General features: G+C 68.3%; 50 protein-coding genes, 6 tRNA genes and 1 riboswitch (2 of these 57 running past the window's edge). Of the genes, 36 read left to right on the top strand and 20 right to left on the bottom strand.

Features of this window, described 5'->3' with window-relative positions; genetic code table 11:
- The 10 genes from ACQCSU_RS20435 to ACQCSU_RS20480 all read left to right on the top strand — a co-directional run.
- Window positions 1–545: the 3' portion of a class I SAM-dependent RNA methyltransferase gene (locus ACQCSU_RS20435; protein ID WP_426977153.1), read on the top strand. The gene continues 808 nt to the left of window position 1, outside the view; 545 of the gene's 1353 nt are visible here — the last part of the coding sequence; the start codon falls outside the window, past its left edge; its stop codon occupies window positions 543–545.
- A gap of 184 nt (window positions 546–729) precedes the next feature.
- The gene (acnA, locus tag ACQCSU_RS20440; protein WP_426977154.1) at window positions 730–3570 is read left to right on the top strand and encodes an aconitate hydratase AcnA; all 2841 of its coding nucleotides are present in this window, start codon (window positions 730–732) and stop codon (window positions 3568–3570) included.
- A 147-nt stretch (window positions 3571–3717) separates the two neighbouring features.
- Window positions 3718–5691, top strand: a complete 1974-nt coding sequence (dxs, locus tag ACQCSU_RS20445; protein WP_426977155.1) for a 1-deoxy-D-xylulose-5-phosphate synthase — start codon at window positions 3718–3720, stop codon at window positions 5689–5691.
- A gap of 94 nt (window positions 5692–5785) precedes the next feature.
- A complete protein-coding gene (locus ACQCSU_RS20450) occupies window positions 5786–6343 on the top strand; it encodes a hypothetical protein (protein ID WP_426977156.1) in 558 nt (185 codons plus the stop codon).
- Between the two features lie 124 nt (window positions 6344–6467).
- Window positions 6468–6701 (top strand): hypothetical protein, encoded by a 234-nt coding sequence (locus tag ACQCSU_RS20455; protein WP_426977158.1) that lies wholly within the window; start codon window positions 6468–6470, stop codon window positions 6699–6701.
- Between the two features lie 36 nt (window positions 6702–6737).
- Window positions 6738–7715, top strand: coding sequence for an aldo/keto reductase (locus ACQCSU_RS20460; RefSeq protein WP_426977160.1), 978 nt, complete (start codon window positions 6738–6740; stop codon window positions 7713–7715).
- 77 nt (window positions 7716–7792) lie between these two features.
- Complete coding sequence (locus ACQCSU_RS20465; protein WP_426979877.1) at window positions 7793–8809, top strand: nucleoside hydrolase; 1017 nt, start codon at window positions 7793–7795, stop codon at window positions 8807–8809.
- Between the two features lie 114 nt (window positions 8810–8923).
- On the top strand, window positions 8924–9766 hold the full coding sequence (locus ACQCSU_RS20470) for an ECF transporter S component (protein WP_426977161.1): 843 nt from the start codon (window positions 8924–8926) through the stop codon (window positions 9764–9766).
- Between the two features lie 18 nt (window positions 9767–9784).
- Complete coding sequence (locus ACQCSU_RS20475) at window positions 9785–10543, top strand: energy-coupling factor transporter transmembrane component T (protein WP_426979878.1); 759 nt, start codon at window positions 9785–9787, stop codon at window positions 10541–10543.
- Window positions 10540–12057 carry an ABC transporter ATP-binding protein gene (locus ACQCSU_RS20480; protein WP_426977162.1) on the top strand — a complete coding sequence of 506 codons (1518 nt, stop codon included), beginning with the start codon at window positions 10540–10542 and terminating at the stop codon, window positions 12055–12057. The genes ACQCSU_RS20475 and ACQCSU_RS20480 overlap by 4 nt, the downstream gene beginning before the upstream one ends.
- Window positions 12058–12207: 150 nt before the next feature.
- On the opposite strand, the gene ACQCSU_RS20485 is transcribed toward ACQCSU_RS20480, so the two are convergent.
- The 9 genes from ACQCSU_RS20485 to ACQCSU_RS20525 form a co-directional block, all read right to left on the bottom strand.
- Window positions 12208–14373 carry a 3-hydroxyacyl-CoA dehydrogenase NAD-binding domain-containing protein gene (locus tag ACQCSU_RS20485; RefSeq protein ID WP_426977164.1) on the bottom strand — a complete coding sequence of 722 codons (2166 nt, stop codon included), beginning with the start codon at window positions 14371–14373 and terminating at the stop codon, window positions 12208–12210.
- A complete protein-coding gene (locus ACQCSU_RS20490; RefSeq protein WP_426977166.1) occupies window positions 14370–15701 on the bottom strand; it encodes a thiolase family protein in 1332 nt (443 codons plus the stop codon). The genes ACQCSU_RS20485 and ACQCSU_RS20490 overlap by 4 nt, the downstream gene beginning before the upstream one ends.
- Window positions 15702–15838: 137 nt before the next feature.
- The gene (locus tag ACQCSU_RS20495) at window positions 15839–17197 is read right to left on the bottom strand and encodes an HRDC domain-containing protein (protein WP_426977168.1); all 1359 of its coding nucleotides are present in this window, start codon (window positions 17195–17197) and stop codon (window positions 15839–15841) included.
- An 85-nt stretch (window positions 17198–17282) separates the two neighbouring features.
- Complete coding sequence (locus ACQCSU_RS20500; protein WP_426979879.1) at window positions 17283–17927, bottom strand: DUF3000 domain-containing protein; 645 nt, start codon at window positions 17925–17927, stop codon at window positions 17283–17285.
- A gap of 84 nt (window positions 17928–18011) precedes the next feature.
- The gene (locus tag ACQCSU_RS20505) at window positions 18012–19100 is read right to left on the bottom strand and encodes a threonine aldolase family protein (protein WP_426979880.1); all 1089 of its coding nucleotides are present in this window, start codon (window positions 19098–19100) and stop codon (window positions 18012–18014) included.
- A 63-nt stretch (window positions 19101–19163) separates the two neighbouring features.
- Window positions 19164–19931, bottom strand: coding sequence for an SDR family oxidoreductase (locus tag ACQCSU_RS20510; RefSeq protein ID WP_426977170.1), 768 nt, complete (start codon window positions 19929–19931; stop codon window positions 19164–19166).
- The gene (locus ACQCSU_RS20515) at window positions 19928–21325 is read right to left on the bottom strand and encodes a DUF6421 family protein (protein WP_426977171.1); all 1398 of its coding nucleotides are present in this window, start codon (window positions 21323–21325) and stop codon (window positions 19928–19930) included. The genes ACQCSU_RS20510 and ACQCSU_RS20515 overlap by 4 nt, the downstream gene beginning before the upstream one ends.
- A 228-nt stretch (window positions 21326–21553) precedes the next feature.
- Window positions 21554–22042 carry a peptide-methionine (R)-S-oxide reductase MsrB gene (gene msrB / locus ACQCSU_RS20520; RefSeq protein WP_426977173.1) on the bottom strand — a complete coding sequence of 163 codons (489 nt, stop codon included), beginning with the start codon at window positions 22040–22042 and terminating at the stop codon, window positions 21554–21556.
- 14 nt (window positions 22043–22056) lie between these two features.
- Complete coding sequence (locus ACQCSU_RS20525; RefSeq protein ID WP_426977175.1) at window positions 22057–22545, bottom strand: hypothetical protein; 489 nt, start codon at window positions 22543–22545, stop codon at window positions 22057–22059.
- Between the two features lie 141 nt (window positions 22546–22686).
- Between ACQCSU_RS20525 and ACQCSU_RS20530 the strand changes: the two genes are divergently transcribed.
- Window positions 22687–24006 carry an alpha/beta hydrolase family protein gene (locus ACQCSU_RS20530; RefSeq protein WP_426977177.1) on the top strand — a complete coding sequence of 440 codons (1320 nt, stop codon included), beginning with the start codon at window positions 22687–22689 and terminating at the stop codon, window positions 24004–24006.
- Here ACQCSU_RS20530 and ybaK read toward each other — a convergent pair.
- Genes ybaK through ACQCSU_RS20545 form a run of 3 tightly spaced genes read right to left on the bottom strand, consistent with a single transcriptional unit; the run spans window position 24003 to window position 25948 of the window.
- Window positions 24003–24500, bottom strand: a complete 498-nt coding sequence (gene ybaK, locus ACQCSU_RS20535) for a Cys-tRNA(Pro) deacylase (protein WP_426977179.1) — start codon at window positions 24498–24500, stop codon at window positions 24003–24005. The genes ACQCSU_RS20530 and ybaK overlap by 4 nt on opposite strands.
- A 16-nt stretch (window positions 24501–24516) precedes the next feature.
- Complete coding sequence (locus ACQCSU_RS20540; RefSeq protein ID WP_426977181.1) at window positions 24517–24975, bottom strand: SufE family protein; 459 nt, start codon at window positions 24973–24975, stop codon at window positions 24517–24519.
- A 55-nt stretch (window positions 24976–25030) separates the two neighbouring features.
- Window positions 25031–25948: a sulfurtransferase gene (locus ACQCSU_RS20545; RefSeq protein ID WP_426977182.1), complete on the bottom strand. Its 918-nt coding sequence runs from the start codon at window positions 25946–25948 to the stop codon at window positions 25031–25033.
- A gap of 228 nt (window positions 25949–26176) precedes the next feature.
- Between ACQCSU_RS20545 and zapE the strand changes: the two genes are divergently transcribed.
- On the top strand, window positions 26177–27214 hold the full coding sequence (gene zapE / locus ACQCSU_RS20550) for a cell division protein ZapE (protein WP_426977184.1): 1038 nt from the start codon (window positions 26177–26179) through the stop codon (window positions 27212–27214).
- 151 nt (window positions 27215–27365) lie between these two features.
- On the opposite strand, the gene ACQCSU_RS20555 is transcribed toward zapE, so the two are convergent.
- The 6 genes from ACQCSU_RS20555 to ACQCSU_RS20580 form a co-directional block, all read right to left on the bottom strand.
- Complete coding sequence (locus ACQCSU_RS20555) at window positions 27366–27653, bottom strand: antitoxin (RefSeq protein ID WP_426977186.1); 288 nt, start codon at window positions 27651–27653, stop codon at window positions 27366–27368.
- A gap of 163 nt (window positions 27654–27816) precedes the next feature.
- A tRNA-Val gene (locus tag ACQCSU_RS20560) sits at window positions 27817–27891 on the bottom strand.
- Window positions 27892–27928: 37 nt separating this feature from the next.
- Window positions 27929–28001, bottom strand: a tRNA-Gly gene (locus tag ACQCSU_RS20565).
- Between the two features lie 59 nt (window positions 28002–28060).
- Window positions 28061–28135 (bottom strand) — tRNA-Val (locus ACQCSU_RS20570).
- Between the two features lie 39 nt (window positions 28136–28174).
- A tRNA-Cys gene (locus ACQCSU_RS20575) sits at window positions 28175–28245 on the bottom strand.
- Between the two features lie 46 nt (window positions 28246–28291).
- Window positions 28292–28364, bottom strand: a tRNA-Gly gene (locus tag ACQCSU_RS20580).
- A 307-nt stretch (window positions 28365–28671) separates the two neighbouring features.
- Between ACQCSU_RS20580 and ACQCSU_RS20585 the strand changes: the two genes are divergently transcribed.
- A tRNA-Val gene (locus tag ACQCSU_RS20585) sits at window positions 28672–28743 on the top strand.
- A 126-nt stretch (window positions 28744–28869) separates the two neighbouring features.
- Entirely contained in the window at window positions 28870–29715 is an 846-nt protein-coding gene (locus tag ACQCSU_RS20590) for a cytochrome (protein ID WP_426977187.1), read from the top strand.
- 492 nt (window positions 29716–30207) lie between these two features.
- Here ACQCSU_RS20590 and ACQCSU_RS20595 read toward each other — a convergent pair whose 3' ends face one another.
- Window positions 30208–32040: a DUF222 domain-containing protein gene (locus ACQCSU_RS20595; protein ID WP_426977189.1), complete on the bottom strand. Its 1833-nt coding sequence runs from the start codon at window positions 32038–32040 to the stop codon at window positions 30208–30210.
- Window positions 32041–32409: 369 nt separating this feature from the next.
- Between ACQCSU_RS20595 and def the strand changes: the two genes are divergently transcribed.
- The 13 genes from def (at window position 32410) to hisF (ending at window position 43431) form a co-directional block, all read left to right on the top strand.
- Entirely contained in the window at window positions 32410–33027 is a 618-nt protein-coding gene (def, locus tag ACQCSU_RS20600; protein WP_426977191.1) for a peptide deformylase, read from the top strand.
- Complete coding sequence (fmt, locus tag ACQCSU_RS20605) at window positions 33024–33944, top strand: methionyl-tRNA formyltransferase (RefSeq protein WP_426977193.1); 921 nt, start codon at window positions 33024–33026, stop codon at window positions 33942–33944. The genes def and fmt overlap by 4 nt, the downstream gene beginning before the upstream one ends.
- Entirely contained in the window at window positions 33941–35623 is a 1683-nt protein-coding gene (locus ACQCSU_RS20610) for an RsmB/NOP family class I SAM-dependent RNA methyltransferase (RefSeq protein ID WP_426977194.1), read from the top strand. The genes fmt and ACQCSU_RS20610 overlap by 4 nt, the downstream gene beginning before the upstream one ends.
- Before the next feature lie 70 nt (window positions 35624–35693).
- A complete protein-coding gene (gene rpe / locus ACQCSU_RS20615) occupies window positions 35694–36350 on the top strand; it encodes a ribulose-phosphate 3-epimerase (protein WP_426977196.1) in 657 nt (218 codons plus the stop codon).
- Between the two features lie 111 nt (window positions 36351–36461).
- Window positions 36462–36612, top strand: a riboswitch (FMN riboswitch).
- A gap of 93 nt (window positions 36613–36705) precedes the next feature.
- Window positions 36706–37404 carry a nicotinamide riboside transporter PnuC gene (gene pnuC, locus ACQCSU_RS20620; RefSeq protein ID WP_426977197.1) on the top strand — a complete coding sequence of 233 codons (699 nt, stop codon included), beginning with the start codon at window positions 36706–36708 and terminating at the stop codon, window positions 37402–37404.
- Window positions 37401–38570, top strand: coding sequence for a bifunctional diaminohydroxyphosphoribosylaminopyrimidine deaminase/5-amino-6-(5-phosphoribosylamino)uracil reductase RibD (ribD, locus tag ACQCSU_RS20625; protein ID WP_426977199.1), 1170 nt, complete (start codon window positions 37401–37403; stop codon window positions 38568–38570). Before pnuC ends, ribD begins: the two co-directional genes overlap by 4 nt.
- Entirely contained in the window at window positions 38570–39223 is a 654-nt protein-coding gene (locus tag ACQCSU_RS20630) for a riboflavin synthase (protein WP_426977200.1), read from the top strand. Before ribD ends, ACQCSU_RS20630 begins: the two co-directional genes overlap by 1 nt.
- An 80-nt stretch (window positions 39224–39303) precedes the next feature.
- Window positions 39304–39906, top strand: a complete 603-nt coding sequence (gene ribB / locus ACQCSU_RS20635; RefSeq protein ID WP_426979881.1) for a 3,4-dihydroxy-2-butanone-4-phosphate synthase — start codon at window positions 39304–39306, stop codon at window positions 39904–39906.
- Between the two features lie 24 nt (window positions 39907–39930).
- Window positions 39931–40626 (top strand): GTP cyclohydrolase II, encoded by a 696-nt coding sequence (gene ribA, locus ACQCSU_RS20640; RefSeq protein WP_426977202.1) that lies wholly within the window; start codon window positions 39931–39933, stop codon window positions 40624–40626.
- Window positions 40627–40681: 55 nt separating this feature from the next.
- Complete coding sequence (gene ribH, locus ACQCSU_RS20645) at window positions 40682–41167, top strand: 6,7-dimethyl-8-ribityllumazine synthase (protein ID WP_426977203.1); 486 nt, start codon at window positions 40682–40684, stop codon at window positions 41165–41167.
- A gap of 160 nt (window positions 41168–41327) precedes the next feature.
- Window positions 41328–41591: a phosphoribosyl-ATP diphosphatase gene (locus tag ACQCSU_RS20650; RefSeq protein WP_024367461.1), complete on the top strand. Its 264-nt coding sequence runs from the start codon at window positions 41328–41330 to the stop codon at window positions 41589–41591.
- A 135-nt stretch (window positions 41592–41726) separates the two neighbouring features.
- Window positions 41727–42587 (top strand): ATP phosphoribosyltransferase, encoded by an 861-nt coding sequence (hisG, locus tag ACQCSU_RS20655; RefSeq protein ID WP_426977205.1) that lies wholly within the window; start codon window positions 41727–41729, stop codon window positions 42585–42587.
- 67 nt (window positions 42588–42654) lie between these two features.
- On the top strand, window positions 42655–43431 hold the full coding sequence (gene hisF, locus ACQCSU_RS20660) for an imidazole glycerol phosphate synthase subunit HisF (protein WP_426977207.1): 777 nt from the start codon (window positions 42655–42657) through the stop codon (window positions 43429–43431).
- Between the two features lie 730 nt (window positions 43432–44161).
- Here hisF and ACQCSU_RS20665 read toward each other — a convergent pair.
- Complete coding sequence (locus ACQCSU_RS20665) at window positions 44162–44806, bottom strand: TIGR03085 family metal-binding protein (protein ID WP_426979882.1); 645 nt, start codon at window positions 44804–44806, stop codon at window positions 44162–44164.
- A 154-nt stretch (window positions 44807–44960) separates the two neighbouring features.
- Here ACQCSU_RS20665 and hisI point away from each other — a divergent pair, with 154 nt between their 5' ends.
- From hisI to gltB, 9 genes are all read left to right on the top strand, one after another.
- Window positions 44961–45413, top strand: coding sequence for a phosphoribosyl-AMP cyclohydrolase (gene hisI / locus ACQCSU_RS20670; protein WP_426977209.1), 453 nt, complete (start codon window positions 44961–44963; stop codon window positions 45411–45413).
- Between the two features lie 124 nt (window positions 45414–45537).
- A complete protein-coding gene (locus ACQCSU_RS20675) occupies window positions 45538–47106 on the top strand; it encodes an anthranilate synthase component I (protein WP_426977211.1) in 1569 nt (522 codons plus the stop codon).
- Window positions 47103–47771 carry a Trp biosynthesis-associated membrane protein gene (locus tag ACQCSU_RS20680; protein ID WP_426977212.1) on the top strand — a complete coding sequence of 223 codons (669 nt, stop codon included), beginning with the start codon at window positions 47103–47105 and terminating at the stop codon, window positions 47769–47771. The genes ACQCSU_RS20675 and ACQCSU_RS20680 overlap by 4 nt, the downstream gene beginning before the upstream one ends.
- Before the next feature lie 66 nt (window positions 47772–47837).
- Entirely contained in the window at window positions 47838–48125 is a 288-nt protein-coding gene (locus tag ACQCSU_RS20685; protein WP_426977213.1) for an HGxxPAAW family protein, read from the top strand.
- A 2-nt stretch (window positions 48126–48127) separates the two neighbouring features.
- On the top strand, window positions 48128–48946 hold the full coding sequence (gene trpC / locus ACQCSU_RS20690) for an indole-3-glycerol phosphate synthase TrpC (protein WP_426977215.1): 819 nt from the start codon (window positions 48128–48130) through the stop codon (window positions 48944–48946).
- A 128-nt stretch (window positions 48947–49074) separates the two neighbouring features.
- Window positions 49075–50427: a tryptophan synthase subunit beta gene (trpB, locus tag ACQCSU_RS20695; protein ID WP_426977216.1), complete on the top strand. Its 1353-nt coding sequence runs from the start codon at window positions 49075–49077 to the stop codon at window positions 50425–50427.
- On the top strand, window positions 50424–51257 hold the full coding sequence (gene trpA, locus ACQCSU_RS20700) for a tryptophan synthase subunit alpha (RefSeq protein ID WP_426977218.1): 834 nt from the start codon (window positions 50424–50426) through the stop codon (window positions 51255–51257). The genes trpB and trpA overlap by 4 nt, the downstream gene beginning before the upstream one ends.
- 3 nt (window positions 51258–51260) lie before the next feature.
- Complete coding sequence (gene lgt / locus ACQCSU_RS20705) at window positions 51261–52634, top strand: prolipoprotein diacylglyceryl transferase (RefSeq protein ID WP_426977220.1); 1374 nt, start codon at window positions 51261–51263, stop codon at window positions 52632–52634.
- Window positions 52635–52897: 263 nt separating this feature from the next.
- On the top strand, window positions 52898–56982 hold the 5' portion of the coding sequence (gltB, locus tag ACQCSU_RS20710; protein ID WP_426977221.1) for a glutamate synthase large subunit. The gene runs 532 nt beyond the window's last position; the window shows 4085 of its 4617 coding nt (coding positions 1–4085); its start codon is at window positions 52898–52900; its stop codon lies off the right edge, out of view.

Here is a 56982-nt window from a genome sequence, read left to right on the forward strand (position 1 = left end):
ACTACCGTGTCACGGGCGACGGGTTCTGGCAGATCCACCGCGCCGGCCCGGACACCCTCGTCGGGGCCATGACCGGCTTCCTGCGCGACGGCGGTTTCCTGGACGCGGGGGCGGTGGTCGCGGACCTCTATGCCGGGGCCGGACTCTTCACGGCGCCCCTCGCCGACGCCGTGGGCGTGACCGGATCGGTGCTGTCCGTGGAAGGATCACCCGGCACCAGCCGGGACGCCCGCAAGAACCTGCACGGCGCCTCCCAGGTCGAAATTGTCCAGGGCCGGGTGGAACGGGTGCTGCGCCAGAGCCAGCGCAATTTCGACGCCATCCTGCTGGACCCGCCCCGGGCCGGCGCCGGCAAAGCCGTCGTGAACCAGATCGGCACGGGCCCCCGCGCCGTCGCCTACGTCTCGTGCGATCCGGCGTCGTTCGCACGCGACCTTGGCTACTTCCAGCAGGGCGGCTGGGAACTCTCCGGGCTGCGGGCCTTCGACCTGTATCCGCACACCCACCACATGGAGACTGTGGCGCTGCTGACTCCCCGGCGCTGATCCCACTAGGATGGGCGGAGTAGTCCGACGTCGCGCTCCGTAATCACGGCTGACCTCATGCAATACATGCTGATCCTTGTCCTGACGACTTGTCCTGACGAGTCTCAGTACCAGTTAGGTTGACCTAACTAGCATGGGGTCTGCGGCGCGACAAAGATGAAACTGTTGCGAGAGGAGTCCTGCGATGAGCATTGTGGACAGCTTCGGTTCAAAAGGCAAACTTAATGTAGCCGGTACCGAATACGAAATTTTCCGGTTGAACTCCGTTGAAGGTGCAGAAAACCTTCCGTTCAGCCTCAAGGTATTGCTTGAAAACCTGTTGAGGACCGAGGACGGCGCCAACATCACGGCCGACCACGTCCGAGCACTGGCCGGCTGGGACCCCAGCGCGGAGCCCGACACTGAAATCCAGTTCACGCCGGCGCGCGTGATCATGCAGGACTTCACTGGCGTGCCCTGCGTTGTGGACCTTGCCACCATGCGCGAGGCCGTCAAGGAACTCGGTGGAGACCCCAAGCGGGTCAACCCGCTGGCACCGGCGGAAATGGTGATCGACCACTCCGTGCAGATCGATGCCTTCGGCAACTCCGGCGCGCTGGAGCGCAACATGGAGATCGAGTACCAGCGCAACGGCGAGCGGTACCAGTTCCTGCGGTGGGGCCAGACCGCGTTTGACGACTTCAAGGTCGTCCCGCCGGGAACCGGCATCGTGCACCAGGTCAACATCGAGTACCTGGCCCGCACCGTCATGACCCGCGAGGTGGACACCGAGACAGGCACAGTCGTCCGGGCCTACCCGGACACCTGCGTCGGCACCGACTCACACACCACCATGGTCAACGGCCTGGGCGTGCTGGGCTGGGGCGTGGGCGGCATCGAGGCCGAGGCCGCCATGCTCGGCCAGCCCGTCTCCATGCTGATCCCGCGCGTCGTGGGCTTCAAGCTGACCGGATCCATTCCGGCCGGCGCCACCGCCACCGACGTCGTCCTGACCATCACCGAACAGCTGCGCAAGCACGGTGTGGTCGGCAAGTTCGTCGAGTTCTACGGCGAAGGCGTCGCGGCTGTGCCGCTGGCCAACCGCGCCACGATCGGCAACATGAGCCCGGAGTTCGGTTCCACCGCCGCCATGTTCCCGATCGACGACGTCACGCTCGAGTACCTGCGCCTCACCGGCCGGTCCGACGAGAACGTGGCCCTCGTTGAGTCCTACGCGAAGGAACAGGGCCTCTGGCACGATCCCTCCCGCGAGATCAAGTTCTCCGAGTACCTCGAGCTGGACCTGTCCACGGTTGTTCCCTCCATCTCCGGCCCGAAGCGTCCCCAGGACCGCATCGAGCTCACGGAGGCCAAGGAACAGTTCCGCAAGGACATCCACAACTACGTGTCGCTCGAAGACGGCAGCGTGGACGAGTCCCTGGACGAGTCCTTCCCCGCCTCGGACCCGCCCTCGTTCACCCACGCCGATTCCCACCCCACGGAAATCGCCCGCGTGGAGTCCGCGGCGAACGGCGCCCACGGGCGTCCGAGCAACCCGGTGCACATCAAGACCGAAGACGGCCGCGAGTTCGAGCTGGACCACGGAGCGGTCTCCATCGCCTCGATCACGTCCTGCACCAACACGTCCAACCCTTCGGTGATGCTGGCCGCCGCACTGCTGGCCCGCAACGCCGTCGACAAGGGCCTGATGTCCAAGCCCTGGGTCAAGACGTCCGTGGCCCCCGGTTCCAAGGTCGTCACCGACTACTACAACAAGTCGGGCCTGACGCCGTACCTGGAGAAGCTTGGCTTCTACATCGTCGGCTACGGCTGCGCTACCTGCATCGGCAACTCCGGTCCGCTCGACGCCGAAATCTCCGAGGCCATCCAGGCCAACGACCTTTCGGTCACTGCGGTGCTGTCCGGTAACCGCAACTTCGAAGGCCGGATCAACCCGGACGTGAAGATGAACTATCTGGCCTCCCCGCCGCTGGTCATCGCCTACGCCTTGGCCGGTTCCATGGACTTCGACTTTGACACCGATTCACTCGGCAAGGACGAGGCCGGAAACGACGTTTTCCTGAAGGACATCTGGCCGAACCCGGTCGAGGTCCAGCAGGTCATCGATTCCTCCATCGACAAGGACATGTTCGCCCGCGGCTACGAGGGCGTCTTCGACGGCGACGCACGCTGGAAGGCGCTCGACACCCCGGCCGGCGACACCTTCGCCTGGGACCCGAAGTCCACCTACGTGCGGAAGCCCCCGTACTTCGACGGCATGAAGGCTGAGCCGGATGCTGTCACCGACATCACCGGCGCCCGTGTGCTGCTGAAGCTCGGCGATTCGGTGACCACCGACCACATCTCCCCGGCCGGCTCCTTCAAGTCGGACACCCCGGCCGGCCAGTACCTGCTGGCCAACGGCGTGGAGCGCAAGGACTTCAACTCCTACGGCTCACGCCGTGGCAACCACGAGGTCATGATCCGCGGCACCTTCGCCAATATCCGGATCAAGAACCAGCTGCTCGCTGACTTCAACGATGGCGCCGGCGTCGAGGGTGGCTTCACCCGGGACTTCACGCAGGCAGACGGGGCGCAGGCCTACGTCTACGACGCCGCGCAGAACTACCAGGCAGCCGGCACCCCGCTGGTGGTCCTGGCGGGTAAGGAGTACGGCTCCGGCTCGTCACGTGACTGGGCAGCCAAGGGCACGGCTCTGCTGGGCGTAAAGGCTGTGGTGGCCGAAAGCTACGAGCGGATCCACCGCTCCAACCTGATCGGCATGGGTGTCCTGCCCCTGCAGTACCCGGCTGGCGAATCCGCTGCCACCCTGGGCCTGACCGGTACGGAAGCCTTCGCCGTCGAGGGCGTCACCGCCCTCAACGAAGGCACCACGCCGAAGACGCTCAAGGTCACGGCAACGGCCGAAGACGGCTCAGTCAAGTCCTTCGATGCCGTCCTGCGCATCGATACTCCGGGCGAGGCGGACTACTACCGCAACGGCGGCATCCTGCAGTACGTGCTGCGCCAGATCTCCGCCAACTAGGGGAGAATCCCTCTCCCTGCGGGAGGAACAGCACCAGTGAAGGCCCCGGCCGGTCAATGACCGGCCGGGGCCTTCACGTTCCGGCACCCGGGCACCTCCGGAGGCGTTAGAGTTAAAAGGTATGTCTACCACTCGAAGGAGGGGCCGTTGGGAATCTTGGAGACCATCCGGAATCCGCAGGACCTGAGCAAGTTGTCCGAGGCGCAGCTGGATAAGCTGGCAGCGGAGGTCAGGGACTTCCTGATCGGCAACGTCTCCCAGACCGGAGGCCACCTCGGCCCGAACCTCGGCGTCGTTGAGCTGACCATCGCGGTGCACCGGATCTTCGACTCGCCCCGCGACAGCATCGTCTTCGACACCGGCCACCAGTCCTACGTCCACAAACTCCTGACAGGCCGGCAGGACTTCAGCACCCTCCGCCAGCAGGGCGGACTGTCCGGCTACCCGGACCGCGCCGAGTCCGAGCACGACATCGTCGAAAGCTCGCACGCCTCCTCCTCCCTGTCCTGGGCTGACGGGATCTCCCGGGCCCGGGCGCTGACTGGCGACGGCGACCGCTACGTCATCGCCGTCGTGGGCGACGGTGCCCTGACCGGGGGCATGGCCTGGGAGGCCATCAACAACATTGCCGCGGACAAGAAGCGCCGCGTCGTGATCGTCGTCAACGACAACGGCCGCTCATACGCCCCGACGGTCGGTGGCTTCGCGGACTATCTTGCCTCGCTGCGCCCCACCATCGATTCCTTCCGCGCCGCGCCCGCCTACGAAGGCACCCTGGACTGGTGGCGTCGGAAGCTGCAGAGCGGCGGACCCGCGGGCCAGTTCACCTACCGCAGCCTCCATGCCATGAAGAAGGGCATCAAGGACTGGTGGGCGCCTCAGGGCATGTTCGAGGACCTCGGGATGAAGTACATCGGCCCGGTGGACGGCCACAACCTCCAGGCCATGGAACATGCCCTCTCCACCGCGAAGAACTACGCCGGACCCGTGATTGTCCACGCCATGACGGAGAAGGGCCACGGCTACGCGCCGGCCCGGGCGCACGAGGCGGACCAGTTCCACGCCGTCGGCATCATCGACCCGGAGACGGGCGAGCCCACCGAGGCCGGCGGCGCGAAATCCTGGACTTCCGTCTTCGCGGACGAGATCGCGGACATCGCGGACGAACGCAAGGACATCGTCGGCATCACCGGCGCCATGCTGATCCCGGTCGGGCTGCACAAGTTCGCCGCACGTCACCCCGAGCGGGTGTTCGACGTCGGCATCGCCGAACAGCACGCGCTCACCTCCGCCGCCGGCATGGCTTTTGGGGGACTGCACCCGGTGGTCAGCCTTTACGCGACTTTCCTCAACCGCGCCTTCGACCAGCTGCTCATGGATGTGGCCTTGCACAAAGCCGGTGTGACAATGGTCCTGGACCGCGCCGGGGTCACGGGGCCCGACGGCGCCAGCCATCACGGCATGTGGGACATGGCCATGGTCCAGATCGTCCCGGGACTGCACCTTGCTGCCCCGCGCGACGCCAGCCGGCTGCGCGAGGAACTCCGCGAGGCCGTCGCGATCGAGAACGCGCCCAGCGTGATCCGCTATTCCAAGGGCAGCGTCGGGGCCGAGGTGGAAGCCATCGAGCGGCTCAGCGACGGCGTGGACGTACTGGCACGCCGCCCCGCCGGTTCGACCGAAAACGACGTGCTGATTGTCAGCGTCGGGGCGATGTCCGAACTCGCCCTGGACGTCTCCAACCGGCTCGGCGCCCAGGGCATCAGCTCCACCGTGGTGGACCCCCGCTGGCTGCTGCCCGTCCGCAAGTCCATCATCGCCCTCGCCTCGCACCACCGCCTGGTCATCTGCATCGAGGACGGGGTGCGCGCCGGCGGCGTTGGCTCCCGGATCCGGCAGGAGATGCGGGCCGCCGGGGTGGACACCGCACTGAACGAGGTGGGGCTTCCGGTGGAATTCCTGGACCACGGAACCCGCAGCCAGGTGCTGGAGCGGGTTGGATTGACCGCCCAGAGGGTCACGCACGACGTCGTCGCCCAGGTCCTTGGGACCAAGGTGCCGTTCGCCCGCCCCCTGCCCGGGCAGGAACACCCCAGCACCGGCAGCCTGCCGCTGCTTTAACCAGCATGTCTGAACAGCAACCGTCCGAACAGCAACACCGTCCGACGGCGCCCCAGTGGTGCCGTTGCGGCACGGTCCAGGAAGGAACTGGCACATGAGCGGCATTATCCGGGTCTACAAACGCAACGAAGAAGGGGTCCTTGAGTTCAGGGAAGCCTGGTTTGACGAGGACTACAGCCAGTTTGTGATGAATCACGGCGTCGTCGGGCACCAAAGCAAAACCGATGAGACCGACGTCGCCGACGCCGCCGCTGCCGAGGGGCTCATGGACGCCTTCGCGGTGCAGTGCGCCGAGGACGGCTACGCCGAAATCCCCGAGGAGGAGCAGTTCTGGGTGGTGGCCCAGTACGCACTGAAGACCAAGGACGGCACCGACCGCGACCGTTACCTGGAAGAAAAAGCCAAGGACGCGCTCATCAGCCATCTGGCCTGGCGCGGGCTGGGGATCGTGGACCGCTCCGAATTTTCCGACGCCAAACTCAACATCTTCTGTCTCACCCCGGACGTCAACAAGGCCGTCAACGCCATTAAGGTGTGCATCCGCGGCGAGGATCTCGACTTCACCAAGCTGAGCATCGGCGCCGCGCCGTTCGGTGAGACGTCCTTCAAGCTCAAGCACTCACCGAAGCCCGCCAACGGTTTCAGCCTGTAGTCCACTCCACTAGTCCACACCTGTAGTCCACACCCGTAGTCCACTCCACTGGTTCGCACCGCTCGTCAGTTCACACCGTAAGGGTCACATCAGTTTGGGGGCAACCAACTGGAAGGTAACCGCAATGACGCCCAAATCCTTTGAATCGAAATCCTTTGAACCGGGCCGCACCCCGCTTCCACGCGGGATTGCGGCACCGGCCCGCAGATCCCTTGCGCACGCCGGGGTGGAAACCCTGGAGCAACTGGTGCAGCTGGGCGAACGCCAACTCGCCGGCATGGCAGGGGTCTGCCCGCGCACCATGGCCCAGCTGCAGGACGCCCTGGACGACCACGGACTGGAACTCTCGGCCGGCTGAGGCGGGGCGGCGCCGGGCCGTTATAGGCTGAATCCCATGACTGAATACCGCCGCGTGGGAAATTCCGGACTGACCGTCTCCGTCGTAGGGCTTGGCTGTAACAACCTTGGCCGGTCCAATACGGCCACCGAGTCGCAGGAGGGGACCGACGCCGTCGTGCATGCCGCGCTGGACGCCGGCATCACCTTCTTCGACGTCGCCGACAGCTACGGCCGGGAACCCGGCCTCAGCGAGACGATGCTGGGCAAGGCCCTCGCCGGCCGCCGCGACGACGCCGTCATCGGCACCAAGTTCGGCATGGACATGCGCGGAACGAACGGCAACGACTTCGGCGCCCGCGGATCCCGCCGCTACATCATCAAGGCCGCCGAGGCCTCCCTGCGCCGGCTGGACACGGACTGGATCGACCTGTACCAGTTCCACACGCCGGACCCGCTGACACCCATCGACGAGACGCTCGCAGCCCTGGACGAGCTGGTGACGAGCGGCAAGGTCCGCTACGTCGGCCACTCGAACCGGGCCGGCTGGCAGATCGCCGAGGCCGAATTCGTGGCGCGGGCCCGCGGGGGAGCACGCTTCATCTCCAGCCAGAACCACTACAACCTGCTGGACCGCCGCGCCGAACTTGAGGTCACCCCCGCAGCGGTTGCCTACGGACTGGGGGTGCTGCCGTACTTCCCGCTGGCCAACGGCCTGCTGACCGGCAAGTACGCCCCGGGCAAGGCGCCGGCTGGCTCGCGGCTGAGCCACACCCGGACCAACCTCGTCCACGACGCCGACTGGGAGCAGCTGGACAGCTTCAGCGCCTTCGCCCTTGAGCGGGGCTTCAACGAGATCCAGGTCGCGTTCTCCTGGCTTGCGGCCCAGCCGTCCGTCAGCAGCATCATCGCCGGCGCCACCCGGCCCGAGCAGGTCCGGCAGAACGCCGCGGCCGTGGCCTGGATCCCGAGTGCCGCGGAACTGGCAGAACTCGACGACCTCTTCCCGCGGACGCCGAAGGTCGCCCTGTTCTAAGTGGGATTGCTCTGGGTGGGACTGTTCTTACTGGTGAAACCCTTACTGGTGAATCCGTGCTGACGCATTCCGTGCTGATGGACGTCGACACCGGAATCGACGACGCGCTGGCCCTCGTGTACCTGCTGTCCCGCCCGGAGGTGCACGTCCAGGCCGTCACCTGCACCGCCGGCAATGTGGGCGCCCGCCAGGTGGCGCTGAATAACCTGGCCCTGCTGGAGCTGTGCGGCCGCCCCGGCGTGGAGGTCGCCATCGGTGCCGAGGTGCCCCTGGAGATCCCGCTGGTGACCACCGAGGAAACGCACGGGCCGCAGGGGATCGGCTACGCCGAACTGCCGCCGGCCGCCCAGCAGATCTCGGCCCGGCACGCCGTCGACGTCTGGGTACAGGAAGCCCGGGCACACCCGGGGGAGCTGACCGGGCTCATCACCGGGCCGTTGACCAACTTCGCCCTGGCCCTGCGCCGGGAACCGGAACTGCCGCGGCTGCTCAAGGGACTCGTCATCATGGGCGGGAGCTTCTACTACCAGGGCAACACCACCCCGACGGCCGAGTGGAACGTCTCGGTGGACCCGCACGCCGCCCGGGAAGTCTTCGCGGCCTACCGCGGCCTGCCCAAGGACAAGCTCCCGCTGGTGTGCGCGCTGGAAACCACGGAGCGGATCGAAATGCGGCCGGAGCACCTGCGCCGGCTCGCCGAAGCCGCCGGCGCCGACGGCCCGGAACTGGTCCTGCCGGGCCAGCCCGAGGGGCTCCGCAGCACCTCCAGCAGCCCGCTCGTCGCCTGCCTGTCCGACGCGATCCGGTTCTACATGGAGTTCCACCGCCTCTACGATCAGGGCTACGTGGCGCACATGCATGACGCCTTCGCGGCCTGCGCCGCCGTCGGCCGCACCGAGCTCACGGCGCGGCTGGCAACGGTCGACGTCGAAACCTCCTCGCCGCTGCTCATCGGCACCACGGTGGCCGACTACCGGGGACTCTGGGGACTGCCTCCCAACGCACGGATCGTGGCCTCCAACGATCCGGAGCAATGTTTTGCCGAGCTGATCTCCTCGGTCGGCGCCCTGGCCCGCCGGCTCGGCGGCCGGTAGCGGGCACTCCGCCGCGACACCCGTTCACAGCACGGTCCGCTGCTCGCTAGGATGGTAGCTGCGCCGAGGTGACATAGGCGGATGTTGCAGCTACCCAGCCGAAGGACCATCCCCATGTCACCGCAGTCCCTGACCATCCCCGGCTCCGGCCCCGGATCTGACCCCTACTCCGGGCACCCGGCCGGCCGACGCCGCCTGCTGGAACTGGCCGGGGCTGCCGCCATCGCGGCCACGTACATCTTCCTTGTCCTCACCCAGCCGGCGGACATCGCCAACGGCCCGGCGAGCTTCTCCGCGCTCGTGGCGCTCGGCGGATTCCTGCTCGGCGCCGTGCTGCTGATCGTCGCCGTGCTGCCGGTCCTCCCTACCTCCACCGTGGTCCTGATGCCCGTGGCGCTGATCTTGAACGTGGTCCTCGGCCAGCTCATGGGCAGCACCGGGCTGCCGTTCTACTTCGACGCGATCGGCACGGTCCTGATCGCCGTCCTGGCCGGTCCCGCTGCCGGTGCCGCCACCGGAGCGCTCAGCAGCGTCGTGTGGTCCTTCTTCAACCCCACTGTCCTGCCCTTCGCCGCCGGCGCAGCCCTGATCGGCTTCCTGGCCGGCGTGGCCGCGCGCAGCGGACTGTTCCGCCGCTTCTACCTGGCACCGGTCGCGGGGTTCATTACCGGCATCCTCGCCGGCGTCGTCTCCGCACCGATCGCCGCCTTCGTCTTCGGCGGCACCTCCGGCGTGGGCACCGGTGCGATCGTCAGCGCCTTCCGCGCCATGGGCGACACCCTGCTCGCGGCCATCACCAAGCAGGCGCTGATCTCGGACCCGATGGACAAGGCGATCGTCTTCGTCATCGCCGCGCTGCTCGTCTATGCCCTGCCGCGACGCACCGCCTTCCAGTTCCCCTTCGTCCGGCGCTTCCGCGTGCTTGCCGGCAAGGCCCCGGGAACGCCCGAAGCCTGAGCCGTGCCCGCCGGAAGAATGCGCTCCACCCTGCACCCGCTCACCGCACTGACTGCGGCCGGCTGCACCGCGGTCATCACGACGGCGGCAGCAAGCTGGCCGCTGTCCGTCGCCGTCGCCCTCGGGGCGGCGCTGCTGGCCGTCCGCGCCGGGGTCGGGACCCGGGTGCTGACGGCGGCAGCCGTGATCCTGGCCCCCCTGTGGCTGTCCCTCCTGGTCCTGCACGGGCTGTTCTTTCCCGAAGGGCACACCGTCCTTGCCGCCTGGGGTCCGGCACGGGTGACGGCGGAAGGGTTGAGCTTCGCCCTGGAGCTGGGTACGCGCACGGCCGCCTGCGTGCTGGTCCTGCTGCTGTTCTCTTGTACGGTCAGTATTCCTGACCTCGTTGCCGCACTCTCGGCGCGGCGGGTGCCGCCGCAGCTTGGCTTCGTCCTGGCATCCACCCTGACGCTGCTGCCGGCCATCGCAGGCCGGCTCGACCGCATCCGGCAGGCGCAGGAAGCCCGCGGGCTGGTCCTCCGCGGCGGGGTGCTGTCCCGGCTCGGGGCCGTGCGGCTGCAGATGGTTCCGCTGGTCCTGGGGCTGATCGAGGATGCCGGCACCCGTTCCCAGGCCCTCGACGCCCGGGGCTTCGGCAGCACCGGTCCGCGGACCAGCTACCGCGAGGTCGCGGACCCGCCCGGCCAACGGCTGGTCCGGGCGGCGGCCCTGCTGCTCGCTGCCGCCGCCGTCGCCCTGCGGTTCGCCGCCTCATGGCCGGCCGGGTGGACGTCGTGACTGCCGCCGCCTGGCCGGCCCTGGGCGCGAGCCTCGAATCGTTCACTTTCCACGGGGACACCGCCCCCGTGCTCCGCGGGATCGGGCTGGTTGCCACCCCGGGTACGCTGACAGCGGTCCTGGGCGGCTCCGGCAGCGGAAAGACGACGCTGGGAAAGCTGCTGGCCGGCTGGCTGCGGCCTGGCCCTGCGGGCAGCCTCCGGGGCAGCCTGCAGCTCGGTGCGACGTGCCTGGAGTTCCGCGGCGCCGGGGACGATCCCCGGATCGATTCCGGCGCGTGGGCACGGCGGGTGGGCTTCGTTCCGCAGGACGCCGCCGCCATGCTGTCCTCGGTGCGCTCCACCGTGGCGGAGGAACTCGCCTTCGGGCTTGAGAACCACGGCACGCCGCGGGACGAGATGCTCCGCGGGGTGGCCAGCACGGCCGCGCGCACCGGCCTGGCAGGTCTGCTGGACCGGGACCCCGCCACGCTCTCCGGCGGGGAACTGCGGCGCCTTGCCCTGGGCTGCGCCGTGATTGCCGGCCCGGAAGTGCTGGTGCTCGACGAGCCGCTGGCCTCCCTCGATCCGTCAGGCGAGGCCCAGATCCAGGAGCTCATCAGGGGACTGCTCGACGCCGGTACCGCCGTCGTGCTGCTGAGCCAGACCGCTGACTGGCTGGCCCGTACCGCAGCACACTGGATCATCCTCGACGGCGGCACCATCACGGCCCAGGGCGCACCGGTGGCGCTGCAGGAAGCGCCCGTGCTGGCCCTGGCAGGCATCGTTGTAGCGGACATGCCCTCCCCGAAGGCGCCCCGGAGGGACATGTCCAGCCGCGGGCCCCGCAACACCACCCCGGCTTTGGAGCTGCGCGGCATCGGCTTCGGCTACGCGGACCCCCACGGATCGTCGGGAACCGAGCCGCGGACGGCTGTGCTGCGGGACCTCGAGCTGACGGTCCGGCCCGGGGAGATCGTTGCCATCACCGGCCCGAACGGCGCAGGAAAGTCAACCCTGTTGCGCCATTTCAACGGTCTGCTGAGCCCGGAGGCCGGGGAGGTCCGGGTTTCCGGGAGCAGCATCGCCGGCATCCCGACCGGTAGGGTTGCCGCGTCCGTGGGGCTGCTGTTCCAGCAGCCGCGGGACCAGCTCTTTGAACGGACGGTTCGCCGGGAGGTGAGCTTCGGGCTCCGCAAGCTGTTCGGAGCGGAGCGGGCCGCAACCCGCGCGGAAGCGGCGCTGGCCGCCGTCGGACTGGCCGATGCCGCGGAGACCCACCCGGCGGAGCTGCCGGCCTCACAACAGCGCTTGCTTGCCCTGGCCACGGTGCTGGCCCGCGAACCGGCCGTACTGGCCCTGGACGAGCCAACCGTGGGGCTGGACCGGTACGGGCTTGAGCGGCTGCGGCAGGCCCTCGAGGACACGACGGCCCGGGGCGGCGCGGTTGTGCTGGTCACTCACGACCTCAGCTACGCGCGGGCCGGCGCACACCGCATCCTGCGGCTCGACGGCGGCCGGCTGCGCGAGATCTGACGCACGACGGCGACGCCCGGCGCCAGGACAGTGACTCCGGCGCTGGCGCCAGGACAGTAACTGCGGCGCCACCAAACGCGGCGGCACCCCCGTCCGCACTGGCAATCAACAGTGCGGACGGGGGTGCTGGCGCACAACGCCGGGGGCTGATCAGGCAGCGGGCCCGGACGCCACGCCGGCGGCCAGGAACTTCCTGCCGTTGACCCGCTCCGATGCCCCCACCCGGTCCAGGTAAGGGGTGATACCGCCAAGGAACATCGGCCAGCCGGCGCCGAGGATCATGCACAGGTCGATGTCTTCGGGGCCGGCCACGACGCCCTCGTCCAGCATCAGGCCGATTTCCTCTGCCAGCGCGTCCTGTGTCCGGCGCAGCACGTCCTCGCCGGTGGACGGGCTGGTGCCGAAGGACAGCAGCGCCAGGGTTTCGGCCGGAATGAACGGATTGCCGTCGGGACCTTTTTCGGGCGCCCAGATGGACTTCACGCCGTTGTCGATCAGCGTCTGCAGGTTTTGGGACACCGGGAAACGGTCGCCGAAGGCGGTGTGCAGGGATTCCTGGACATGCTGCGCCACCGGCAGGCCAACCATGGCGCCAAGGACGAACGGCGTCATCGGCAGGCCCATCGGGCGCAGCGCATTGTCCGCCACCCCGGCGGGCGTGCCCTCGTCGAAGGCCGCCGTCACTTCGCCCATCAGGCGCAGCAGGATGCGGTTGACCACGAACGCCGGGGCGTCCTTGACCAGCACGGCGGACTTCTTGAGGCCCTTCGCGAGCTCAAACGCCGTGGCCAGCACGGCGTCGTCGGTCTTGGGCGCCCGGACGATCTCCAGCAGCGGCATGACGGCCACCGGGTTAAAGAAGTGGAAACCCACGAGACGTTCCGGGTGCTCGAGGTCTTCGGCCATCGCGGTGACGGACAGTGAGGAGGTGTTGGTGGCGAGGATGCACTCGGGGGAGACGATCGCCTCCACCTCCTTGAAGACCTGCTTCTTCACGTTGAGTTCTTCAAAGACCGCCTCGATGACGAAGTCGGCGTCGGCGAAGGCCTCCTTGGACACGGAGCCGGTCACGAGTGCCCGGGTCCGGTTGGCGGCGTCGGGGCTGATCCGTTGCTTTGCCAGGAGCTTGTCCACCTCGGCGTGGACGTAACCCACGCCCTTGTCCACGCGGGCCTGGTCAATGTCCGTCAGCACAACAGGAACCTTGAACTGGCGGGCGAAGAGCAGGGCCAGCTGGCTCGCCATCAGCCCGGCGCCCACGACGCCGATCTTCGTCACCGGGCGGGCGAGCTTGCGGTCCGGGGCGCCGGCTGGACGCTTGGAGCGCCGCTGCACGAGGTCCAGGAACGCGTAGACGGTGGAGCGGAACTCGTCGGTCTGCATGAGATCCGCGAGCGTCTCGCATTCGAGCTCCGCGGATTCCGCCTGCGTCAGGGTGCGGTTGGCTTCCATGACGTCCAGGACCTTCGCCGGTGCCGGGGAGGCGTTGGAGGTCTTGCCTTCCACGAACTCGCGGCCGGCGGCGACGGCGTCCGCCCAGCGGGCGGCGACCTCCGGAGCGGCGGGGTCGACGGCATTGGCCCGCTCCGGCGTCACGGCACCGGAGATGACCTTGGCGGCCCAGGCGACGGACTGCTCGATGAAGTCTGCGGGCTCAAACATCGCGTCGGCCATTCCCAGCTGGTAGGCCTGCGGCCCGGTGAGGGTGCGGTTGTTGCTCAGCGGGTTCTCGATCATCACCTTAAGGGCGTTCTCGGGGCCGATGAGCCGCGGCAGGAGGTAGACGCCGCCCCAGCCGGGGATCAGGCCGATGAAGGCCTCGGGCAACGCCAGTGCGCCGGCGCCGGTGGACACCGTGCGGTAGGTGGACTGGAGCGCGATCTCCAGCCCACCGCCCAGGGCGAGGCCGTTGATGAAGGCGAAGCTGGGGACGCCGAGGTTCGCCAGGGTGGAGTAGACCTCGTGGCCCAGCTGGGCCATCCAGAGCCCGTGTTCGCGGCCGCTGATGGACTTGACCGTGGACAGGTCCGCCCCGGCTACCAGGAAGTACGGCTTGCCGGTGACGCCCACGCCCATGATCTCGCCGCGGGCGGCGCGTTCCTTCAGCCCCTCCAGGACGAGGCCGAGTTCGATCAGGGTGTTGGGGCCCAGGGTGGTCGGCTTGGAGTGGTCCAGCCCGTTGTCCAGGGTGACCAGCGCGAAGGTGCCGGGGCCGGTGCCGTCCACGGCGGGCAGCTGGATGTCCTGGACGTAGGAGTGGGTGACCGTCTCGTTCGGGAAGAGATCGGCAAGCTTGCGGAAATCTGCGGCACTCATGCTGCGGCTCCAGTCTTGGTGGTGGTGTCTGCCTGAATTGCATCTGTGTCAACGGCTTCTGTGTCAACGGCTCTGCCGTATTCGGCGTGGTGCGGGTTTTCCCAGATCACGGTGGCGCCCATCCCCAGCCCGATACACATCGTGGTCATGCCGAAGCGGACCGAGGGGTCCTCCTCGAACTGCCGCGCCAGCTGGTTCATCAGGCGGACGCCGGAGGAGGCGAGCGGGTGTCCGACGGCGATCGCGCCGCCGTAGCGGTTGACCCGGGGGTCGTCGTCGGCGATGCCGAAGTGGTCCAGGAAGCTGAGCACCTGGACGGCGAAGGCCTCGTTGATCTCGAAGAGCCCGATGTCCCCGATGCCGAGTCCGGCGTTCTTCAGGGCCTTTTCGGTGGCGGGAACCGGGCCGATGCCCATCACCTCGGGCTCCACGCCGGCGAAGGCGTAGCTGACCAGGCGCATCTTGACCGCCAGGCCGAGCTCCTCGGCGGCTTCCGCGGAGGCCAGCAGGGCGGCCGTGGCGCCGTCGTTCAATCCCGCCGCATTGCCCGCGGTGACCCGGCCGTGGGCACGGAAGGGGGTCTTGAGCATGGCGAGGTCCTCAACCGAGGTGCCCGGGCGCGGGGGCTCGTCCACGGTGTTGACGGTCCAGCCCCGGCCCGGCTTCATGGTGGCCACGGGTACCAGATCCGGCTGGATCTGGCCGTTGGCGTAGGCGGCGGCCAGCTTGTCCTGGGACGCGACGGCGTACGCGTCGGTACGGTCCCTGGTGACGGCGGGAAAGCGGTCGTGCAGGTTTTCGGCGGTGTTTCCCATGTTCAGGGCCGCCGGGTCCACGATCCGTTCGGACATGAAGCGCGGGTTGGGGTCCGCGTCCGCACCCATCGGGTGGTTGCCCATGTGTTCCACGCCGCCGGCAATCACGACGTCGTAGGCGCCGAAGCCGATGCCGCTCGCCGTCGTGGTCACGGCGGTCATGGCGCCGGCGCACATCCGGTCGATCGCGAAGCCGGGCACCGTGAGGGGCAGGCCGGCCAGCAGCGCCGCGGTGCGGCCGATGGTCAGGCCTTGGTCGCCGGTCTGCGTGGTGGCCGCGATGGCGACCTCGTCGATCCGTTCGGCGGGCAGGGACGGGTTGCGGCGCATCAGTTCGCGGATGCACTTGACCACGAGGTCGTCGGCGCGGGTTCCGGCATAGATGCCCTTCTCGCCGGCGCGGCCGAACGGGGTGCGGACGCCGTCGACGAAGACGACCTCGCGTACGGTGCGGGGATTCGCGCTGCTGGGTTTTCCGCTGCTGTGTTTTCCGCTGCTCGGGGCTTGGCTCACGTGGTACTCCTCATTGAGACATGGATGCCGGATCCACGCCGCTGGCGAAACAGCCACAGGCAGCGTGGATCCGGGCTACAACAATCAACATGTTACTCGTCAGTAACATTGCTGGCAAGGAGCGTGGGGAATGCCCGTCAGGGGGCCGAGTCGGCCGCCGATTCGGGAACGGCCTTGGCTTCCTTGACCGGCAGCGGCTCGGGGTGCAGGAAGGCCTCGGTGATCAGCGGGGCGGTGATTTCGATCTGCCACTGCCTCGCGCCGAGGTTCTGGAGTTCCTCGGCCACGCCTTCCTCGCTGAGCTCGGCCGGCGGACGCCAGGTCACCCGCCGCAGGTAGTCGGGGGTCAGCAGGTTCTCCACTGGCAGGTTCAGTTCCTCGGCCTTCGCCTGGAGCTTCGGCCGGGCGGTGGCAAGCCGTGCGGCAGCCTCCGGGTCCCGGTCGGCCCAGACGCGCGGCGGCGGGGGAGCGTTGGTGGGCAGGTGCAGGGGAGGAAGATCCTCGAGGCTCCTGGCGGTGCTGATGCAACGCAGCCAGCGCGGCGCCTCGCGCTGGGCCGCGCGGCCATGGAATCCCTTCGTGCCGAGCAGTTGCGGCACGGTGGTCGGCATCGCCTTGGCCGCCGCCACGAGGGAGGAGTCGGGGATGAGCCGGCCCGGGGCGACGTCGCGCTTCTGCGCCAGCGAGTCGCGTTCCAGCCAGAGTTCCCGGACGGCGGCCAGCTGGCGCCGGTCCCGGATCTGGTGGAGGCCGGACGTCTTGCGCCAGGGGTCGACGCGGGGCAGGGCCTGGCCGGCCTCGAGGATGGCGGCGAACTCCTGTTCGGCGAAGTCCAGTTTGCCGTCGGCCACGAGGAGCTCAATGAGTTCCTCGCGCAGCTCGGCCAGGACCTCGACATCGAGGGCCGCGTAGCGCAGCCAGGGTTCCGGGAGCGGGCGGGTGGACCAGTCGGCCGCGGAGTGTTCCTTCGCGAGGCCGAAGCCCAGGAGCTGTTCGATCACGGCGGCGAGGCCGACCCGCGGCAGTCCGGCGAGCCGGGCGGCGAGTTCGGTGTCAAAGAGCTTGTCCGGCCACATGCCGAGCTCGGATAGGCAGGGCAGGTCCTGGCTGGCCGCGTGCAGGATCCATTCGACCCCCTTGAGGGCCTCGTTGACGATTCGCAGGTCCCCGAAGGCTTCCGGGTCGATCAGCCAGGTGCCCGAGCCTTCACGGCGGATCTGCACAAGGAAGGCGCGCTGGCCGTAGCGGAAGCCGGAGGCACGTTCGGCATCCACTCCCGCGGGGCCGTGGCCTGCGGCAAGAGCCGCAGCGCAGCGTTCCAGGCCGGACTGGGTTTCGATCACCAGCGGCACGCCGTCGCGGGGGGCATCGAGGTCGATTACCTCGGGGACCAGGCTGTCGAAGCCCTCCACGGTGATATGGGCTGTGATGTCAGCGGCCTCTGTCTTACTTTGAACGGCGCCGGCCGTGGTCATTTCCGGTATTTGAGAGGTCATGGTGACTTCAGTTTACCGACAAGTTAGCGACAACACGGCGTAGCGGACCGCGCATTCGGCAAAACCGGGCCGATTCGGCGCGGACTCATGACTGCTCCCGCCGTCGGTGCGGCAGCGGGGTGACGCCGTCGGGCAGCGGTGGAAGCCCCGCGAAGGTGCAGACCATGTCAGACCATGCTTCCAGGTGTGAGGTGATGTCCGGGCTGGCCGGGGTCCAGGAGGCGCGGAGTTCGATGTCGATCGAATTGGGCCGGTCGGAGAGCGTGCCAAAGCTTTCAGACAGCACCCTCGTTGCGGTGCCGCCGGCCGAACGGTAGGGCGCGGCGTGGTTGTCGAGTGCTTCCACGAGCCAGGTCCAGGCGACCGAGCCCAGCATTTCGTCGTTGCCCATCTCGGCCTCGAGCTGGGCGCGGATATAGGTCACCACCCTGAACTCCCCGTCCCAGACAGCGGAGCCGTCGGGATCGTGGAGCAGGATGAAGCGGCCGGTGGCCAGTTCGGCGTCGTCACTCCCGGAAGCGGGTTCCAGCCCCGCCGCTGCCGGACCGTGGACGGCGCCTGCCGCGTCACCAGGGGCAATGACTTCTGCTCCGAGTGCCACGGCGAAGGGTGCCAGCCGTGAGGGCGCCGGAATCTCCTCCAGGTGCAGCTCACTGCGGCACCGTGCTTGGCGAAGGGTCCCCAAAGCGAAGAGAAAATCTGCCGGAACCTGGTCGAGTGCGTTCACAATGGAAGATTATGCAACGCGGGCTCCGAAGCCCGGCAGGCTCGCCGCCTGCCGGGCGGAAACGGGCCTGGCCCCGGGCGGGCCGGACTAGCCGGCAGCGAGTTCGCGCTTGATGGCTGCGATGAAGGAGTCAACGTCGTCCTCGGTGGTGTCGAAGGAGCACATCCAGCGGACCTCGCGGGCCGCCTCATTCCAGTCGTAGAAGCGGAAGGACGTGCGCAGCCGGTCAGCCACACCGGCAGGCAGGATCGCGAAGACTCCGTTGGATTCGGTCTTCTGGCTCAGCTCGACGCCCGGGATCGACTCGACGCCGGCGCGCAGCCGGGCTGCCATCGCGTTGGCGTGCGAGGCCGAGCGCAGCCACAGGTCACCTTCGAGCAGGGCGATGAACTGTGCGGACATGAACCGCATCTTGGAAGCCAGCTGCATGTTCATCTTGCGCAGGTAGATCAGGCCGTGGGCGGCTTCCGGGTTCAGCGCCACCACAACCTCGCCGAAGAGGAGCCCGTTCTTGGTGCCGCCGAAGGAGAGGATGTCCACGCCCGCGTCGCGGGTGAAGGCCCGCAGCGGCACCTGAAGGTGCGCGGCGGCGTTGGCCAGCCGGGCGCCGTCCATGTGCAGCTTCATGCCCTTGGCGTGGACGTGCTCGGCGATGGCCCGGACTTCCTCCGGCGTGTAGCAGGTGCCGAGTTCGGTGGTCTGCGTGATGGACGCGGCCAGCGGCTGGGCGCGGTGCTCGTCGCCCCACCCCCAGGCTTCCTTGTCGATCAGCTCGGGGGTGAGCTTGCCGTCCTCCGTGTGCACCTGGAGCAGCTTGATGCCGCCGATGCGCTCCGGGGCGCCGTTCTCGTCCATGTTGATGTGGGCCGTGGAGGCGCAGATGACCGCCCCCCAGCGCGGCAGCAGGGACTGCAGTGAGAGCACGTTGGCGCCGGTGCCGTTGAAGACCGGGAAGCATTCGATCCCCTCGCCGAAGTGCCCCTCCATCAGCTGCTGCAGCCGGGCGGTGTAGTCGTCCTCGCCGTACGAGACCTGGTGTCCCTCGTTGGCGGCGGCGAGGGCCGCCAGCACCTCGGGGTGGACGCCGGAGTAGTTGTCCGAGGCGAAGCCCCGGACGGACGGATCATGGAGCCGCCCCGCGGTGCCGGCAGGGGAAGTCTCAACTGTGCTTGTCATCGATTTGCTCACGCTTTCAGTCTAGGGAGGTCCGGGCCCAGGGGCTAAGTCCAGGGTTTGGGTTCAACGGCTCAGGAGCAGCCGTTGCCCGTTCAGCTTCGCCGCAGGGGTGGTGAAGAGCCCGACGGCGGCGGCGGCCAGCTCCTCCACATCGGTGAAGCCCGGGAACTTCCGCTCGGGGGACTTGGCCCGCATGGCCGGGTCGACGAGCGCCTTGACCACGAGCACGACGGCGGCGCTGCGCTGCTCCACCGGATTGCCGGAACTGCCCGGATCTTTTGTACCCCCGGAGTAGGCGGTCGCCGACTGGTCCCGCCGGAAGCCGTCAGCCACCGCGAGGGTCCACGCCTCGGCCGCGGCCTTGGCCGCCACATAGCTGGCGGTGGCCGCCGTCGGGCTGCCGACGGCGGTGGAGGAGACCATGGCGAAGCGGCCACTGTCCGAGGCTGCGAGGTCGTCATAGAAGACCCGGGTGACGTTCCGCACCGTGGTGATGGCGCCGCGTTCCAAAAAGTCCCAGTCCTCGTCGCTCTGGTCGGTGATGCCCTTCGCGCCGCGCCAGCCGCCGACCAGGTGCACGACGCCGTCGACGGCCCCCACCTTCGCGGCGATCGTGGCGTGCAGCGCCCGGACGTCGGCAAGGGACGCGAGGTCGCACACGAGCGGCGTGACGCCGGTGCCGGCCGCCGCGGCGGCGGCCCCGATCCGGGGCCCGTCGGAGCCGACCGTGAAGACCGTATGCCCGGCGTCGTGCAGGGCGCGCGCCGTGGCGATCCCGGACGGCCCGCTGCCGCCCGTGACCACCACGTTCAGGGCGCGTCGAGCGCTCATCCGGCGTTAAGGGCTGTGGTTGCCGTGCCGGTGTCCGAGGACCCGATGATCCCCGCCGTCGATTCGATGACCGGCCGCATCTTCTTCTCCAGCGCCTCGTAGAACATGGACAGCGGGAACTCGTCGTCGAGCACCTGGTCCGTGAGGCCGCGCGGCGGGCCGTCCAGCGGGAGCGCGCCGGGGCCCTTGGCCCAGACGGAGGCCGGGTTGGGGGTGACGGTCCCGGAGATCAGCTCGTAAGCGGCGAGCCAGTGCGCCATCTTGGGGCGGTCGATCGAGCGCCAGTACAGTTCCTCGATCCGGGCGCCGAGTTCCACGACGACGCCGGCAGCCTCGTCCCAGTCGATGCTGAGCTTGCTGTCGGTCCAGTGCAGGACGTGGTGCTGGTGCATCCAGGCGAAGAGCAGTTGCCCGCCGAGGCCGTCGTAGTTGCGGACGCGGCTGCCGGTGATGGCGAAGCGGAAGATCCGGTCGAAGATGACGGCGTACTGGACGAGCTTGGCGTGCCGCCGTGCCTCCGGGTCCGCGTCCTCGTCCTTTTCGATTTTCACGGATTCGCGGAAGGCGGTCAGGTCGCAGCGCAGTTCCTCGAGGGAGTAGAGGAAGAACGGCATGCGCTGCTTGATCATGAAGGGATCGAACGGCAGGTCGCCGCGCATGTGGGTGCGGTCGTGGATGAGGTCCCACATGACGAAGGTTTCCTGGCTCAGCTCCTGGTCCTCGAGCAGGCCGGCGGCGTCCTCGGGCAGCTGCAGGGAAGTGATGTCCGCGGCGGCCCTCAGCACGCGGCGGAAGCGGGCCGCCTCACGGTCGGCGAAGATCGCGCCCCAGGTGAAGGTGGGGGTCTCGCGGACAGCGACGGATTCCGGGAAAAGGACGGCGGAGTTGGTGTTGTAGCCGGGGGTGAAGTCGAGGAATCGGATCGGGACGAAGAGTTTGTTGGAGTACTCGCCCTGTTCCAGCCCGGCGATGAACTCGGGCCAGATGACCTCGATCAGCACGGCTTCGACCAGGCGGTTGCTGCTGCCGTTCTGCGTGTACATCGGGAAGACCACGAGGTGCTGCAGCCCGTTGGCCCGGTGCTGCTGCGGCTGGAAGGCCTGCAGGGAGTCCAGGAAGTCGGGGACGCCGAAGCCGGCGTCGGCCCAGCGGCCGAAGTCGGTGACGAGGAGGCCGAGGTATTCCGCGTCGTGCGGGAAGGCGGGGGAGAGGGCACCGATCGCTGCAGTGATGGTTTCGACATGACCGGCCGCGGCCGCATGGTCGGCAGCCTCGGGCACGGATCCGTCCTGCACCTGGAGGCCCTGCAGCGCGGTGGCCGCAGCCTTGAGCCGCAGCCAGTCCGGGGAGTTGGAGGTGATGGGGGCGGGGGCGGTGATAGCGGTGGTAGTCATCGTCAGGCGCCTTTCTGTTTGCCGGGAGCATCGCTCGTCAGTATCTATGGCGAGCGTAGCAAGCAAACAGCATCCCTAATGCAAAATTGCATCGAGCATAAGAAACTCTGTGGCAATCGGGCCGAGGAGCCCGTCCCAGCCAAAGCCCGGACGGGGCTGCCGGACGGGGCTGCCGGACGGGGCTGCCCGGCGGGGCTGCCCGGCGGGCAGCCCGGACCAGGCGTGAGGCTACTTGCCGGCGTCGTCCGCCGAGACGAGCTTCAGCGAGACGGAATTGATGCAAAAGCGCTGGTCGGTGGGGGTTCCGTAGCCCTCGCCGTCGAACACATGGCCCAGATGGGAATCGCAGGTGGCGCAGCGGACTTCCACACGTTCCATGCCCAGCGTGCGGTCGTGGATGTAGCGGACGGTGCCCTCCGCGAGCGGCGCCCAGAACGAGGGCCAGCCGCAGTGGGAGTCGAACTTCTCGTTGCTCGTGAAGAGTTCGGTGCCGCAGGCCCGGCACTGGTAGACGCCCGCGGTATGGGTGTCCCAGTACTCGCCGGTGTACGGGCGCTCGGTTCCGGCCTGGCGCAGCACCCGGTACTCTCCCGGCGTCAGCTCCTGGCGCCACTGCTCATCTGACTTTTCAACCGCTGTGCTGGCCGTTTCTGCGGCAGCCCCGGCGGCGGGAGCTGCTACGGGCGTGACTTTGGGCCTGTGGTTAAAGATGCTCATAGCCTCAATAACGCTCAGGAGTCCCCGATAAATCCCGATCCGGCGTACAGATGCAGGACCGGCAGGCCCAGCTTGTCCTGTGCCTTGTTGGCCCAGTCGGTGTGGAAGGTGTCGGCGACGGCGTGCGGGCGGGTGATCACCACAGCCTGTCCGGCGCCGAGTTCTTTGACCTTGGCGACGAGGCCGTCGACGGCCCTGCCTTCGACGATTTCGCCCGAGACGCCACCGCCCAGACCGGCCAGGGCCGCGAGCGAGAGCGCCAGCGTTTCGGCGGCTTCAGCCCGTTCCCCGGCAGGGTCGGAGTGTGCCGTCAGTTCACGGAAGGCCTTGGAGATTTCCAGCAGGGAAAGGTTTTCCAGGAAGTCCACCAGCAGGTGCCGCTCGGTATTGGCGGGTACCAGGACCACCAGGGGAGCATCACCGCCGGCAACCAGGGCTTGGATGTTGACGCGGTCATCCGCGCCGAGGGGCTCTTCTGTCAAAATGACGATTGGATCACTCATGCCCCCAGCCTAGCCGGGCGCTACTGGCCCCGCACCAATTTGCCCGTGTCCGGGCCTGCCTCGCCCGTCGCGGCCCACGCAGACGGGTCTCGGAACGGCCCGGATGCCGCTGTGAGCGTCGCGTTCGGTAAGAATGGTGGCATGGCTTCCTCCCAGCGCCTCCTGCCTGACCCGCCCCGGATCCCCACCGCCCGCGTCTCCCCTGCCCGAGGTAAGGCGAGCACCGCCGCGGCAGCACCCGGGACCGAGGCATCGTTGCCCGCCAGCGCCAAGTGGGTCCTGGGCGGCATCATCGGCGGGAGCGCCGCGGCCGGACTGCTCGCCGCCGGATCCTCCGCCCTGGCCTTGTACTTCGCCCGCCGGGTGATCACCCCGGACAGGGTCCGCGACGAGGATCAGGAAATCCTCGCGGTGATCCGTGACGGGCACGGGCTGCAGGTCATCCTCGCGGCCACCCCCGATAACACCGTTGAGGGCGTCTACGGCTTCTTTTTCGACGGCGGCCGGGGCCACGCGCGGATCGGCCGGATCGTGTCCTACTCGCCGGCGGAGCGCACGGTGCTGCGGGAAGTCGAGGCGGTCTACAGCGGCGACCTCACCCAGGCGCGGCGCGGCTGGTGGAGCGGCGCCGCGCACCCGGACGCCGCCAGCATCGGCCTCGCCTCGGAAGAGGTGCAGATCGACGTCGACGGCGGGACCGCGCCGGCGTGGCTCATCCGGGCACCCGAGGCGGACACCTGGGCGATCATGGTCCACGGTCGCGGGGCGACCCGGCTCGAAGGCCTGCGGGCCGTCCGCACGGCACACGAACTGGGCATGTCGAGCCTGCTGATCTCCTACCGCAATGACGGGCTCGCGCCATCAGCCCTGGACGGACGCTACGGCCTCGGTTCCACCGAATGGCGGGACGTCGAGGCGGCCATCGGCTACGCCCTGGCACAGGGCGCCCGCGAGGTGGTGCTGTTCGGCTGGTCGATGGGCGGGGCCATCTGCCTGCAGACCGCGGACCTCTCCCGCTATCACCATCTGATCCGGGCCATGGTGCTCGACGCTCCGGTGATCAACTGGGTGAACGTGCTGGCGCACCATGCGGAGCTCAACCGGATCCCGTCCGCCGTCGGCCGTTACGGGCAGCTGATGATGAGCCACAAGCTGGGCCGCCGGCTGACCGGCCTCGCCGCGCCGGTGGACCTGAAGACGATGGACTGGGTCTCGCGCGCCGTGGAACTGCGGACGCCGACGCTGATCCTCCACAGCGTCGACGACGAGTACGTCCCGTATGGCCCGTCGGCGGTCCTGGCCGAGAAGAACCCTGAGATGGTCACCTTCGAGAAGTTCGACCGCGCCCTGCATACCAAGGAATGGAACGTGGACCCGGGGCGCTGGGAAGGGCTCGTGTCGGCCTGGCTGGGGCGGCAGCTCGCTCCGCGGCCCAACCCGGGCCAGTCCAGCCCGGACTAGCTCATGCTGGTGCCGATCCGGGCCGTGCGGGCGCCGGTGAGCCGGATCAGTTCGGCCGGGCTGAGCTCGATGTCCAGGCCGCGCCGTCCGCCCGAGACCAGGATCGTGTCCAGGCCCAGGGCGCTGTCGTCCACGACCGTGGGGGAGGACTGCCGCTGCCCCAGCGGCGAGATCCCGCCGAGCACATAGCCTGTCCGGCGTTCGGCGGCGGCGGGGTCCGCCATCGCGGCTCTCTTGGCGCCCAGGGCCGCGGCCATCGCCTTGAGGTCCAGGTTGCCGCTCACCGGAACCACCCCGACGGCGAGCCGGCCGTCGACGTCGACCATCAGGGTCTTGAACACCCGGGCGGGATCAACGCCAAGGACCTCCGCGGCCTCCAGCCCGTAGCTGGCCGCGGCGGGGTCATGGCTGTACGGGTGCGAGACAAAAGGAACCCCGGCCGCCGCGAGGGCCGCGGTGGCCGGAGTTCCCTGTGACGCCTGTTTGCGGGCCATCAGCAGTTGCCGGACGTCAGGAGTGCTGCGGAAGCGCGGCAACCTTGCGCTTGATCCGGCCCAGCATCGCCGTCATGCCGCGCATGCGCAGGGGGGTGATGGCGCGGGTGAGGCCCAGCAGCTCCGGCATGTCGTCCGGGACGGCCAGGATCTCGGCCGGGCTGAGCCCGTCGAGTCCTTCGTGCAGCACACTGGCGAAGCCCCGGGTGGTCGGAGCCTCCGGTGGCGCCTGGAAGAAAAGGCGCACGCTTTCCGGGGCGCCGCCGTCGTGCTGTTCCGTCTCGATGGTGAGGAACAGCGGCGACTGGCACTCGACCACCTGTTCCATCAGCTCGGGGTGGTCCTTGAGCCGGTCCGGCAGTTCCGGCAGTCCGCGCGAGAACTCGAGCAGCAGCTGCAGCCGGTCGGGTTCCGTCAGGGCCTGGAAGTCGTCAACAATTTCCGCCAGCGCGGCGGGGAGGGCAGAAGTATTCATCACTCCCAGCTTACGCACGGCAGCCGATTGTGTCCCGGTCCGGCCACACTGAGCTTCAGTTGGCAGCCGGAACCGTGCCGCGTTCGGTGCCCTTGGTGATCGGGACGCGCACGGCGTTGCCCCACTCGGTCCAGGAGCCGTCGTAGTTGCGGACGCTGTCGAAGCCCAGGAGGTACTTCAGCGCAAACCAGGTGTGGCTGGAACGCTCGCCGATGCGGCAGTAGGCCACGACGTCGTCGCCGGCCTTCAGGCCCGCTTCGCCGAGGTAGAGCGCCTCAAGTTCGGGGCGGTTGCGGTAGGTGCCGTCGCCGGCGGCCGCGCGGGCCCACGGGATGGAGGCAGCCGTCGGGATGTGGCCGCCGCGCAGGGCACCTTCCTCAGGGTAGGCGGGCATGTGCGTGCGCTGGCCGGTGTATTCCTCGGGGGAGCGGACATCGATCAGCGGCTTGCCGAAGTGCGCCAGGACATCGTCCTTGAAGGCCCGGATCGGGGCGTCGTTGCGCTCAACGACGGGGTACTCGCCGGGAACCGGCACGGTGGTCTCGGTGGTGAGGGCACGGTCCTCGGCGATCCACTTGTCGCGGCCGCCGTCCAGGAGTCGGACGTCCTCGTGGCCGAAGAGCGTGAACACCCACAGGGCGTAGGCTGCCCACCAGTTCGATTTGTCGCCGTAGATCACCACGGTGCTGTCGCGGGAGATCCCCTTGGCCGCTGCCAGGGCGGCAAACGCCTGGCCGTCCACGTAGTCGCGGGTGACCTCATCGTTCAGGTCGGTGTGCCAGTCGACTTTCACCGCACCGGGGATGTGGCCGGTCTCGTAGACCAACACATCCTCGTCGGATTCCACCACCACCAGCTTGCCGCCGTCGAGGGCGCCAGCTTCGATTTCAGTGGCCAGCCACTCGGTGGAGACCAGCCGCTCCGGGTGGGCGTAGGCGGCAAACTTTTCGTTCTGCTCAACGGGATAGGGCATGGTGATGGCCTTTCACTGAAACGGTCAGGGCCGGGCCACGGACGGATCGATGGCGGCGCCGGGTCTCCTACAACACTAGCCACGCACCGCCGGGAATGTCCCGCCCCCGTTCACACTCGGAAATATGGCCTTCGTCACGTGGGCCGGCCCCTCCCGCGTCCGCTCGCGGGCAGGACCTGCAGTGCCGGTATTCTTGCTGGGGACAAGTGACCAGCAGAACGGACCACCTTGGTACAGATCGAACAGCTCGCCGCCCGCACCCCGGCAGTTTCAGTGGATGAACTCCTCCACGGTTTTTATCCCTCGCCGCGCTTCGGTGAGGTGTCGTTTTCCAGCTACCGGCCGGATCATTCCCAGCCCAGCCAGGCCGCGGCGGTCCGGGCGCTCGAGGGTTTCGCTGCGGGCGTTGGCGCGCGCGACGGCGACGGACTCTTCAAGCGGCTCTTCGGGAAGAAGGACACCTCGCGCGCCGGAATCTACCTCGACGGCGGATTCGGCGTCGGCAAGACCCACCTGCTTGCCTCCCTGTGGCACGCCGCCCCCGGGCCCAAGGCCTTCGGCACCTTCGTCGAATACACCAACCTGGTCGGCGCGTTGTCCTTCCGCAAGACGGTGGAGGCGCTGAGCCACTACAAGCTTGTCTGCATCGACGAATTCGAGCTCGACGATCCGGGCGACACGGTGCTGATGTCCCGGCTGATGCGCGAACTGGCCGACGCCGGCGTCAAGCTGGCGGCCACTTCCAACACCCTGCCGGGCTCCCTGGGCGACGGCCGCTTTGCGGCCGTCGACTTTGCCCGTGAAATCCAGGTGCTGGCGGACCAGTTCGACGTCGTCCGGATCGACGGCGAGGACTTCAGGCACCGCGGCCTGCCGGCCGCTCCGTTGCCGCTGCGCAACGATGACCTGACGCACCACATGCATGCAGAATTCGACGGCAAGACGGTGGCTCGCGACGAATTCAGCACCCTGATCAACCACCTGGCGGGTGTCCACCCGAGCCGCTACCGCCAGCTGCTGGACGGCATCGAGGGCGTGGTGTGGAAGAACGTCCACACCATCACGGAACAGGCTGTCGCGCTGCGCTTTGTGGTGCTGGCGGACCGGCTTTATGACAAGGATGTCCCGATCCTCGCCAGCGGTGTGCCGTTCGATCAGCTGTTCACCGAGGAAATGATGACCGGCGGGTACACGAAAAAGTATTTCCGGGCGGTGTCCCGGCTCACCGCGCTGGCCCGCGAGGGCCAGAACCACGAACCCTCCTAGACGCCCGGAGCAACGCGGCGTCACTTGGCGCCCATCCTGAGGCCTCGGATGGGCGCCAAGTGTGTCAGCGTCGTGTGTTAAGGCGCCGTTAAACGCCGAAGGTGCCGGCGCCGCCTCTCGGCGGGACCGGCACCTCGCTGACGTACCTGGGTCAGAGGCCCTGCTGCCGGGGTTCCCCGGCGACAGGGGGCTCAACGTTGACGGGAGGCTGTCCGGCCACAGGAGGCTCTCCGGCCGCCGGCGCAGTGCCTGGCGTGCCGTTCTGCTTGTCCACGAAGTCGGAAGCGCCCCGCTGGACGGAATCGATCTTGTCGGCGTGCTTTCCGCCGGTCTTGGAGTCGACGAAGTCGCCTGCCTTTTCGATGCCGTCCTTGATGGCCTGTTGATTGCCACCAATTACTTTCTGAGCCTTGCCCTTCAGATCGTCAAGAATACCCACGGGCACCTCCCTTCGGTCGCGGAGCCAGATCGCTCCTAGCGATTTCTACCCTAGCCGCCGCTGGGGGGAGTGCCAAGGATGTCCGCCCACAGGGGAATAGGGCCACAGGGCAATAGGGCCACGGACACGGCACAAAAAAAGCAGCTCCGGGGAGCTGCTTTCATGGTGGGCGATACTGGGATCGAACCAGTGACCTCTTCCGTGTCAGGGAAGCGCGCTACCGCTGCGCCAATCGCCCGCAACCGGAAGGATCCGGAGTGGAGTCATAAACAGAGAGCGGACGACGAGATTCGAACTCGCGACATCCACCTTGGCAAGGTGGTGCTCTACCAGCTGAGCTACGTCCGCAGTTGTAGTACGTTCCGGTATGACCGGGTGGTTCCTACGTCAAGCAAGTTGCCTTGCTTTGGTGGGCGATACTGGGATCGAACCAGTGACCTCTTCCGTGTCAGGGAAGCGCGCTACCGCTGCGCCAATCGCCCCTTGCATCCGGCCGGAACCGGAAACCAGGGTTTTCACCGAGGTGGGTACGGGATTCGAACCCGTGTATACGGCTTTGCAGGCCGCTGCCTCGCCTCTCGGCCAACCCACCGTGTAGACAGGATTCCGAAGAACCTTTGCCGTGACAGTGTCCTGCGAGCGGACGACGAGATTCGAACTCGCGACATCCACCTTGGCAAGGTGGTGCTCTACCAGCTGAGCTACGTCCGCATTATTGTCTGCAATTCCGCGCCGCAATTCGGCATTTCCTCGCGTTCCAACGAGTAAGAACTCTATAGGAGGTTCAGGGAATCTACAAATCGCGACGTCGCGTGGGGCCGCGGAGCCCCGCGCATCCTTGGATTCTAGGGCTTTTTGCTAATTACAGCCGTGTAATTCGTCCCTGTCAGGCGGATGACTTTGGTGGCGGGCAGACGTTCGACGGCGGCTGGCCGTCGGATCCGCGATCGACGCATTCCGGCGGACGAGAGGCCGATTTCTAAAATCCGCCGGGGTGGGCTAGCATTCAATGGCATTGGGGCGATTGGCGCAGTGGTAGCGCGCTTCGTTCACACCGAAGAGGTCACTGGTTCGAACCCAGTATCGCCCACCCAATAGATGGTCCGTTCCGCTCACTGAGTGGGGCGGACCATTTTGTTTCCAGCCCGCTGATCCGGCAGCTTGTTGGGCCCGCTCTTGTACTTCCACTGTCAGTCCCTTGTGAAAGAGTCTTTCCATGACCGCTCCACTTCTTGCCCACGCCACGGACCATGGCCGGATGTACGCACGTTCCACGTCCGAGCAGTTTTCGGTGCCCTCCATCACCACCGTGATCGGGCAGCAGCCCCACGGCCTGGACGGCTGGTTCGGGTACATGGGCGCCAACAGCCTTGCCCAGGACCCCACGCTACCCGGCATCCTCGGCAGCCCGGCCAAGGTGCGCCAGGCCGTCAGCCGCGCCGCCAAGGCGGCCGAGACTTACCGCGACGACGCCGCGAAGCGCGGGGACCGGGTCCACAACTACTGCGAGCAGGTGGCCCTGCGTGCCCTCGGCCGGCCGCACCAGATGAAGGAAACCAGGGAGTTGCTGGCCGCCAACGGCGATGAAGCCTTCGCGGCCCGCTTCGACGAGTGGTGGGAGCTCTTCCAGGTGGAGCCGATCGCGCCCGAGATCACGGTCTGGAACAAGACGGTCGGCTACGCCGGAACCTTGGACCTCGTCGCTAAGATCAACGGCCGCATCTGCCTCATCGACTACAAGACCAAGGGCACCAGCAGGGACGGCACGGTCAAGCCCCTCGATGACAAAGTGGTCATGCAGCTCGTGGCCGGCATGAAGGCCGAAGAAAGCCTTGTGGATCCGGCGGCCGGGGAATGGGAGGCCTGGAAACACGGCGAATCCCCGATCCTGCTGGCCGTTGCCGTCGGCGAGACGGAAGTGCGTCCCCTGCGGGCCAACCCGGACGTCCTGAAACACCACTGGTGGAAGTTTTGCGCCCTGCGTCGTGTCTGGGAGATGTCCGCCGACACCGCTGTCGCCGGAACGGCTCTGCTCCCGCTTGCCCCGCCTCCGCAGCGCTGAACCTGCTGCGCTGAACCCGCAGCGTGCCGAAGGGCCACAGTATTCCGATAACAACGGTGGCCGAGAGCAGCGTGGGCCGAGTGGGTGGCCGCCAGGACGGCACCGGTGATGAGCAGAATCCAGAGCGGAACCGTGATCGGCGCTCTGCCCTGAGGGCACCGCTCGTGTGTGTGGGACGGCGGAGTTCAAGGCTGCCTACCTCAGGACGGTTGACACCGGCGACGGGGGCTGCGGACCTCGGCGACGGTGGATTCAGCGGCTCTTCTGCGCCGGCTTGGGGCTCGGGACCTGGGGCTTCCATCGGGACATCAGGGCGGACGGCAGCTGTCGGGTTATCGAGACCGAACGGCATCGCGTCGGTCACAACGCGATCAGATCTCCGCCATGGAGATATCTGGGCCATCGGAGCAGCGCTTTGATGGAATTCACGCAATCACACGCCGGCGCGGTTACTCCGCACCGCCCTCACCCGCGGCCGCCGTCATGAGGGCGTTACGTGACCGTGCCGAGATCTGAGGGTCGGAAGTAGTGGTTGCGGCGGGGTCTTTGGCTCGGGTCGAGGTGTGGTGGCGGGATGAACCAGGGGATCCCGGTTTTGACCTGGATGGTCCATTGTTCCTTGTGGATTACGTGGTGGTGGTGCGAGCAGAGCAGGGTTCCGTTGTCCGTTCCGGAGGTTCCGCCGCGGGACCAGTAGGTGATGTGGTGGGCTTCGCACCATGGTGCCGGGATGGTGCAGGCGGGGAAGGCGCAGCCCTGGTCGCGTGCGGTGAGGGCTTTGCGGATGTGGGGCGGGAAAACCCTTGAGGCCCGGCCGATGTCCAGAATCCTGCCCTCGCCGCCGAGGAGGACCGGGATGATGTCTGCGTCGCACGCGATCTTCCGGACGGTGGAGGCCGTGACCGGGCCGGTGAACAGCAGCGTTCCGGTCCGGGCCGCCGACCGGCCGGGGAATCCGGGACCTTCTGCCGGGCCGTCCGGGCCGTCTCCGAGCCGGGAAAGCAGGTCCCGGTAGTCGATGGTGACCATGACCTGCGGGCGGAGTCCGCCGGCGGCGGGCAGGGAGCCCGCGGCGAGGGCGATTTTACAGGCACCGATGAGGCCGTCGAGCAGCTTCTGCGGCCGCGAGCGGAGATCCAGGACCGGCAGCGCCGGGTCCTCCACCGGACCGGCCGCAGCGGCAGCGGCACTCGAAACACCGGCAGCAGCCGGAACACCCGCAGCACTCGCAGCGGCGGCAACACTCGTGACGCCCGCAGCACTCGCAACGGTGGCGGACACTCCGGCGGCAGGGCTGTCCCCAGCGGCGGGGCGGTCGACGGAACCCTCACCCGCTGACGCGGCTCCCGCTGCCGTGGCTCCGGGTGTCTGCGTGACGGTGGTGCGGGGGTTGGTGGCGGTGTTCATGACGGTGAGGAGGTGTTCGAACTGTTCGGTGGTCGCGAAGATTTCGAGGTGCTGGAGTCCGTGGCGCGGCCGGCGGATGAAGGCGCCCTGGAGCTGGCGTAGCAGTTCCTCCGAGGGCTCGGCGCCGTCCTGGTCCAGCGCGTCGGTCCAGCTCCGTGCGACGCGGGCCAGGAAGTCCGGGTCGTTCTCGGCGGCGGTGCGCGTCAGGGCGTGCTCCATCTGGGCGGCTGCCTCGGCGTCGCAGGTGTGCCGGACGCGGTCCAGCGCGGCGGTGATGATCGTCGCGGCCCGGGACGCGACGTCTCCAGAGGCCACGGCGGCGCCGAGTTCCTCGTGCGCGGGAGGCACTTGCCGTCCGGCAAGGCCCAGCCGTGGCAGGAGGTTCCCGGCCAGGGAGAGCCGGTTCCGGGCCTCGGAGGCGCTGATCCGCAGCCGCGCCCGCAGGAACTCCGTGGTGTTCCGGTAGCCGTCGTCCACGGCAACCGAGGGATCCACCGCCCCGGGCATACCGTCCACCGCGCCGTACGTTGCCACGGCACCGGTCGCATCGACGGCCCCGGGTGCGCCGACCGGGCCGTCGTCGCCGCCGGAGGTGTCGCGCCAGCCGGTGGTCCAGGTGGTGCTGCCCCTCGCAGGAGCCGCGGCGGACTGTTTCCGGGTCCGGTCCACGGCGGCGGCGGCCACGAGCTGCAGGTACTCCACCGTCCGCGAGAGTTCCTCCACCCGGCCGGCGAAGTCAGACGCAGTCCGGAATCCCCAGTCCGCGGCGTCCCCTGCCGCCGTCGAGCCCACCTCTTGGAGCGCGGCGAGAGCGCTGTCCAGACCAGGCTGCAGGGCCCGGGCTGGACCACGGCCTGTGACCCGGCCCGCATCCTGCTCTGTGTCCTGGAAGGGAATGAAATCCCCGATGGCTTCCATAGCTACACTCTTCCAGAGGGCTCCGACATTATTGGCCACTCCGCGTCCCGCGGCGCCGGAGTCCCCGCCGTCAGGCGTTCCGCGCTTCGTGAACCGGCGCACCGCATACTCGCCGGTCGGGCCAGTCGCGTCTGCGGGATCCCAACGCACCCCGCCAGGGCGACAGCACGCGTTCCGTAGGCCAGCCGGGAGCCGAGATGCCCGTTGATCTCGTTGAAGCTCCCGAAAACGGGATGTCCGCCCCCACTGCGGCATCCCTCAGCCGAACCGCCCCACCGAGGCGGATCCGGCGAAGACGTTCGGGACGCGGGCCGGGGCAACTAAACTGGATTGGATCCCGTAGCCGCCCATCGTAAGGACAGATTGCACATGGCCATTTTGAATATCCGCATCATCGGTGATCCTGTGCTGCGCACAGTTGCCGATCCCGTGACGGAATTCGGGCCTGAACTGGCGAAGCTCGTGGCGGACATGACAGAGACCATGGAGGACGTCGACGGCGCAGGCCTGGCCGCGCCCCAGGTCGGTGTGAGCCGGCGCGTCTTCACCTACCGCATCGGCGGCATCGAGGGACACATCATCAACCCGGTGCTTGAAAACAGCGATGACTTCCAGCCGGACGAGGGCGAGGGCTGCCTCTCCATCCCCGGCCTGGGCTTCCCGGTCCGGCGCCGCCGGCACACCCGTGTCACCGGCGTCGACCTCCACGGCAACCCCGTCGCGGTGGAGGGTGAGGGCATGCTGGCCCGCTGCTTCCAGCACGAGACCGACCACCTGGACGGCATCCTCTTCACCGACCGGCTCGAAGGCGAAGACCGCAAGGCCGCGCTGCGGGCGATCCGGAACGCCAACTACGACTCGATCACCGAGCAGACGACGGCGAAGCGCGCCAGGACGGTCGGCTCCAGTTTCGGCGGCGGTCCTTCTGGACCCGGCAGCTCCGGAACTGGAGCCGGCGCAACCGGCTCCTTCGGAAATCCCCAGTGAGGGTACTCTTCGCGGGGACGCCTGCCGTCGCCGTGCCGTCCCTGGACGCGCTCGTCGAGGCCGGGTTCGACGTCGTCGCCGTTCTCACCCGCCCGGACGCGCCGCTGGGACGCAAGCGCGTTCTGACGCCGTCACCGGTGGCCGCCCGGGCCGCCGAACTCGGCATCGAGGTCATCCATGCGGCCAAGGTCGACGCCGACGTCACCGCCCGGATTGCCGCCGCCGCCCCCGACGTCGCCGCGATCGTGGCATACGGCGGGCTCATTCCGCGGGCCGCCCTGGACATCCCCCGCCACGGCTGGATCAACCTGCACTTCTCCCTGCTGCCGGCCTGGCGCGGAGCCGCACCGGTGCAGCGGGCCCTCATCGCCGGCGACGACGTCACCGGCGCCGTCACCTTCCTCCTTGAAGAGGGGCTGGACACCGGTCCGGTGTTCGGCACGCTGACCGAAGCCGTCCGCCCCGATGACACGGCCGGGGTCCTGCTCGAGCGGCTCTCCCACAGCGGCTCCGTGCTGCTCACCCAGACGCTGTCCGCCGTCGACGCCGGCAAGGCAGCGGCCGTGCCGCAGCAGGGAGACGTCAGTCTGGCCCCCAAGCTGACCCTCGACGACGGCCGGCTCGACTGGCTGCAACCTGCCCTCGCGATCGGGCGGCGGGCGCGAGGCGTCACGCCCGAGCCGGGCGCTTGGACCACCCTGGATGGGCAGCGGGTCAAGGTGGAACCGGTGCTGCTCCGGCCCGAAGCCGCGGCGCTGCAGCCCGGACAGTTGGCCGTGGACGGCAGGAGCGTGCTGGTGGGAACCGGCTCACACCCGGTTGAACTCACCCGGGTCCAGCCTTCGGGCAAGAAAATGATGACCGCCGCCGATTGGGCGCGCGGGCAGGCAACACTTGAAAGCGTGGTATTCGAATGAGCGAGTCCGGGACTAGCGGCAGCGGCCGTGGCAGGGGCCCCCAGCGCGGCGGAGCGGATGGCGGCGGCCAGCGCGGCGGGGCGGGTGGCGGTGGCCAGCGCGGTACCGGGCAGAGTGGGGGCCCGGGCGGCCGGGGACGCGACGGCAGCCAGCGCGACGCGCAGGGCCGGGAACGCAACCGCGGCCCCCAGCGCGGCTTCACCGAGAACGCCCCCTCCCAGCGCACCCGCCGTGCGGATCCGGCAAGGTTGGTCGCCTTCGAGGTGCTGCGCGCCGTCGCGTCCGAGGACGCGTATGCGAACCTCGTGCTGCCTGCCCGGATCCGGCACCACGGACTGGACAAGCGCGACGCCGGCTTCGCCACCGAGCTGAGCTACGGCGCGCTGCGCGGCCAGGGCACCTACGACGCGATCCTGTCCCGCTGCGTGGACCGGCCGCTGGACCAGCTGGATCCGGCCATCCTCGATGCGCTGCGGATCGGCGTCCATCAGCTGGTGGCCATGCGCGTCCCCGCGCACGCCGCCCTGGACCAGACGGTCGGCCTCGCCCGCGCCGTCATCGGCGCCGGGCCATCGGCCCTCATCAACGCCGTCCTGCGGAGGGTCTCCGCGCACACCCTTGAGGAGTGGCTGGAGCTGCTGCTCAGCGATGAGACGGACGAAACCAGGATCGCCTCGATCCGCTACGCCCACCCGGAATGGATCGTCCGTGCGTTGCGGCAGTCCCTCGTGGCCCACGGCCGTCCGGTCACTGAAATCAGTGAGCTCCTCGAGGCGGACAACGCCGCCCCGGTGGTCAACCTCGTGGCGCTGCCCGGGCTGGGAAGCCTGGACGAGGCCCTCGAAGGCGGCGCGACGCCGGGCGAACTCGTCGAAGGCTCGGCCCTTTCCAGTGGTGGTGATCTCGGCCGGCTCGCTTCGGTGCGCGAGGGCAGCACCCGGGTCCAGGACGTCGGCTCGCAGCTCGTGGCCCGCGCCATGGCCGCCGTCGATCTTGGGACTGGCGGTACCGGCCGCCTCGCCGCCGGCGGCACCGCCGGCGATGGGACTGGTACTGACAGAACCGGCACTGACAGAACCGGTGAACGCTGGCTTGATCTGTGTGCCGGTCCCGGCGGCAAGGCGGCGCTGCTCGGTGCCCTCGCCCGTCAGCAGGGCGCCACTCTGCTGGCCAACGAGCCCGCACCGCACCGCGCGAAGCTGGTCCGGCAGGCCCTTGCGGCGGTTCCGCACGAGGTCTGGCAGGTCCGGACCGGCGACGGCCGTGAGGTCGGCTCGGAAATGGCGGAAACTTTCGACCGCGTCCTGGTCGATGCGCCCTGCACCGGGCTCGGCGCCCTGCGCCGCCGCCCGGAATCACGCTGGCGGCGCACGCCCAAGGACCTGACGGACCTCGGCCCGCTGCAGCGCGAACTGCTCAAGTCCGCGCTGGCAGCCGTCAAGCCCGGCGGCGTCGTGGCCTATGTGACGTGCTCGCCGCACCCGGCGGAGACCACCGCCGTCGTCAGCGATGTGCTGCGCAAACGTGACGACCTCGAACTGCTCGACGCCGGTGCCGCACTGGACAGCGTCAGCCTCACCGGCCATCTTGGGGCCGGGCACGAACTCACCGCCCAGCTCTGGCCGCATGTGCACCGGACGGACGCCATGTTCCTGGCGCTCATCCACAAAAAGGCCTGAGTTTCAGGACACACTTGGTCACTGGAAACCATGCCCAGCAGACCACCCAGCAGAAACGTAAAGGAATTTCATGGCCCAGTGCTGCATCAACCCGAGCATCCTTTCAGCCGACTTCGCGAACCTGGAAGCCGAACTTCGCAGAATCAGTAACGCGGATGCCGTGCACGTCGACGTCATGGACAACCACTTCGTGCCCAACCTGACGATCGGGCTGCCCGTTGTCCAGCGGATCCAGGCCGTCAGCCCGGTGCCGTTGGATGCCCACCTCATGATCGCCGACGCCGACCGCTGGGCTCCGGGCTACGCCGACGCCGGCGTTGCCTCCGTGACTTTCCACGCGGAAGCCTCGATTGCGCCGATCAAACTGGCCCGCGAGCTACGCGCCCGCGGGGCGAAGGCAGGAATGGCACTCCGGCCCGGTACTCCGGTGGAACCCTATCTGGACATGCTTTCCGAACTGGACCTGCTGCTGATCATGACGGTGGAGCCGGGCTTCGGCGGACAGTCCTTCCTTGACCTCACGCTGCCGAAGATCCGGCGGGCCCGGGCAGCGATTGACGGCTCCGGCGTCGGAGTGGCGCTGCAGGTCGACGGCGGCATCACCGAGGAGACGATCGTGCGTGCCGCCGAGGCGGGAGCGAATGTCTTCGTGGCGGGGTCCGCCGTCTACGGGGCCGCGGATCCCGCGGAGGCCATCGAACGGCTCCGCGCCGCCGGCAGCCGCTGACGCTCCGGCAGCCGCCGGGCCGCCGGGCGGGACGAAAATGACGCCCTACGTAACATCGGCTGTGGGGAATAGCCGGAGCTACCCGGCAGTTGTGTCAGAATAACAACACACATACGTGCTCCGGGGTCGGTGTAAGTCCGAACCGGCGGTTATAGTCCGCGACCCGCGAGCCGGCGTTTTCCTTCGGGAAGGAGCCGGCGGACGGTTGAACCGGTGGAACTCCGGTACCGACAGTTAAAGTCTGGATGAGAGAAGCACGTACAGCTGTTACTGCGGCGCCTTTTGGTGCCGCGGAATTGCGCTGTCGTATACCCCCGGAGCCATCGCGGTTCTTGAGGGAAGGAACGACACACGCATGGACCTCTTGCGATGGCTCTTCGAAGCGCAGATCCCGGTTGGTGGATCTGTCCTGATTCTTCGTGAAGTGCTAGGCAACATTTTTGGGCTCGCCAGCGCCCTGGGCGGCATGCGCCGCCGGGTCTGGGCCTGGCCGGTGGGCATCGCCGGCAACCTCCTGCTCTTGACGGTCTTTCTGGGCAACGTCTTCGGCTCTGCCATTCCAGCCACGCTCTGGGGCCAGGCCGGACGCCAGGTCATGTTCGTCGGCGTCGCTGTTTATGGCTGGTACCGCTGGCAGCAGAGCCGGCAGTCCTCCGCCGGTGGCGCAGCTATCGCGCCACGCTGGGCCAGTAACAAGACCCGGGTCATCCTGGCTCTTAGCCTCGTGGCCGGAACCGCTGCCCTCACCCCGGTATTCGACTCGCTCGGCTCCTACCCACCGGTGTGGGCCGACGCGTGGACATTCATGGGCTCGCTGCTGGCGACCTACGGCATGGCCCGCGGCTGGACCGAATTCTGGCTGATCTGGGTGGCGGTGGACATCGTCGGTGTACCGCTGCTGTTCAGCGCCGGCTACTACGCCAGCGCCTTTATGTACCTGTTCTACGGCTTCTTCACGCTCACCGGATTCTTCGTCTGGTGGCGCGCCTCGGAGCAGCTGGACAAGGCTGTCACGGTGGAGACGGCCTTCCCTGACCCGTTGGTGGCCAAATGAGCGCCCCCGACGTTGCGAGGCTGACTGCCGGTTTCAGCGCTGCCGGCTTCAGCGCTGCCGAGATCGCCGCCATGGACTCGGCCGTCGAAGCGGCTCTGCAGGGGCCGCGGGGGGCGAACCCACTGGTGGGCGCCGTCGTCATCGCTGCCGACGGAACCCGGCTGGTCACCGGCTACCACCGCGGCGCCGGAACGGCCCACGCGGAAGCGGACGCGATCGCCCAGGCTGCCGCGGCCGGCCACGACCTCGGCGGCACCACCATGCTGGTCACTCTGGAGCCCTGCAACCACTGCGGACGGACCGGTCCCTGTGCGCAGGCGATCATCGACGCCGGTATCACCGACGTCGTCTACGCCGTCGATGACCCGCACGACCCGGCCGCCGGCGGCGCGGCCACACTGCGTGCGGCGGGGGTCCGGGTCCGTTCCGGGCTCGGGGCAGTCCCCGCGCTGGACATGAACCGTCGCTGGTTCGACGCCGTCGCCGCCCAGCGGCCCTTCGTCACCCTCCACATCGCGCAGACCCTCGACAGCCGGATCGCCGCCGGCGACGGCACCAGCCAGTGGATTTCCAGCCCGGAATCCCTCGCCGACAACCACGCCCTGCGCGGCCGCATCGACGCCATCCTGGTCGGAACCCAGACGGTCCTCGTCGATAATCCGCGCCTCACCGCCCGCAACGCAGACGGCGAGCCGGCCGGCAAGCAGCCGCTGCGCGCCGTGATGGGTTACCGCGGGATTCCCGACGGCGCGGCCATCAACGGCGACGACGGCAAGGTGCTGCACCTGCCGACGCGCGATCCGCGTCAGGCTCTCGACGAGTTGTTCGCGGCCGGCGTGCGCCACCTCATGGTCGAAGGCGGCTCCCGGATCCTGAGCGCCTTCCTCGCCGCAGGGCTCGTGGATGAACTCATCGTCTACCTCGCCCCGACGCTCCTCGGCTCAGGTACCCCGGCGCTGGAGGACCTCGGCATCACCACCCTGGCCGACGCACAGCCTTGGGAATGGGACCCCGCGTCCGGAGGGGCGGTCCGGATGCTCGGCCGCGACCTGCGGCTGCATCTGCGCCCCGCCCCGGCGACCGGTTCTGCACCGGCCGCCCCCACCACTTCATCCGATTCCACCCCGCGCCGCACCGGCGCGGACACCGCCGCAGGAGGCAATTGATGTTCACCGGAATTATCGCCGAGCAGGGGAAGGTGTTGTCCGTTGAGCGCAACGGGGACATCAGCGCCACCGTCCGGCTCCGCGCACCCGGCACCACCGAGGGACTCGCCCTGGGCGGCTCGATCGCCGTCAACGGCGTCTGCCTCACCGCCACCGAGATCGACGGCAAGGATTTCAGCGTCGATGTCATGGGGGAGACGCTGACCCGCAGCACCATTGGCGAACTCACCGCGGGGGACCCTGTCAACCTGGAGCGTTGCGTTCCGGCGGGCGGCCGCCTCGACGGCCACGTCGTCCAGGGCCACGTCGACGGCGTCGGCGAACTGCGGGAGCGCGAGGCGCTCGGTAATTGGGACCGCCTCCGCTTTGGTGTGCCGGCCGGGCTGGCCCGCTACATTGCGGAAAAAGGATCCATCGCCGTCGACGGCGTGTCCCTCACCGTGACGGCCGTGAGCCCGGCACCGGAGCCTGCGCCGTGGTTCGAGGTGGGGCTGATCCCCACCACGCTGGCCGAAACCGGGCTGGGTGCAAAACGCCCCGGCGGCCGGGTCAACCTCGAAGTGGACGTACTGGCGAAGTACACTGAGCGCCTGCTCGCATTTTCCAGCGGAGCAGCCGGGGGAGCAGTACGCGGGGAGGTGGCGGGACAGTGAATCACCTCAAGGACCTGTCCGCCGCAACGGACAACGCCACGCGCTCTGGCCTCGATCCGATCGAAGACGCGGTCCGCGCCATGGCGGCCGGCCGTCCCGTCCTCGTGGTCGACAACGAGGACCGCGAAAACGAAGGCGACATCATTTTCGCCGCCCAGCATGCCACGCCCGCCCTGATGGGCTGGACGGTGCGCTACAGCTCCGGAGTGATCTGTGTGCCGCTCGACGCCGGCCGGGCCGACGCGCTGGCGCTCCCACCGATGGTGGAAATCAACCAGGACTCCAAAGGCACGGCCTACACGGTGTCCTGCGACGCCGCGGCGGGCGTCAGCACCGGAATATCCGCAACCGACCGGGCCCTGACGGCCCGGATCCTCGCGGACCCGGGCAGCACGCCGTCGGCCCTGACCCGGCCCGGGCATGTTTTTCCCCTCCGCGCCGTTAACGGTGGAGTGCGGGAACGTCCCGGCCACACAGAGGCGGCAGTGGACCTGTGCCGGCTGGCCGGCCTGGAGCCCGTGGGTGTGATTGCAGAGCTGGTGTACGACGACGGGGAAATGATGCGGCTGGACGGACTTCGCGGTTTCGCCCTGGAGCACGGTTGCCCCCTGATCTCTATTGCGGACCTGGTGGCCTACCTGGACGCCGGGCAGCCTGCCGGCCGCGCAGCGGACACCATCTGATAGCCGTTTGATGAAGGAGAGACGATGACGACGTCGGAAGCACAAGAGATCAGCACGGGACGCCAGCCGCATCCGGTCAGCGCGGGACCCATCGTGCAGCTGCCCACGGGCTTCGGCGACTTTGTGGCGCAGGCCTGGACCGATCTGGCCACCGGAGCCGAACACCTCGCGGTCAGTTCGCCGCTGCCTCCTGTTGACGGCAAGGCACCGCTGGTGCGCCTCCATTCGGAGTGCCTCACCGGCGATGTGTTCGGCTCCTACCGCTGCGACTGCGGCGAACAGCTGGCCTACGCCCTCGAGATGATCAACGAATTCGGCGGCACGCTGCTGTACTTGCGCGGGCAGGAAGGCCGCGGGATCGGCCTGGCGAACAAGATGAAGGCCTACGCCCTGCAGGAAGCCGGCTTCGACACGGTGGAGGCCAACGAGCAGCTGGGCCTGCCGGTGGACGCTCGCTGCTACAAGGCCGCGGCCCAGATCCTCGCCGAGATGGGACTACACGAGGTCCGCCTGCTGAGCAACAACCCAGATAAGCAGGACCGCCTCGCCCAGGCCGGTGTCCGCGTGGTGGAGATGGTTCCCACCGAGGTCCCCTCCCGGGAGCAGAACATCCGCTACCTGCAGACCAAGAAGGACCGGATGGACCACCGGCTGGTCCTGGACATGGAGCCGGCAGCGCCGGCAGCGGGCCTGCGCGGATTCGAATACGAACAAGACTGACCAAGTACCACCCCATTAGACACCGCAAAAGACTTAGCAGAACAAGGAATCCCAGATGAGCGGACACGGCGCACCACAGATTGACCTCAGCACCTTCAAACCGGAGGAGACCTCCCGGCTGAAACTGGCCATCGTGGCAGCCAGCTGGCATACCCAGATCATGGACGGGCTGCTTGACGGCGCCCTCCGTGCGGCCAAGGACGCCGGCATCAGCGAACCCACCGTGCTGCGCGTTCCCGGCACCTTCGAACTTCCCGTCGCCGCCGCCCGGCTGGCGCCGCACTTCGACGCCGTCGTGGCGCTCGGCGTCGTGATCCGCGGCGGAACCCCGCACTTCGAGTACGTCTGTGAGGCCGCCACCCTGGGCCTCACCGAAGTCTCGGTGCGCACCGGCGTGCCGGTCGGCTTCGGCGTGCTGACCTGCGACACCGAACAGCAGGGCATCGACCGGGCGGGGCTGCCCGGCTCCACAGAGGACAAGGGCCACGAGGCGGCCACCGCTGCCCTCGCCACCGCCGTGACCCTCCAGCAGTACAGCTGACGGGGAGGGCCTCGGCGCCGGTCATGGTGGAATCGGAGTCGCGGAATCGGCGTGGTGGAATCGCCGTCGTGGAATGGGCACTGTGGAATCGCTCACATCCCGGCCGTCATGCAAGGGCCCCGCAGGCGCTGCCCGGCAGCGAGCAAGTAGGCTGGAGGGTGTGAAGAATTTCGAGTCGCTGTTCGCAGAACTGAGTGAGAAGGCAGCCGTCCGCCCGGAGGGCTCCCGCACCGTCGCCGAACTGGATTCCGGAGTCCACGGCATCGGTAAGAAAGTCGTGGAAGAAGCGGCCGAGGTCTGGATGGCTGCCGAGTATGAATCCGATGAAGCCGCCGCGGAAGAAATTTCCCAGCTCCTCTATCACCTGCAGGTTCTGATGCTCGCCAAAGGACTCAGCCTGGAGGACGTCTACAAGCATCTCTAGCCACGTCCGCGCCGGAGCCCGCCTGAATATTTCACGCGGATCCGGTGCATTGCGTGGCCCGCTGTGCCTGAACCGACTGTTCCTGAACGGACTGTTCCTGAACGGACTTCGTCCTGACCAAGAAAGACCTCCCCAATGCTGAGAGTTGCCGTCCCGAACAAGGGATCCCTGTCCGAAGCCGCCTCCGCCATGCTTGCCGAGGCAGGCTACCGCCAGCGCCGCGACACCCGCGAGCTCGTGATGGTGGACCCGGATAACGACATTGAATTCTTCTTCCTCCGCCCGCGCGACATCGCCGTCTACGTCGGCCGGGGAACGCTCGACGTCGGCATCACCGGACGCGACCTGCTCCTCGACGCGGAGGTTGAGGCCGAAGAACTGCTGCCGCTGGGCTTCGCGGCCTCCACCTTCCGCTTCGCCGGCCCGGTGGGCGACTTCAGCTCCGTCGAACAGCTCGAGGGCAAGCGCCTCGCCACCAGCTACGACGGCCTGCTCCGCGGCTACCTCGCCGAGCGCGGCATCAAGGCCAAGGTCGTCCGGCTCGACGGCGCCGTCGAATCCTCGGTCCGGCTCGGTGTCGCGGACGCGATCGCCGACGTCGTCGAAACCGGCAGCACTCTCAAGGCCGCCGGCATGGAGATCTTCGGGGAACCGATCCTCAAGTCCGAGGCCGTGCTGATCCGCCGCACCGGCCAGGGCGGCGCCGCGAACGGAACCGTCAAGGAAATCGAGGTGCTGATCCGCCGCCTCCAGGGTGTCCTCGTGGCGCGGCAGTACGTGTTGATGGACTACGACATCCGCAAGGAACTCGTCGAAGAGGCCGCCGCACTGACGCCGGGCCTCGAGTCACCCACGGTCTCCCCGTTGCGCGATTCGGACTGGGTTGCCGTCCGTTCCATGGTGCCCAAAAGGGAAACCAACCGGATCATGGACGAGCTGTACGACCTGGGCGCCCGGGCCATCCTGGTCAGCACAATCCACGCCTGCCGCATCTGACAAACGGCGCGTCCGTGACTCAATTTTCCGTGAGTGAATCTTTCGTGAGCGAATACCAGGAGAAGCCATGACTGTAGCCGTGCGCGTCATCCCGTGCCTCGACGTCGACGCCGGCCGCGTGGTCAAGGGCATCAACTTCGAAGGACTGCGCGACGCCGGTGACCCGGTGGAACTCGCGCACCGCTATGACAACGGCGGCGCCGACGAACTGACGTTCCTCGACGTCACCGCGTCCTCCGGCAACCGGGAGACGACCTTCGACGTCGTCCGCCGCACCGCCGAGGAAGTCTTCATCCCGCTGACGGTGGGCGGCGGTGTCCGCGGTGTGGCCGAGGTGGACAAGCTCCTGCGCTTCGGCGCGGACAAGGCTGCCATCAACACCGCGGCCGTGGCCCGGCCGGACGTGATCGATGAGATCACCCGGCACTTCGGCTCCCAGGTCCTCGTGCTGTCCCTCGACGCGCGCCGCACCCGCCCGGGATCGCAGCCCACCGCCTCCGGCTTCGAGGTCACCACCCACGGCGGGCGCCAGGGGACCGGGATCGACGCCATCGCCTGGGCGCGTGAAGCGGCGGACCGGGGCGTGGGCGAAATCCTGCTCAACTCGATCGACGCCGACGGCACCAAGGACGGCTTCGACCTGGAACTGATCCGCCTCGCGCGGGCGGCGGTCAAAGTGCCGCTGATTGCCTCCGGCGGCGCCGGCAAACCCGAGCACTTCCCCCCGGCGGTGGCGGCGGGCGCCGACGCCGTCCTTGCGGCCTCGGTCTTCCACTTCGGTCCGCTCGACATGATCGCCCAGGTCAAGGCCGCCATCCGCGAGGCAGGCTTCGAGGTCCGCTAGGCCCACTAGTTGGCATTTTCGTTGGTTCGTCGGGGGTTAGGTCCAGGCGGTGGGGTTGTTGGGGTAGAGGCCGCAGGCGGTGTCGCGCCAGGCCATCGCCGGCGGCGGTTTCAAGGGCCTCGGCCAGCCGGCCGGGTCGACCGGAATGCACCACCGGCCTCAACGACCAGCTGCTCTACGCGTGAGCAGCCACGGACGCACCGGCAGCCTGACCCCGACGACCTCAGCGAAAATGAGCACCGGACAGGACATGCCCCGCGCCGGGGCCAGCGGATGGACATATTCGGGTCATGCCCGGTCCCCGGGGCGAAGACTGGGCGGTGTCCTCCAGGGGAAGTGGCCCGACGCCCCCAGTGGAGCCACTGCACGTGCCCCCGGGTCAGGACATGCCCCGCGCCGGGGCCGGCGCATGGACATATTCCGGTTATGCCCGGTCCCCGGGGCGAAGGCTGGGCATGTCCTCCCGGGGAAGTGGCCCGACGCCCCCAGCGGAGCCACGGCACGTGCCCCCGGGTCAGGACATGCCCCGCGCCGGGGCCGGCGCATGGACATATTCCGGTCATGCCCTGTCCCGGGCGCGAAGACTGGGCCTCAACCCCCGACGAATTAACGAAAATGACCGCTAGGCCCACTGGGTCCGCTGCACAGCAACGCGGGGTCACTTACCGCCCATCCCGCCGGGAATTTTGGGCGGTAAGTGACCCCGCTTTGCTTGGTTTTGGGTGGTGCCTTAGAGGCCGACTTCGGCGGACTGCAGCAGCGCGACGGCGTCCGGCTGGCCTTCGAAGGTCACGAGGGCGTGGCGGGTGCGGCCATGGGCGTGCATCAACAGTTCGCCCGGTTCGCCCACGATGGCCACGGACACCGGAGCACGTTTGGCCACGTGGCGGGGCCCGGAGGGACGCACCAGCACGATGCCCAGATCCACGCCGCGGTACAGGATCGCGGCGCGCTTGATCAGCTCATCCCAGAGCGCGTCCGAGTACTCCTCGTCCAGGGCGCGCGGCGCCCAGCGGTCCACCGCCCGGCGGACATCCTCGGTGTGGACGAAGTACTCGATCAGGTTGGAGCTCTCATCCAGGGCCTTGATCTTCATCGGCGAGAGCGCGGGCGGGCCGGCGCGGAAGGCGGTGACCAGCTTGTTGTAGTCCTCCGGCGTCTTCAGCTTGGCCGCCAGTTTGGCCGTGGCCTGGTCCGAGGCCTTGGACAGCCGCTTGATCAGGAGCCCCAGTCCGACGGCGGCTTTACGCTCGCGCAGGTACAGGTGGGCGGCAAGGTGGCGGGTGAGCCAGCCCTTGCAGAGCGTGGGGGAGTCAGGGCCGGCCGCCAGCAGGGTTTCGGCCAAGACTTCTCGGGACGGATCGGCGAAATGCATCACTTGTGAAACTAGCACGAGACGGCGCGGCGTGTGCACTGGAACCGCCGCCGTTTGGCTGCCCGCAGGCTTTCCACGGCTCGTTGGCTCCGATGTTAAGCGCCGGTGCTGAGGAGAAAGCCCCCGCCCCCTTGGAGGCACTAGACTTGAGCTGATGTCTGAGCAGCCCGCCCCCGCCCCTTACCCGAGTTCGACCGTCCCGAGTTCGACGGCCCCGAATGTGACGGCCCCGGGCCCGACGCCGCCGGGCAGCCCCCTCCCCGCCGGTCTTGCTGAGGCTCTCAAGCGGGATAGTGCAGGCCTGGTCGCGGCGATCGTCCAGCAGTTCGACACCCATGAGGTGCTCATGCTGGGCTGGATGGACGACGAGGCGCTGCACCGCACTATGACAACCGGACGCGTGACGTTCTATTCGCGCTCCCGCCAGGAATACTGGCGCAAGGGTGACACCTCCGGCCACGTGCAGTGGGTCAAGTCCCTCGCGATGGATTGCGACGGCGATGCCTTGCTGGTCCGCGTCGACCAGGTCGGCGCGGCCTGCCACACCGGGACCCGGACCTGCTTCGACGGCCGCGAGCTCGACGCCGTGACCGGCCACGCGGACTGACCCCGCGGCCCCGGCACACACCGCGCATACACCAGCCGCACTTCCGGGCACAGCCCGGCACTTGAATCTCCGGGCAGAAATTGAACCTTCAGGACCACCGAAAGAACAGGCGGAAATCACAGCCATGCAGGACCTTGGAATCATCAGCCCGGGCCTGGAGGAGTTCCGCGAACTCGCAGGCCACAGCCGCGTCATTCCCGTCCGGCTGAAGGTGCTGGCCGACGCCGAAACCCCGATCGGGCTGTACCGCAAGCTCGCGCAGGGCCAGCCCGGCACCTTCCTGATGGAATCCGCCGCTGTCGGCGGCGCCTGGTCCCGCTACTCCTTCATCGGCGCCCGTTCCCGGGCCACCTTGACCACCAAGGACGGGCAGGCGCACTGGCTCGGCGAGCCGCCCGTCGGCGTGCCGCTGGACGGCAGCCCGGTGGACGCGATCCGTGACACCATCGAGGCGCTCCGCACCGAACGGTTCGAAGGACTGCCGCCGTTCACCTCCGGCCTCGTCGGATTCCTCGGCTGGGAAACAGTCCGGCACTGGGAGAAGCTCACCAGCCCGCCGGACGACGACCTGGACCTGCCGGAGATGGCCCTGAACCTGGTCACGGACATGGCGGTGCACGACAACATGGACGGCACCGTCCTGCTGATCGCCAACGCCATCAACTTCGACAACAGCTCCGAACGGGTCGATGAGGCCTGGCACGACGCCGTCGCCCGCGTGAAGGCGCTGCTGGCCAAGGTCAGTACCCCCGTGGAGCAGCCCGTCTCGGTGCTGGAGACCGCCGCCCTGGACTTCGCCTCGAGCGTGCAGGAACGCTGGGACGAGACGGAGTACCTGGCCGCCCTGGACCGCGGCAAGGAGGCGATCGTCGACGGCGAAGTCTTCCAGGTGGTGATCTCCCGCCGTTTCGAAATGGAATGCGGCGCCGACCCGCTGGACGTCTACCGGGTGCTCCGGAACACGAACCCCAGCCCCTACATGTACATCTTCAGCCTCGAGGACGCCGCCGGCCGCCAGTACTCGATCGTCGGCTCCTCCCCGGAGGCGCTGGTGACCGTGACCGGCGAGGAAGTCATCACGCACCCCATCGCCGGCTCCAGGCCGCGCGGCAAGACCATCGAGGCGGACAAGGCCCTGGCCGAGGAGCTGCTGGCGGACCAGAAGGAACGCGCCGAGCACCTGATGCTGGTCGATCTCTCCCGCAACGATCTGTCCAAGGTCTGCGTGGCCGGGACGGTGGACGTCACCCAGTTCATGGAAGTGGAGCGCTTCAGCCACATCATGCACCTCGTCTCCACCGTCGTCGGCAAGCTCGCCCCGGACGCCAAGGCCTACGACGTCCTGAAGGCCACTTTCCCGGCCGGGACGCTCTCCGGAGCCCCCAAGCCGCGGGCGCTGCGCCTCCTGGACGAGCTGGAACCCCACCGCCGCGGCATCTACGGCGGCGTGGTGGGCTATCTGGACTTCGCCGGTGACATGGACATGGCGATCGCGATCCGTTCGGCGCTGCTCCGGGAAGGCCGCGCCTATGTTCAGGCCGGCGGCGGGATCGTGGCGGACTCGGTCAACCCCACCGAGGCCCAGGAAACGGTCAACAAGGCTGCCGCCCCGCTCCGCGCCGTCCACACCGCGGGCTCCCTGCACAACATCACGGCCGATTCCATCCCGGCTTCCGGGACGGAGAAGTCATGAGCAACGGGACCGCACCCCAGGAACCCGCGCCCCAAAAACCCGCACCTCGGGAACCAACGGTCAAGAGCACCAGCCCGGTGGTCCCGCGCTGGGCGCGGAAATCCACCCTGGTCCTGGTCATGGCCGCCGTGTCCCTGGCGGTCTTCGGCACCACCACGCAGACCTGGCTCACGGTCCACCTCGACCCCACGCAGCTGGGCCAGGCCGTCAGCAGCCAGGACGGCCTGCAGGTGCAGGGCAGCAAGGCCGCCACCACCGTGACGGCACTGGCGCTCGTGGCCCTCGCCGGCGGACTCGCCGCCTCGATTGCGGGACGGGTGGCGCGCTGGATCATCACAGCGATCATCCTGCTCGCGGCCGCCGGCATTGTCAGCGCGGCCGCCGTCGTCCTGGCGGATCCGCTGGCGGCAGCCCAGGGCTCCATCGCCGCCGCCACCGGGATCAGCGGCAGCAGCGTCCAGGTGGGCGTCACCGCCTTCCCCGCCCTCGCCGTCGTCGCCGGCGCCCTGCTGGGGCTCAGCGCGCTGGCGATCGTCCCGGCGGGACGCTACTGGAAAGCACGCACGAAATACGACACCGCCGCCGGCGCGGGCGCGGCGCCGACCGGGCCCGCGGACGAGATCGACAGCTGGGACCGGCTGTCACGCGGCGACGACCCCACCTGAGCCGATGCCCGCGGCACGGCCAATAAATGGCAGAATGTAACAAGTATTCATCCTGAGGAGATTTCAATGAGCAAAGCCACCGTTTCCGCCCCCAAGCCTGCCGCCGGAACGTACAACTACGACGACGTCGACCACAGAGAACCCACCGGCCACGGCAACAGCCCCGCCGCCTGGACCACCGTGTTTGTCATGCTCCTCGGCGGCCTCGTCATGTCCATCGCCTTTGTCATCGCCAACACCCCGATCTTCATTGCGGGCGGCGCCGTGATGGTGCTCGGCCTGCTGATCGGCTTCGGCATGCGCAAGGCCGGCTACGGCGTCGGCGGCAGCAAGCTGAAGAACTCCGGCCACTAAGCGTGACTGTTCTCGATGACATCAACGCCGGTGTCAAGGAGGATATGGAGGCCCGCCAGCGCCTCGTCACGCTTGCGGAACTGAAGGAACGTGCCGCCGCAGCCTCGCCCGCACGTGACGCCTGGGCCGCTCTCGGCGGCGCCTCCGCCGCGCGGGACGAGCTGAAGGTGATCGCCGAAATCAAGCGGCGCAGCCCGTCCAAGGGCGACCTCGCCAGCATCGCGGACCCCGCTTCCCTCGCCGTGCAGTACGCCGACGGCGGCGCGGCTGCGATCAGCGTCCTGACCGAACAGCGCCGCTTTAACGGCTCGCTGGCCGATTTCGATGCCGTCCGGGCAGCCGTGGACATCCCGCTGCTGCGCAAGGACTTCATGATCGACGAGTACCAGATCTGGGAAGCCCGCGCACACGGCGCCGACCTCATCCTGCTGATCGTGGCCTCCCTTTCCGACGCGCAACTGCGCGAGTTCAGCGCCCTCAGCCGCGGACTCGGCATGAACGTGCTGGTAGAGACGCATACGGCGGAGGAAATCGAGAGGGCAGTCGCCGCCGAGGCCCGGATCATCGGCGTCAACGTGCGCAACCTCAAGACACTCGACGTCGACCGCTCCGTCTTCGCGGAACTCGCCGGGGGCATCCCCGCGGGCGCGCTTGTGATCGCGGAGTCCGGTGTGCGCGGCGTCGACGACGTCCGGCACTACGCGGCGAACGGCGCCAACGCCGTCCTGGTGGGCGAAGCCCTGGTCAGCGATGCCACCCCGCTCGAGCGGATCGCCGAATTCATGGCGGCCGGAGCGGAAGAAATCGCCGCCCGCTCCTGAGGGGCGTGCCGGACGGTCGCGTACCCTACGGGGCCGTCCCGGCACCCAGGGTCCGGTGCCGGGCGCGCGGCGCCCGCAAAACTTTTTGAGGCTTTACTAGCTAGCAGTGGAACAGGATGGTGAGATTGATGGTCGATGCGCCAGCAGCCGGCTCAGACGAAAGCGCCGTGGACGCGTTCCTGCAGGGTGGAGAATCCCTGCGGCACGCCCCCGGGCCCTACTTCGGCTCCTACGGCGGCCGATGGATGCCGGAGTCGCTCATCGCGGCCCTGGATGAGCTCGAGGAGACCTTCGAGAAGGCCAAGGCCGATCCTGACTTCACCGCGCAGATCGCCGAGCTGAACAAAAACTACTCCGGCCGGCCCTCGCTGCTGACCGAGGCGAAGCGCTTCGCCGAGCACGCCGGGGGGGTGCGCATCTTCCTCAAGCGCGAGGACCTGAACCACACCGGCTCGCACAAGATCAACAACGTCCTGGGCCAGGCGCTGCTCGCCAAGCGGATGGGCAAGACCCGCGTCATCGCCGAAACCGGCGCCGGACAGCACGGCGTTGCCAGCGCCACGGCCGCCGCCCTGATGGGCCTGGAATGCGTCGTCTACATGGGCGCCGAGGACTGCCGCCGGCAGGCCCTCAACGTGGCCCGGATGGAGCTTCTCGGGGCCAAGGTCATCCCGGTGACCAACGGTTCCCAGACGCTCAAGGACGCCATTAACGAGGCGCTCCGCGACTGGGTCGCCAATGTGGACAACACCCACTACCTGCTGGGCACCGCCGCCGGCGCCCACCCCTTCCCGGCGATGGTCCGCTACTTCCACGAGGTCATCGGCGAGGAGGCCCGCGCCCAGATCCTGGACCAGGCCGGCCGCCTGCCCGACGCCGTGTGCGCCTGCATCGGCGGCGGCTCCAACGCCATCGGCATTTTCCACGGCTTCCTGGATGATCCGTCCGTGAAGATCTATGGCTTCGAAGCCGGCGGCGAGGGCGTCGAAACCGGACGCCACGCGGCGACCATCACGCTCGGCAAGCCCGGCGTGCTGCACGGGGCCCGCTCCTACCTGATGCAGGACGACGACGGCCAGACCATCGAGTCGCACTCCATCTCGGCAGGACTGGACTACCCGGGCGTTGGCCCGGAGCACTCCTACCTTGCAGACATCGGACGGGTCAGCTATGAGCCCATCACGGACAGCGAGGCCATGGACGCGTTCCGGCTGCTCTGCCGCACCGAGGGCATCATCCCGGCCATCGAGTCCGCACACGCTCTCGCCGGCGCGATCAAGGTGGGCCAGCGGCTCGCCGCCGCGGGCAAGACATCAGGCAGCGCCGCAGGCCAGGCCGCAGGTAAGACTTCAGAAAAGATCGTGATCGTGAACCTGTCCGGCCGCGGCGACAAGGACGTGGCCACCGCCGCGGAATGGTTCGACCTACTGGACAAGGACTCACCCGAGTCGGAGATCGCCAAAGAGGGGGAGCAACTGTGAGCAGCGTCGAATCGTCCAGCAGCTGGGACATCACCAGCACCAGCAAGTCGGCGGCCGCGATTGACCGCGCCAAGGCGCAGGGCCGCGCGGCCCTCATCGGCTACCTGCCCGCCGGCTACCCCAGCGTTGCGGACACCATCGCAGCAGGGATCGCCCTTGCGGAGAACGGCGCCGACCTGATCGAGATCGGCGTCCCGTATTCCGACCCCGTCATGGACGGCCAGGTCATCCAGGCCGCCACCGTGGAGGCCCTCGCCAACGGGTTCCGCGTCCAAGAGGTGTTCGACGTCGTCCGTGGCATCACGAGCAAGACCGACGCTGCCGTACTGGTCATGACCTACTGGAATCCCGTGGTGCGGATGGGCGTGGACGAGTTCTCCCGCCGCCTGACCGAGGCCGGCGGAGCCGGGCTCATCACCCCCGACCTGATCCCGGACGAAGCCTCCGAATGGATGGCGGCCTCGGACAAGTACGGCCTGGACCGGGTGTTCCTTGTGGCGCCCTCGTCCTCCCCGGAACGGATGAAGCGGACCGTGGACGCGAGCCGCGGCTTCGTCTACGCCGTCTCCATCATGGGCGTCACGGGCGCCCGGTCCTCCGTCAGTTCGGCAGCCGAGGGCGTCGTCGCCGCCGCGCATGCCGCCGGCGCCGAACGCGTCTGCGTCGGCCTCGGAGTGTCCAACGCGGACCAGGTCCGCGAGATCGCCGCCTACGCCGACGGCGTGATCGTGGGCACCGCCCTCGTCGCGGCGATCCGCGACGGCGGGGTGGATGCGGTAGCGTCCTTGACGAAAGACCTCAGCACCGGCCTCACCAAGGAAGAAGCGTAAGCAATGCAGTCAGTCCTCCACATGGCGGCGATGGTTCCCGCGAGCATTCCGAGCCCGGACTGGTCCGGATTCGACATCCCGCTCCCGTGGGGTTCCCTGCGCATCCACGCTTACGCGCTGTGCATCCTGGCCGGCATCATCGCCGGCCTCTGGCTCACGTCCGTCCGCTGGGCGCGGCGCGGCGCACCTGAGGGGAGCGTCTGGGACGTCGCCATCTGGGCCATTCCCTTCGGCATCATCGGCGGCCGGCTCTACCATGTGGTGTCCTCACCGGACGCGTATTTCGGCCCGGGCTTCGACGGCACCGGTGACCTCTCGCTGATCCCGCAGATCCAGCGCGGTGGCCTGGGCATCTGGGGTGCCGTGCTGCTCGGGGCGGTGGGCGCCTGGATCGGCTGCCGCCGTGCCGGCGTCAAACTCACCGTCTTCGTGGACGCCGCCGCGCCTGGACTGCTGCTGGCCCAGGCGATCGGCCGCTGGGGCAATTACTTCAACCAGGAACTCTTCGGCGGCCCCACCACGCTGCCGTGGGGACTGCAGATTGACGCTGACAACCCGAACTTCCCGCCCGGCATGCCGGCGGACACGCTCTTCCACCCGACGTTCCTCTACGAGTCGCTCTGGAACCTGGCCGGCGTCGCCATCCTGCTGGTGCTGGACCGGCGCTTCTCCTTCCGCCGCGGGCGCCTGTTCTGGCTCTACGCGGTCTATTACACGCTGGGCCGGGTCTGGATCGAAGCGATGCGGATCGACGACGCCGAGCAGATCAACCTCTTCGGCATCACCACCAGGCTCAACGTGTGGACCAGCATCTTCGTCCTTCTTGCAGCGCTGGTCGCCTTCATCGTCCTGGGGCGGCGCAAGCCCGAGGTACCCGACACGCCGTTCCTGCCGGGCCGCGCACCCAAGGACTGGGTGGCCGACGCCGGCGACGGCGGGAAGGCTGCCGCCGTCGCGGTGACGGCTGACGCTGACGCCGGGGACGCCGCCATCGAGAAGTCCAACGCGAAAAAGACGGACGTCGAGAAGTCCGACGGCGACCATGCCGCCGTCGTCCAGGCCAGCGTCGACACCTCAGCCGCTGAGGCCAGGAGCGACGCCGAAAGCAAGGAACCCGCGACGGTTCCGGCCGGCACTGTTCCGGCCTACAGCGGACCCGTCCGCCATTCGGACTCTGCTGTCTCAGATAGTGAATCGCGTGGTAATCTCCCTGATAACCAAAGCGGTCCCGGTGACGCGTCTGCCCCAGCTGCTGCATCAAAGGAATCCACCGGCGGCACCACCGCCACCGGAGCACCGGCCACGGGAGCACCGGCGGCCGGAGCACCCGGCCACCATGCCCCCGGATCCGCGCCGGAAGCTGGCGGCACCAAGTAGCCCAGCAGCGGCACACCGGGCCGCAGAGCCACCGCTCGCCGGGCCCGTGTCCACAACGTCGTGGCAGCAGGGAATGCTGCGGACTGCAGACCGTTGCCGTCCGCGCAAGCCCGGGCCAGCAGGCCGCGTAACTGTTCGTACAGGACGCCGGGCTGGCCTACAATTCCAGTTAGAAACTCTTTGTTGTGCCCGTCACACCGGCGCACCGATCCGGGCCAATGTTGTCCCTCCCATACGCACGATCAGGAGGAAGGACGTCTCCCATGACCCAAACCCTGCACAGCCCCAGTTGGTCCGAGCCGAACCAGGCGCCGGCCGCCATGTCGCCGTTCAAGCGGTTCGCGGCACTGCCGGAAGCCGCCGGTTTGTACAACCCGGAGAACGAAAAGGACGCCTGCGGCCTCGCCATCATCGCCACGCTCCGCGGGGAGCCAGGCTACGACATCGTTGAAGCCGCCCTGACCGCCCTGCGCAACCTCGAGCACCGCGGCGCCGTGGGCGCCGATGAGGGGACCGGCGACGGCGCCGGGCTGCTCATGCAGGTGCCGGACGAATTCTTCCGCGCCGTCAGCGACTTCGAACTCCCCGCTCCCGGCCAGTACGTCGTGGGCACGGCCTTCCTGCCGGCCGAGCAGCGCGAAGCCGAGGCAGCCAAGGCCGGGATCGAGGGCCTCGCCGCCGACGAGGGCCTGACCGTCCTGGGCTGGCGCGAAGTCCCGGTCATGGCAGACCTCGTCGGCGCCATGGCCCGGGCCTGCATGCCGTATTTCTCGCAGCCGTTCTTCGCCTCCAGCACCGGGGAAACCCTCGAGCGGAACGAACTCGACTCGCGCGCCTGGCGGCTCCGCAAGCGCGCGCAGAACAAGTTCGGCGTGTACTTCCCGTCGCTGTCCTCCCGGACCATCGTCTACAAGGGCATGCTGACCACGGCCCAGCTGGAGCCGTTCTACCCGGACCTGTCGGACAAGCGCTTCAAGACCAAGCTTGCGATCGTCCACTCGCGCTTCTCCACCAACACCTTCCCGTCCTGGCCGCTGGCCCAGCCCTTCCGCACCATCGCGCACAACGGCGAGATCAACACCGTCAAGGGCAACCGCAACTGGATGCGCGCCCGGCAGTCCCAGCTGGCCAACCCGCTGCTGGGGGACTCGCCCGAAGAGCTGTACCCGATCTGCACCCCGGGCGCCTCGGACTCCGCGTCCTTCGACGAGGTCGCGGAGCTGCTCTGGCTTTCCGGACGGCCCATCACGCACTCGATCATGATGATGATCCCCGAGGCCTGGGAAAACCACGCCACGATGGATCCTGCCCGCCGGGCCTTCTACGAGTACCACTCGCTGCTGATGGAACCGTGGGACGGCCCCGCGGCCGTCTCCTTCACCGACGGCAACCTGGTCGGCGCCACCCTGGACCGCAATGGTCTGCGCCCGGGCCGGTACTGGATCACCGAAGACGGCCTGGTCGTCTTCGCCTCCGAGGTCGGCGTGATCGACGTCGAACCCTCCAAAGTGGTCAAGAAGGGCCGCGTCTCGCCGGGCAAGATGTTCCTGGTGGACACCGAGGCCGGCCGGATCATCGATGACGCCGAGGTCAAGGCCGAGGTGGCGGCGGCCAACCCGTGGGCCGAGTGGGTCAAGGACAACCTGATCGACCTCAATGACCTGCCCGAACGTGAGCACGTCGTGCACACCGCGGCCTCGGTCAACATCCGCCAGCGGACCTTCGGCTACACCACGGAGGAACTGAAGATCCTGCTGGGCCCGATGGCCCGCACCGGCGCCGAACCGCTCGGCGCGATGGGATCGGACACCCCCGTCGCGGTGCTCTCCAAGCGCCCGCGGCTGCTCTTCGACTACTTCGTGCAGTCCTTCGCGCAGGTCACCAACCCGCCGCTGGACGCCATCCGCGAGGAGCTCGTCACCTCCCTGATGTGCGCGATCGGCCCCAACGGCAACCTGCTGGACACCAAGCAGGTCCGCCAGCCGCAGGTCGCGCTGCCGTTCCCCGTGATCAACAATGACCAGCTCGCCAAGATCGCCAACATCGAGAACGCCGACGGCGACAGGGTCGCCATGAAGGTCCGCGGCCTCTACCGCCCCGAAGGCGGCGAGAACGCCCTGCGCGCCCGGCTCACCGAAATCTGCGAGCAGGTCTCCGGCGCCATCAACCGCGGTGTCCAGTACGTCGTGCTCTCGGACCGTGATTCGAACGCCCAGTGGGCGCCGATCCCGTCCCTGCTGCTCGTCAGCGCCGTGCACCACCACCTGCTCCGCAGCGCCAACCGCACCAAGACCGCGCTTGTGGTCGAGGCCGGCGACGTCCGCGAGACCCACCACGTGGCCGTGCTGATCGGCTACGGCGCCTCCGCCGTGAACCCGTACCTGGCGATGGAATCCGTGGAACAGCTCATCAGTTCCGGCGACGTCCTCGGGGTCACCCCGCAGGACGGTGTCTACAACCTGATCAAGGGCCTGGGCAAGGGCGTCCTGAAGATCATGTCGAAGATGGGCATCTCCACTGTGGCCTCCTACACGGGCGCCCAGACCTTCGAGGCCCTTGGCCTGGGCCAGGACCTCGTGGACGAGTACTTCGCCGGCACGCACTCGCAGCTCGGCGGCGTCGGCCTCGACGTCATTGCCGCCGAAGTGGCGGCACGCCACCAGATGGCGTACCCCGAGAATGGCATCGAGCAGCCGCACCGTCCGCTCCTGGGCGGCGGCGAGTACCAGTGGCGCCGCGACGGCGAGCCGCACCTGTTCAACCCGGAGACCGTTTTCCGGCTGCAGCACGCCACCCGTGAGCGCCGCTACGACATCTTCAAGGAGTACACCCGCGGCGTCGACGACCAGTCCGAGAACCTGATGACCCTGCGCGGGCTGCTGAAGTTCAAGTCAGGGCTGCGCCCCGCGGTGCCGCTGGAGGAAGTGGAGTCCGTCTCCAGCGTCGTCAAGCGCTTCTCCACCGGCGCCATGAGCTACGGCTCCATCTCGCAGGAAGCCCACGAGACCCTCGCGATCGCCATGAACCGGCTGGGCGGCAAGTCCAATACCGGTGAGGGCGGCGAGGACGTGGACCGGCTGCTGGATCCCGAGCGCCGCTCCGCGGTCAAGCAGATCGCCTCCGGCCGCTTCGGCGTCACGAGCCTGTACCTGAGCAACGCCGATGACATCCAGATCAAGATGGCGCAGGGCGCCAAGCCCGGCGAAGGCGGCCAGTTGATGGCGCAGAAGGTCTACCCCTGGGTGGCCCGGACACGGCACTCGACGCCCGGCGTCGGACTGATCTCCCCGCCGCCGCACCACGACATCTACTCGATCGAGGATCTCGCGCAGCTGATCTACGACGCCAAGCGGGCCAACCCGTCGGCCCGGGTGCACGTCAAGCTCGTCTCCGAGGTCGGGATCGGCACGGTGGCCGCCGGTGTCACGAAGGCGAAGGCCGACGTCGTGCTGGTCTCCGGCCACGACGGCGGTACCGGCGCCTCGCCGCTGAACTCGCTGAAGCACGCCGGTGTTCCGTGGGAGCTGGGCCTCGCCGAGACGCAGCAGACCCTGATGCTCAACGGCCTGCGCGACCGTGTGGTGGTGCAGGTGGACGGCCAGCTCAAGACCGGCCGCGACGTCGTCATCGCGGCGCTGCTGGGCGGTGAAGAGTTCGGATTCGCCACCGCCCCGCTGGTGGTCTCCGGCTGCATCATGATGCGCGTCTGCCACCTGGACACCTGCCCGGTGGGCGTCGCCACGCAGAACCCGGAGCTGCGCTCCCGCTTCAACGGCAAGCCCGAGTTCGTGGTCAACTTCTTCGAATTCCTTGCCGAGGAAGTCCGCGAGATCCTTGCCGAGCTTGGCTTCCGGACCATCGAGGAAGCGATCGGCCACGCCGAAATGCTCGACACCCGTGAGGCGATCAACCACTGGAAGGCCGAAGGGCTGGACCTGGACCCCATCCTGCACGGACTCGAGTTCGACGACGACGCCCCGCTGCGCAACCTGACCGGCCAGAACCACGAGCTGGACAAGCACTTCGACCAACGCCTGATCGCCATGGCCGCGGAAGCCCTGAGCGACCGCAGCCCGGTCAAGATCGCCGTCGACGTCATCAACACGGACCGCTCCGTCGGCACGATGCTGGGCCACGTGGTCACCAAGACCTTCAGCACGGACGTGCTGGCGACGGACACCATCGACATCACACTGACCGGCACCGCCGGCCAGTCGCTCGGTGCGTTCCTGCCGGCCGGCATCACCCTGCGGATGTTCGGTGACTCCAACGACTACGTCGGCAAGGGCCTGTCCGGCGGGCGCATCATCGTCCGGCCGGACCGCACCAACGTCTTCCCGGCGGAACG

The sequence above is a fragment of the Pseudarthrobacter sp. O4 genome (genome assembly GCF_050157025.1).
Lineage (GTDB): Bacteria > Actinomycetota > Actinomycetes > Actinomycetales > Micrococcaceae > Arthrobacter.

Excerpts from the sequence above, each read along its gene's own strand:
- ybaK (WP_426977179.1), bottom strand. The coding sequence starts at position 24,500 with ATGGCCCGCAAACAGGCGTCACAGGGAACTCCGGCCACCGCGGCCCTC.
- ACQCSU_RS20460 (WP_426977160.1), top strand. The coding sequence starts at position 6,738 with ATGACTGAATACCGCCGCGTGGGAAATTCCGGACTGACCGTCTCCGTC.
- ACQCSU_RS20475 (WP_426979878.1), top strand. The coding sequence starts at position 9,785 with ATGCGCTCCACCCTGCACCCGCTCACCGCACTGACTGCGGCCGGCTGC.
- ACQCSU_RS20485 (WP_426977164.1), bottom strand. The coding sequence starts at position 14,373 with ATGAGTGCCGCAGATTTCCGCAAGCTTGCCGATCTCTTCCCGAACGAG.
- ACQCSU_RS20665 (WP_426979882.1), bottom strand. The coding sequence starts at position 44,806 with ATGCATTTCGCCGATCCGTCCCGAGAAGTCTTGGCCGAAACCCTGCTG.
- hisF (WP_426977207.1), top strand. The coding sequence starts at position 42,655 with ATGACTGTAGCCGTGCGCGTCATCCCGTGCCTCGACGTCGACGCCGGC.
- ACQCSU_RS20595 (WP_426977189.1), bottom strand. The coding sequence starts at position 32,040 with ATGGAAGCCATCGGGGATTTCATTCCCTTCCAGGACACAGAGCAGGAT.
- ACQCSU_RS20515 (WP_426977171.1), bottom strand. The coding sequence starts at position 21,325 with ATGACTACCACCGCTATCACCGCCCCCGCCCCCATCACCTCCAACTCC.
- ACQCSU_RS20685 (WP_426977213.1), top strand. The coding sequence starts at position 47,838 with ATGAGCAAAGCCACCGTTTCCGCCCCCAAGCCTGCCGCCGGAACGTAC.
- hisG (WP_426977205.1), top strand. The coding sequence starts at position 41,727 with ATGCTGAGAGTTGCCGTCCCGAACAAGGGATCCCTGTCCGAAGCCGCC.
- ACQCSU_RS20470 (WP_426977161.1), top strand. The coding sequence starts at position 8,924 with ATGTCACCGCAGTCCCTGACCATCCCCGGCTCCGGCCCCGGATCTGAC.
- ACQCSU_RS20680 (WP_426977212.1), top strand. The coding sequence starts at position 47,103 with ATGAGCAACGGGACCGCACCCCAGGAACCCGCGCCCCAAAAACCCGCA.
- ACQCSU_RS20450 (WP_426977156.1), top strand. The coding sequence starts at position 5,786 with ATGAGCGGCATTATCCGGGTCTACAAACGCAACGAAGAAGGGGTCCTT.
- rpe (WP_426977196.1), top strand. The coding sequence starts at position 35,694 with ATGGCCCAGTGCTGCATCAACCCGAGCATCCTTTCAGCCGACTTCGCG.
- ACQCSU_RS20540 (WP_426977181.1), bottom strand. The coding sequence starts at position 24,975 with ATGAATACTTCTGCCCTCCCCGCCGCGCTGGCGGAAATTGTTGACGAC.
- ACQCSU_RS20630 (WP_426977200.1), top strand. The coding sequence starts at position 38,570 with ATGTTCACCGGAATTATCGCCGAGCAGGGGAAGGTGTTGTCCGTTGAG.
- ribB (WP_426979881.1), top strand. The coding sequence starts at position 39,304 with ATGGCGGCCGGCCGTCCCGTCCTCGTGGTCGACAACGAGGACCGCGAA.
- def (WP_426977191.1), top strand. The coding sequence starts at position 32,410 with ATGGCCATTTTGAATATCCGCATCATCGGTGATCCTGTGCTGCGCACA.
- lgt (WP_426977220.1), top strand. The coding sequence starts at position 51,261 with ATGCAGTCAGTCCTCCACATGGCGGCGATGGTTCCCGCGAGCATTCCG.
- ACQCSU_RS20675 (WP_426977211.1), top strand. The coding sequence starts at position 45,538 with ATGCAGGACCTTGGAATCATCAGCCCGGGCCTGGAGGAGTTCCGCGAA.
- ACQCSU_RS20590 (WP_426977187.1), top strand. The coding sequence starts at position 28,870 with ATGACCGCTCCACTTCTTGCCCACGCCACGGACCATGGCCGGATGTAC.
- ACQCSU_RS20525 (WP_426977175.1), bottom strand. The coding sequence starts at position 22,545 with ATGAGTGATCCAATCGTCATTTTGACAGAAGAGCCCCTCGGCGCGGAT.
- ACQCSU_RS20545 (WP_426977182.1), bottom strand. The coding sequence starts at position 25,948 with ATGCCCTATCCCGTTGAGCAGAACGAAAAGTTTGCCGCCTACGCCCAC.
- ribD (WP_426977199.1), top strand. The coding sequence starts at position 37,401 with ATGAGCGCCCCCGACGTTGCGAGGCTGACTGCCGGTTTCAGCGCTGCC.
- pnuC (WP_426977197.1), top strand. The coding sequence starts at position 36,706 with ATGGACCTCTTGCGATGGCTCTTCGAAGCGCAGATCCCGGTTGGTGGA.
- ACQCSU_RS20505 (WP_426979880.1), bottom strand. The coding sequence starts at position 19,100 with ATGACAAGCACAGTTGAGACTTCCCCTGCCGGCACCGCGGGGCGGCTC.
- trpB (WP_426977216.1), top strand. The coding sequence starts at position 49,075 with ATGGTCGATGCGCCAGCAGCCGGCTCAGACGAAAGCGCCGTGGACGCG.
- ACQCSU_RS20465 (WP_426979877.1), top strand. The coding sequence starts at position 7,793 with ATGGACGTCGACACCGGAATCGACGACGCGCTGGCCCTCGTGTACCTG.
- ribA (WP_426977202.1), top strand. The coding sequence starts at position 39,931 with ATGACGACGTCGGAAGCACAAGAGATCAGCACGGGACGCCAGCCGCAT.
- ribH (WP_426977203.1), top strand. The coding sequence starts at position 40,682 with ATGAGCGGACACGGCGCACCACAGATTGACCTCAGCACCTTCAAACCG.
- ACQCSU_RS20610 (WP_426977194.1), top strand. The coding sequence starts at position 33,941 with ATGAGCGAGTCCGGGACTAGCGGCAGCGGCCGTGGCAGGGGCCCCCAG.
- ACQCSU_RS20495 (WP_426977168.1), bottom strand. The coding sequence starts at position 17,197 with ATGACCTCTCAAATACCGGAAATGACCACGGCCGGCGCCGTTCAAAGT.
- acnA (WP_426977154.1), top strand. The coding sequence starts at position 730 with ATGAGCATTGTGGACAGCTTCGGTTCAAAAGGCAAACTTAATGTAGCC.
- ACQCSU_RS20455 (WP_426977158.1), top strand. The coding sequence starts at position 6,468 with ATGACGCCCAAATCCTTTGAATCGAAATCCTTTGAACCGGGCCGCACC.
- ACQCSU_RS20530 (WP_426977177.1), top strand. The coding sequence starts at position 22,687 with ATGGCTTCCTCCCAGCGCCTCCTGCCTGACCCGCCCCGGATCCCCACC.
- ACQCSU_RS20510 (WP_426977170.1), bottom strand. The coding sequence starts at position 19,931 with ATGAGCGCTCGACGCGCCCTGAACGTGGTGGTCACGGGCGGCAGCGGG.
- hisI (WP_426977209.1), top strand. The coding sequence starts at position 44,961 with ATGTCTGAGCAGCCCGCCCCCGCCCCTTACCCGAGTTCGACCGTCCCG.
- msrB (WP_426977173.1), bottom strand. The coding sequence starts at position 22,042 with ATGAGCATCTTTAACCACAGGCCCAAAGTCACGCCCGTAGCAGCTCCC.